This is a genomic window from Solibacillus daqui, assembly GCF_028747805.1.
In the GTDB taxonomy this organism is placed as follows: Bacteria; Bacillota; Bacilli; order Bacillales_A; family Planococcaceae; genus Solibacillus; species Solibacillus daqui.
On record NZ_CP114887.1, the window covers coordinates 1616957 to 1674627 of the forward strand.

Sequence of the window (57671 nt, forward strand, 5' to 3'; positions counted from 1 at the left end):
CATTTATTGAAAGTACGGGCATTGAAGTTGTGCAAAAACGTTTTTCGTGGGCGTATTTTCGTCAGCATCAAAGCAAGGGAGCGTTTGAGCTATATAGTGATGCTGCGTCGAAGCTTGCTTATACAAATCGTATCTACGCCATTTATGCGATGATTTTTGGGCTTAATATTGCGTCAGCGCTAATGAATGGTGTTATTTCTTACGCAGATGCTAGCGCGGATGCCAATAGCTTTTTGGCAGGCTTGAGCACAGGGGTTTCTGTAGTAATACTTTACCCAATGCTGAAATCGTTTTTCCGTAGACGTAATTTAAAAAAAGAAATCGAGTTATTCGAACTGTAGGAGGGAAATTGAATGGTATTACAATTGTCTGGTGTAACAAAGCGTTACAAAGATTTTACCGCGGTCAACCAGCTGAATTTTACGATTCAAAAAGGCGAAATATTTGGTCTGATTGGTCAAAACGGGGCAGGGAAAACAACGACGTTCCGTATGATTTTAGATTTACAAGATACAACAGAAGGAACAATCACATGGGGTGGTCAGCCGATTAAATCCATTAGCCGTGACATGCTCGGCTATTTACCAGAGGAGCGCGGGATTTTCCCACAAATGAAAGTCGAAGAGCAGCTGTACTTTTTCGGTGAGCTACACGGCATGGATAAGCAGGAGCTAAAAAAGGATATCGATTTTTGGATTGCACGCTTTGACCTTGAGGAGAAGCGCCATGTAAAAGCTGAAACGCTGTCAAAAGGAAATAAACAAAAAGTACAGTTAATTGCGAGCTTTATTCACAAGCCAGACTTCCTCATTTTAGATGAACCTTTTAGTGGGCTAGACCCGGTGAATATGGAGCTACTAAAAAATGCAATCTTGCACTTACGGGACCAAGGGATGACGATTCTATTTTCAAGTCACCAAATGGATAATGTCGAGGAGCTGTGTGACCATTTATGCTTATTAAAGCGTGGTGAATCGCTGTTTTCGGGCTCGCTATTAGACCTGAAAAAGCAATATGGAAAAACGAATCTCACAGTGCGCACCGATAAATCGGAGGCAGAGCTTGCTGGGTATCCAGGCGTTGTAAAGGTGAAGATGGAGCGTGATGAGCAAGCGATGCTAACATTACAAGATGAATCTTTTGCACCACAAATTTTCGAATTGCTGTCAAATGGCGCATACATCGAAAAATTCAGCTTAGATTATTTATCGCTGCATGAAATTTTCAAGGAGAAGGTAGGTGCGGGTCTTGTCTAAATTTAATGTACTCGTAAAAAAGCTTTATAAGCAAAAAATACGGTCAAAATCATTTATTTTAATGACATTACTGTATTTAGTTGTGCTTTCGGGTTTCATGTTTTGGTCGGAAATTAAGGAGCTGCTGTTTTCAGGAGATGCCGATGTAATTGCAGTTGTAAATGAAACCGATTTTGATGTGTCACAGGTGCTTCAAAATACGGATGACTACACATTTGAATATGTTGCGGCCGATGCAGTGGCAGATAATTTAAAGGATGACGATTATTACGCCGCGTTTACATTAAGCGATGCTAGTGGAAAGCTTGCTGCAAAAATAGAATCATATGATCCGCTGCCATTAAATGACCAGCAAGAGTATCAAAATATACTTAATCAGGTTGGGCAAATGTATGCCATGAGTCAGGTTGATTTAAGCCCAGAACAGCAGGAGTTACTACTTTCTTCGGAGCCTGTCATTACGCTTAATTCGTTAAATGAAGCGGCTGAGGACGGGAAATCAGCAGATGAAAAAATGGCGGGCGTTTGGATTAGTTATGCAATTGGAATTATTATTTATGCTTTTGTTGCGACGTACTTATCGATGGTAACAACGGATGTGGCGTCTGAAAAGGGCTCACGCGCTTTAGAAATGTTACTTGTTAGTGTAAAGCCTGAGATTCATTTCCGCTCGAAAATTATCGGAACATTTTTAGTTGCGTTAACGCAGTTTGTCGTGCTGTTTGGTGGACTGCTCTTACTGCTACGTTTCTCTGATGGTGGGAATAAATGGTCGTTTGTGACGGATTTACTTAATTCGTTATCGGTTGGCTATTTCATGTATGTGGTCGGCTTCTTGTTCTTAACGATTTTAATGTATTTAATTATTGGTGCGCTATTTGGCTCACTTGTTTCGAAGGTAGAAGAGGCGGGGCAAGTGATGATGCCGGCGATGATGTTAACGCTTATTGGCTTCTATGTCATGCTTACAGGGATGGGCAATCCTGATACAATGCTCATTAAAGTGTTCTCATATATTCCGTTTACGTCGGGAATGGTGATGCCGATGCGTTTAGGAGCAACGGATATAAACGCCATTGAGCCAATTATTAGTTTTGGGTTATTAGTTGGTACGGTGCTTGCATTATACTTTGTCAGCCTATCGTTCTACAAACGTAGTGTATTAACGTACTCTGCAGGCGGCATTATCGAAAAAATGAAAACCGTGTTCAAGGTGACAACATAATGTGCGAGTAGCTATTCATGCACTTTCGTAGTACACTAGGAACATACGAGAGACTTGTCTTTTGCGGGCAAGTCTTTTTTTAATTGAACGCAAAACAAAAGGATGACTTTATGAGAAAATTAGTAGAATTACAAGTAGATGCGAAGGCAATTAAGGATTTAACAAATGGCTATCCGTTAATTTTAAAGGATGCCATTGTGACAAATGAAGTAGAGGTCGAGGAAGGTAGCTTACTGCACTTAGTTGACAAAAATGGTGGCTATATCGCAACGGGCTATTACGGCGCGCAAAATAAAGGCATTGGTTGGGTGCTATCACGTAAGGAAAAAGAAGCGATTGATGTGAAGTTTTTCACAAGCAAAATTCGTAAAGCGGCAGAAAAACGTGCAGACTTTTTTGCATCAGACGATACATCAGCCTTCCGCGTATTCAATGGTGAGGGAGACGGCATCGGAGGCTTAACAATCGATTTTTTCAATGGCTTTTACATGGTGAGCTGGTATAGTGAAGGTATTTATTCATTCCGTGCAGATATTTATGCAGCGCTTAAGCAAGCGGTGAACACGCGCGGAGTATATGAAAAATTGCGCTTCAACACAAATGGTCAGTATATTGAAAAAGATGATTATGTGTCAGGCGAAAAGGGCGAGTTCCCGTTAATCGTGCAAGAAAATGGCATGAATTATGCAGTAGATTTAAACGACGGTGCGATGACGGGGATTTTCCTCGATCAACGTAATGTGCGTAAAGCGATACGCGACCGTTATGCAAATGACAAAACGGTATTAAATACATTCTCTTACACAGGAGCATTTTCAGTTGCGGCTGCTTTAGGTGGCGCGGCTGGTACGACAAGTGTAGACCTTGCAAAACGTAGCTTAGCGAAAACAATCGAGCAGTTTAGCGTCAACGGAATTGATTATGAATCGCAGGATATTAAAGTGATGAATGTGTTCGATTACTTTAGCTATGCCGCACGTAAAGGCTTGGCGTTTGATGTTGTTGTACTTGACCCACCAAGTTTTGCCCGTACAAAAAAAATGACGTTTAGTACAGCGAAGGATTATCCGAAACTGTTAAAAGATGCACTGACAATCACAAATGACGGTGGTGTCATTGTCGCATCAACAAATAACGCAAGCTTTAACATGAAAAAGTTCAAAACGTTTATCGACAAAGCGTTTAAGGACTACGGTGCACGCTACAAAATTTTAGAGGAGCACCAATTACCAGAGGACTTTGTCGTACCACACAACTTCCCAGAGTTTAATTACTTAAAAGTGGTATTTATCCAAGTAACGAAATAGGAGAAAAAATATGCGCTATAATAAAACAATAATGCTCAAGCTGATCAATGAACATCGTGAGCTACATGACGAATTAAAAAAGCTCAAAAGCGAAATGGGCTTAGAGAAAAACTTTGCCGTAAAAGCATTGTATCATTCAATGGTGGCCGATAGCGGTCCATATATGCAGGATTATCAGGATTTAGACCGTCTGAAATAAACGAGGCGTGTTTAGTATAAGCATGTAAAAAATTAAATAAGTGTTTCAATTTTAGGTTCAAATCGTATTTGATTTGAACCTTTTATTTTTAATCCATAGTTTGGATATTAGATTTGATTATTATCCTACACAATCTCTAAGATGTTTTTATCAAACAAGTGAAGGGGTTCCTTCAATTTTTCTACTATTCATGGAGAAAAGTACAATCTTGATGCACAATTGCGCACTTTTTCTGAAGACTTAATACTAACTTTTGTACGATTATCCTTTTAACTGATCTACTAATGTTTTTGCTTGATTATCAAGCTGATGGGCTGATTCACCAATCCCAATAAATTCGCGTACTGCTTGTTCGATATGTGTCTGGCTTTCAGAAATTGACTTTTCTGAACGCTCTGTTCCTAAACTAATATTTTGCACCTGTTCAGAAATGTTTTTTACATTAGCTTGTACTTGTTGAGTCGCTTCCTTAGCTTGATTGGCTAACTTTCGAACTTCGCCTGCAACAACGTTAAAGGCTCTTCCGTGCTCACCAGCGTGAGCTGCTTGAATTGCAGCATTCAAAGCTAATAAATTAGTTTGCGTAGCAATGTCATCGATGGTTTTCACGATACCTCGAATGGCTTCAGTTTGAGTATTGAGTTTCTGCAAGACTTCCACGTTTTTATTGGTTTGATCAACAATTTTTGATATTGCAGATTCTACATCATGACTGCGGCTAATCCCTTTGTCCGCCCGTTCTTTTAAATCCTCTGACATACGTAGCAAATTAGAGATAACATTAGCAGTTCCATTTTCACGAGCTGTAATATCAGTAGCCACTTTTATTACGGCTTGAATTACTCCGCTATCATCAAAAACGGGTGTATAGGTTGCTTCGAGCCATATCAAATTTCCTTGTTTCGTAATTCTTTGGATTTTTTGTTGAAATGATTCTCCATTTCGGAGATTTTCCCAGAAAGTATGATACTCTGGGCTTTCTACAAATTCAGTAGTACAGAATTGCCGATGATGGATATTAGACAGTTCTTCAACCCTATAGCCCATCGCTTTTGCGAAATTAAGATTTGCCCAAAGTACATTTCCATATGGGTCAAACTCAATCATTGCTAATGATGATTCTAAAGCAACCAGTACGAAATTTTGGTTCAGTACCTGTGTACTGGTACGTTTTATAAGATGTTCAATCGACATATATTAATCTCCTATTGTTTTGGGATTTCCCGATAATATCTAATTGTACTAAATATAAAGTCTTATGTCATATTTCAGAAGAATCATAAATTGAAATTGAGTGAAAATTAAGGCCTATTAATCTTCCGGGAAACGGTACAATTATTATTTAAAAAGCCCTACTAATTGTTATTTATAAACAATTTTCCTTGGTGTTGTAAATTCCTGTAAATCTTTCTAGGTGTATTATTCAACAATTTGGCAGGGTTTTTGAAAAACGTGACTGGTATTAGTTTTAGAGGCGCTATTATACATTGACCATTTTATTTTCTCTGCAAAGTTGAAATTTTTTCCCTCGAGCGTCCCCAAATTGAACGCACTTTGTAATTTACCTTATAAAGGAGGAATTACAAATGCTTCATCATTTAACTTCGTATAGACAATTTCAGTCGGTTGGTGAGATGGATTCAAATGTTCAACAGTACATAAACGACCATTCGTTGACAAAGTCACAGCTCCGAATTTTACATTGCATTGCAAGTCATGCGTTGGCAACACCAGGCGTAGCACATCTAAAAGCAGAAACGATTGCCAAAAAGCTCGCGATTTCTGCAAAAACCGTATACCGTGCAGTGAAGTATTTACAGCAGATTGGTATTATTCAAAAGGTAGCTTTCACAAAATTAAACGGTATTAAGGCGGCGAATATTTACATCATTTGTCCGTATGTCCCATCGGAAATGTCCGAACGAGATGTGCCTGTGAAAGCTTGTCAAACTAAGCTTGAACCGCCGAAAACTGTAGACGAATCAATTTCTTTTGAATCTAAAAAAAGTAGTAAAGATAATCTATTATGCAAAACGCATAATAGATGGCATATAGATTTACAAACACATTTTAGTTATTTTCCATTAACACAGTATTTTGCAAATCAAGTACATGCCATTATTCCAAAATTAGCGATATATAATGAGCAGCAATTTGAACGCGCAAAGAAAATCATTACAGATTGTGTGTTTCTAGTAGCCAATCAACAAATTACAATTTATAGCTCATTTGAAAACTTTGTACTAGGTGCTTATAAGAAATGGATTTTGCCTACAATCGAACAAGCACCAGTAACGGATCAACAACCGACGATTTCGACAAGACCAGTGCCGTTTTACAATTGGTTAGAAGAGCGAGCTTGAATATAATTCGGAGCTCGAAAAAAATGTGTTCAAATATATCAAAAAATTCAAAGTTTTGTTAAAATGGTAAGACTTGAGAATAAAAGAGGGTGAAAAAATGAAGGTGTTTTTAAAGCTTGGCTGGTTTTTTAAAGAGCGTAAACGCCAGTATGTTATAGGTTTATTGATGCTCATGCTTGTGGCCATCTTACAGCTTGTGCCACCGAAAATTATCGGCTACACCATTGACGAAATTGGACAAGGCACATTAACGAAAGCAAAACTGTTTACGTTGATTGGCATTATTGTAGCGGTTGCGCTTGTAATGTATGGATTAAGATATTATTGGAGACAAATGATTTTTGGCTCGTCGAACTATTTGGCGCGCGTTTTGCGTCAAAAATTGCACCGTCATTTTACGCGCATGTCGCCATCCTTTTATCAAAAACATCGTGTTGGCGATTTAATGGCACATGCGACGAATGATATTAGCGCGGTTCAGCAAACAGCGGGTGGCGGGGTGTTAACGCTATTTGATTCGCTGACAACGGGTGGTTTTGTTGTACTTGCGATGGCCATTACAATTGATTGGCGTTTAACGTTAATTGCACTGATTCCGATGCCTTTAATGGCGTTATCGACAACGTATTATGGTAAGTTGTTACATCAACGTTTTCACCATGCCCAAGCAGCGTTTTCAGATTTGAATGATAAAACGCAGGAAAGTATATCGGGCATTAAAGTGTTGAAAACGTTTGGTCAGCAACGACAAGATGTAGAGGATTTTACCCGTCTTTCTGATGAAGTCGTGGATAAAAATTTACAAGTAGCAAAAATCGATTCTCTATTTGACCCAACGATTAGTTTTGTAGTCGGTATTAGTTTTATGCTGAGCCTGGGCTTTGGGACAAAATTTATATTAGAAGATGCGATGTCGATTGGCGATTTAGTAACATTTACGACGTATTTAAGTCTGCTTGTGTGGCCAATGTTGGCAATTGGTATGCTCTTTAATATCGTAGAGCGAGGCAGCGTTTCGTACAATCGAATTGAAAGGCTATTAAACGAACCTATTGAAATTGATGATAAAAATAATGCGATTACGAGAATGCCATCAGGTGATTTGGCATTTCATATTAATTCATTTACATTCCCTGGAGATAAGGAGCCAGCATTACATAATGTGCACTTTGACTTAAAGCGTGGCGAAACGCTTGGCATTGTTGGGAAAACAGGTGCAGGGAAAACGACGATTTTAAAGCTTTTACTACGGGAGTTTGAAGGCTATAACGGACAAATCCACTTTGGTGATTATTCGATTACGGATTACCAAACATTAAAGCTACGTGAAGCAATTGGCTATGTACCGCAAGAGCATTTCCTATTTTCTGCTTCGATTTTCTCAAATGTCGCGTTCGCAAATGCAGAGGCAAAAATCGAAGAGGTGCGTGCGGCGGCAAAATTGGCTTATATTGATCATGACATTATGGACTTTACGGATGGCTATAAAACGGTTGTCGGGGAACGGGGCGTATCGTTATCAGGCGGGCAAAAGCAACGAATTTCCATTGCACGTGCGCTATTAATGAAACCAGAATTACTCATTTTAGACGACTCGTTATCAGCGGTCGATGCACGTACAGAGGAAGCCATTTTACAGGCGCTCAAAGCGGAACGAAAAGATTCCACAACAATTATTACCTCGCATCGTTTAAGTGCTATTCAGCAAGCCCATGTCATTATTGTAGTCGATCACGGCACGATTATAGAAAAAGGGACACATGAGGAATTAATGGCATTAAAGGGCAGTTATTATGAAATGTATCAATTACAACAGCTCGAACAGTTAGTAGAGCAAGGTGGTGACGGGCATGGCGAATGAGCAAACGACGGAAACAATATCATCGAAAGAGCAACGTGTCGTATTAATGCGCCTATTCACGTATTTAAAGCCACATAAAAAGCTATTGTCCGTTGCGTTATTTTTACTGGCGCTAACAGTTGTAGGGGATATGTTCGGGCCGTATTTTATTAAAGTATTTATCGATGATTATTTAATGATGGATAACATCGTCTTTAAGCCAGTTATGACATTGGCGGTCAGTTATTTTGTCATTCAAGTATTGAATATATTTATTACGTACTATCAAACGTTGAAGTTCCAGGAGCTGGCATTAAAGGTTATTCAGCAACTACGGATCGATGTGTTTTCAAAAATTCATAGACTTGGCATGCGTTATTTTGACCAAGTGCCAGCGGGGTCTATTGTCAGTCGTGCAACTAATGATACAGAAGCGATAAAGGACATGTTCGTAAGTGTTTTGATTAGTTTTGTACAGGCAGCGTTTTTAATTGTTGGTGTGTATATCGCGATGTTTTTACTCAATGCGAAATTGGCGTTATTTATGCTATTAATTTTACCGGTTGTCATTTACATCATTTATTTATATCGCAAAATTAGTGCTGTTGTGTATATGCGGATGCGTGAGAAACTTGGTCAGCTGAATGCGCGTTTATCGGAAACATTGTCTGGCATGAGTATTGTTCAGGCTTTCCGTCAAGAAAAGCGCTTTAATGAGGAATTTGATGCTATTAATGATGAGCATTTTGACGCGATGATGGCGAATACGAAAATGAATAGCTTGCTGTTGCGCCCGATTATTGACTTAGTGTATTTCGCGGCGATTATTATTTTACTATTTTATTTTGGGTGGACTTCGTTTGAAACAGCCGTAGAAGTTGGGGTTGTCTATGCTTTTATAACGTATATGAACCGCTTCTTTGACCCGATTAATCAAATGATGGAGCGTTTAGCATTATTCCAGCAGGCCATTGTTGCGGCATCGCGCGTGTTTGCGTTAATGGATAATGAGGAATTGGAACCAGCCCAGCACGATAAATCACTAACTGTTACGAATGGTCGTATTGAATTTAAAGAGGTTTCGTTTAGCTATGACGGGGAACGGGATGTGCTGAAAAATATTTCATTTACCGTCAATCCTGGCGAAACGGTGGCACTTGTTGGGCATACGGGAAGTGGGAAAAGTTCGATTATCAATTTATTGATGCGCTTTTATGAATTTGAACGTGGCGATATTGTCATTGATGGTGAATCGATTAAAGACTATTCGCAGCAAGAGCTTCGCGATAAAATGGGGCTTGTGCTGCAAGATCCATTCCTGTTTTACGGCACGGTCGATTCAAATATTCGACTTTACAATGAACAATTAAACTTAACCGATGTCAAGCATGCGGCGGAATTTGTGCAAGCAAATGACTTTATTGAAAGCTTACCAGATGGCTATCAAAGTCGTGTTACGGAGCGCGGTTCAACATTTTCAAGTGGTCAGCGTCAGCTTATCGCCTTTGCACGTACCGTAGCAACCAATCCGAAAATTTTAGTATTAGATGAAGCAACGGCTGCAATCGATACGGAAACAGAAGTTGGCATTCAGCAATCGCTAGAAAAAATGCGCAAAGGACGTACGACGATTGCCATTGCTCACCGTTTGTCGACGATTCAAGATGCCGAGCATATTTTAGTGCTGCATAAAGGGGAAATCGTCGAGCGAGGCACACATCAAGAGTTACTTGCTCATAAAGGGTTATATGAAAAAATGTACTTATTGCAAAATGGGATTGTGCAAAAAGAATAGATGTTAGGGCTCTGCATGACTTCGGTTGTGTGGGGTTTTTTGTGGGCTGGAAAAAGGACCATTAGAGTAAACAGGATTTTTTTGGAAACAGCCTATTTCTGAAGTTGTATGAAATTGTTTATAAATAGGGGATTGAGCATTTTTGCATGAAAAATGTATAAGAGCAATGAAATAAAGACCAGTCAAAACAAGGTTATTTTAAAGTTTTGACTGATTTTTTGTGTTTCCAAACTTTCATTTGAAAACGTTATTTGTATAGAAAATAACCGCATAGTCTTCTGCATTTGTTGAGCATTTTCGCATAGTCCATGAATATTTTTACCTTTCCAGCCTGAACAAAATAAAAAATCTTAGAAAAAACGGTATCACGGTTTTAAGACTTTTCATTATTCGATTAACAAGTACAACCTAAGTGCACATCTTTACCTTAAAATCACTATGTATTAGGGTCGACATAATTCCTAAATTTATATTGATAATAGTCTAAGTAAAGAAACATTCATTACGTATTATACATTTACCGCTGTTCTTAAGGAGGTGTCTGTTGTGCCTGGAAAAAAAGGAAAAAAAGGTTCGGGTAGTCATTCGTCTACAGGAAGTACTTCTACTAGTTGTACTTCTACTGGTAACACTTCTACTGGTTGTACTTCAACTGGTAGTAAATCAACTGGTAAACGTAAATCTAAACGTAAATCTACTGGTTGTAAATCAACTGGTAAACGTAAATCTACTGGTTGTAAATCTACTGGAAAACGTAAACGTAAACGTAAATGTAAGTAAAGTACGTTTACCAGAAACATTGTAAAAGTACCAGGTGAAAGAAAATGCCTCCATTCACTATTCAAAAGGTTAGTGGGGCATTTTCTCCTTATAAAAATTTAATTAGCTACATATAAAGTCTATTTACTTTAACTGACATCGAATATAACAATTATTTATTAGCTGTGTACTTAAGCTAATTCATGTCTAATACCGTGAGAGTATATACATTGATAACCGAAAGGGTACATTAGGGAGGTGAGTACATGTCAAACATTATACCCTCGTATTTATTAATGATTAAAGAAAAGGCATTAAATAAGTTAAGGAAAAAAGTATCAAAAGACGACCCTGTTTCCGCAAAGTTGATGGTAGATAACATTACGTACAACATTAAGATTGCCTATCGTGGAGACTATACACGGAAATTCCGTAAAAGATCCTATATGATTGACTTCGATGATACTGAAAAATTCTTAGGAGTACGTAGAATCCACCTCAATGCAGAATATAAAGACCCCTCACTAATCCGCAATAAGCTTTCACTTGACTTCTTTCAAGATCTTGGAGTCCTTTCGCCAGATAGTCAGCATATCAATTTTTACAGAAATGACTCATTGAAAGGTGTCTACCTGCACTTGGAATCAGTTGATGATTTATTTTTAGAAAAGAGGGGGCTTCCCGCCGGTCCCATTTACTACGCTATCAACAATGATGCAAATTTCTCATTGGTGCGTGATAAGAAACCCAAAAAATCACTTTTGTCGGGCTATAAACGAGTGTGCGGAGCTTCATCAGACGATACCTTTCTTCATGATTTGATTACAACCATAAATAATACAATTCCATCTAAATTCCCCGATGAAATCTCCCAGAAAATTAATATTGATCAATATTTCCGATGGCTCGCTGGAGCAGTTTGTACAATGAATAACGACGGTTTTACACACAATTATGCCCTATATCGAAATAGTGACACTTGCTTATTCGAAATACTTCCATGGGACTATGATGCAACTTGGGGGCGGAAAGTAAGTGGTGGGATAATGAATCATACGTATGTCCCAATTGAAGGTAAATCAGGAAACCATCTTAACTATGTTCTATTGCAAGTTCCCGAATTCCGCAAACTTTACAAAGAAACATTAGAAGAAATTCTTGAAACAATGTTTACAGTTGACTATATGGAAAACAAAGTCTTACCACTACATCAATGTATACGTCCCCATATCCTCCTTGATCCTTATAAAAAAAATAAGATTGATATTTTTGATAATGAACCAGAATTGATTTTCCAATTTATTCGAGAACGCAATGATTATTTAAAAAATCAACTCTCGAATTTAGATTAAAAATCTAATCAATAATGATTTTTTTGATTGGAGAGATATAGGGATTGGGGAAAGGAGTTACTGCTTTGGGTCCTATATGTATAAAAGATACCGGGAAATATGGTAAAGGTATATATGCTACACGTGATATAAAAAAAGATGAACTTATTGAGGTATCACCCGTTATAATATTACCTAAAGGGGATTGGAAATATTTAAAAAAGACTTCCCTTCTTTACTATAGCTTTTATTGGGGGAAAAATGATACAGCCATTGCACTTGGATTTGGATCACTTTTTAATCATTCATACACTCCAAATACTAATTTTGAAAATAATACAGAAAATTTATCAATTGACTTTTATGCACTAAATGATATTTTGATGGGTGAAGAATTAACTATTAATTACAATGGTGATCTTGAAAATAAATCACCGTTATGGTTTGATGTAATCGAATAAAGATCTTCCCTTCATGAATAATTGTTTTGCTTTCAAAAATAATGGTAACACCAGAATATATGATTAGATACGCTCACCAATAGATAGACAGATAAAAAAATACAATCTGTCTATCTATTGGGAGTATTTTTTACGGGGAAATTTTCAATAAAACAAAAAATCGAGATTATCCAGTGCTACGAAAAACTGTGAGCCGGGCTGTTTTTTAATAGATCTTAGTAGTCTAATTTGTTCGGTGAAGACCATCTTAGGCCATTGCTATTATATTTTTTTGTGTTACAAACTTTTTCAAAATAATTTTCCTCTGCTATAATTACTTTTTGATTTGATAAATTAATTAGGGGGAGAAAAATTGAAAAAAATATTAACTGTACTTTCTATATTTTTAGTAATGATCTTAAGTGCATGTAGTTCTCTTTCTAACGATGAGTTAATAAAAAATTATGTGAAAGATACACATGGAATTGACATCGTTGTAAAAGATTCATATAAAAATTCATTAGAATTAGGTGAGGATTCATACATTGTTGCTCCTGTTGACCATCAAGAAATGGAATTTTCCGTTGTGGTATATGATAATCCATCAGAAAATGAACTTAATTACAAAAGTAAGTATTTAATCAAAGATAATTATTTAAATGCATTTGAAGCGGATACGGAACTACATAAATTAGATAAAGTCATTCCGGATATCAATAAACTTGGATTTGATGAATCATTTAATGATGAAAATAGAGTGTTTATAGGAGAAGTTGGTGGAAAAAAAGCTATTTGGAGTTCTTTTTATTCTACCTCTCATATGGAAATAGCAAGTTTTGAAGAAAAAGATTTAGACCGCTTATTCGAGTTATATAAATTAGTAAAACAAAGCGGGGCATTATTGGAAATTATTCATGTCTCAGATATGAGAGAGCCACACGAGAGTGAAACCTTTGTATTTGATATGGAAAAATTAAAGGGCGTAAATACAAAAGAAGATTTTTTGTTGGAAATGAAAAAAACAAATGCAAATATTGCTAGTTTATATGAAAATAAAAAATGGGAATCTGAGAAAGAAAAAATTGGAAATGAACGTTTCACTTTTGATTCTGAATATGATGATTATTGGTTTAATTGTAGGCTGACTAATGGAAATGGCGAATGTACCAATATTTTTGCCACTGTATATTTCAAAGAAAACAGCCTAACTAAATCAAATGATAATTTAGAAAAAGATTTAAACTCTATTTTTACTTTTTTCGAAAAGACGATTAATCCAAAAGCTTCAATAGAGTATAGTTTTATTGAAGAAGGTTCAGATGACTCGGTGAGATTTACAGATTATGAAATCAAAAAATATTCTTCCACATTAGATTTTATCAACAAGAATTTTAAATAAGGAGAAGCATTCGGCACGAATATGTTGCGCGAATGCTTTTGCTTGTGCATATTTACTTAAAAAAAAGTGCTGACGTAACTTTCTTTTTGTCTTTTTAATCTACATTCGGCTGATTTTTTAATGAGATGGGTGAAAGTATTCTTTATTTCACGCACTCAAATTGATTTCGACATTTACATCTCACGTTTCGACCTCTATAATGAATTCTATTAAATTTATAGAAGGTGCAAGTATGTCACAACAAAAACAAGGCGTCCTGTTTGCGGCAGGAGCCTATTTAATGTGGGGGCTTATCCCACTTTATTGGAAACAAGTGCAGTATGTTTCGAGTCTCGAAATTTTAGCGGGCCGTGTTATTTGGTCATTCGTTTTTACGGCGCTCTTTGTATTACTCATAAAACAGCGAAAGGAATTAATGGAGGATATTAGATCGCTCTGGGGGAGAAAAGCTCAGTTTTGGTCGCTCTTCATTGCATCACTAGTTATAAGTGTCAACTGGGGTGTATATATTTGGGCGGTTAACAATGAGCAATTGCTACAGGCGAGTCTTGGTTATTACATTAACCCGCTTATTTCTGTGCTCTTCGGTTTGATCATCTTTAAGGAAAAGCTATCAGGTGCAACGATTGTAGCTGTCATTATCGCAGCAACTGGCGTAGCATATCAAGCAATTTTGGGTGGGACGATTCCGTGGGTGTCCCTAACACTTGCGCTATCATTTTCAATTTATGGCGTGCTGAAAAAGAAAATTCCGCTAGATGCAACGCGAGGCTTGGCAATTGAAACACTCTTTATTTTACCAATCGCGATTGTAGGATATATTTACTTAATGCAGACGACCGATATTGCCTTTTTACAAGTGGATATGAAAACTAACTTATTATTAATAGGAAGTGGGATTATAACGGCATTACCACTTGTGCTTTTTGCAAAAGGAGCACAAAAAATTCCATTATATTTATTGGGCTTTGTGCAGTTTTTATCGCCAACGATGAGCTTAGTAATCGGAATCTTTGTTTATAAAGAGCCTTTTACAATGACGGAGCTCTTTACGTTTAGCTGTATTTGGCTTGCGGTCCTTATTTTTTCTGCTGGGAAATTTATCGAAGTGAGAAAGCGAAAATTAATCTAACTTGTTTCAGCAAAAGTCCCTCACTCGAATAACTAGGGAATAAATGCTAAAAATGTCCTCCGTTCAGCGGGGGACATTTTTAGCTGAATCAAGTTACTGCCCCCGGCGGATGTCACAGATTTTTTAAAGGAGTTTTTCGAGCGGGCTCGAAAAAAATCTGGACGCAATTACGCCGAGGCGTAATTGATATGTACAGCTCCTTGTAAACATTGTTTACGAGGAGTTTTTTTATCCAAAAACAACTCGCATGAAACTACCAATGATGAGAATGCAAATGAAGGCGATTAATCCGACCTTTGTAAATTCAAATAACGAATAATATTTCCTCGTAAACAGTTCACGTTTATAACGTGGATTATTGCGCATAATAATACCTCCAAAATAAGTTTTTACTTATTATTTGCAGTAATATATCTGATTATTATACCAAAAATAGCGCGAAAAATAGCACTAAGAATTCAGAATATTGTTAAATTTGATTTTTCTCTCTTATATTCTTATTTTCTAATTGTAACAACCGAATCTTTGTGCTAGGATTGCTTATTGAATGATAATGTGAAAGTTTAAACATAGTTTTTGGACTTTTCATGAAGAAAAAAATATTAAGTGTTGGCAAAGGAGAGTTATTATGTCAGAAATGAATAATCAGGTAGAAAAAGTGTCTGTTACACAAGAACAATTAGACGTACTAGACCAACTATTAAAGCCAGAGGTACAAGCTTCGTTAACAACTTTAGTTGACAACTTACCTAAGTTAGCAGAAATGACAACTTTATTAACTAAGGCATATGATTTCGCGACTGCAGTAGCAACTGACGAAACATTAAAAAGTGATACAGTTGCAGCTGTAACAGAAATGGCTAGCCCAGTAGTAGATACGGCAAAATCTTTAGCTCAAACGGCTATCGAAGCAAAAGACCGTGCTGAAGTTTCAAGTGAAACAGTAGGTGTATTTGGTCTATTAAAAATGTTAAAAGACCCTCAAGTTCAAGGCGCATTACGTTTTGCTAATGCATTTTTAGCTGTAGCAGCTGAGAAAAAAGACAAATAATTAATTCGCACAATCTAATTTAATTGGAGGATGTTATCATGGTAACAAAAGATATCGTTATTTTAGGTGCTGGTTTTGCTGGTGTTTTAGCTGCTCAAACAGCTCGCAAATATTTAAATACGCTAGAAGCAAACATTACAGTTGTAAACCAGTTCCCAACGCACCAAATCATTACAGAATTACACCGCTTAGCTGGTGGTACAATTAAAGAGGGCGCTGTTTCTCTATCTTTAGAAAAAATCTTCAAAGGTAAAGACATCAACCTTGAAATCGCAAAAGTAAACAGCTTCAACGCTGACAAAAAAGAAGTTCAACTTTCAAATGGTAAAACTTTATCATACGATACATTAGTTGTTGCTTTAGGTTCTCAAACAGGATTCTTCGGTATCCCAGGCTTAGAAGAAAACTCATTCGTATTAAAATCAGTTGACGAAGCAAACGCTATCCGTGAGCATATCGAAGCACGTATCGCTGAATATGCAAAATCAAAAAATGAAGCAGATGCAACGATCGTTATCGGCGGTGGCGGTTTAACAGGTGTTGAGCTTGTTGGTGAAATCGTAGACCACTTCCCGAAAGTAGCTGCGAAATACGGCGTACCTTTCGAAGATTTAAAAATCAAATTAGTAGAAGCTGGTCCAAAAATCTTACCAGTATTCCCAGACAACTTAATTGCTCGTGCGACTGAATCATTAGCAAAACGTGGTGTTGAATTCATCACTTCAACTCCTGTAACAGGTGTTGAAGGCAATGTTATTCAATTAAAAGACCGTGAGCCAATCGTTGCGAACACATTAGTATGGACTGGTGGGGTAGCTCCACTTCCATTAGTTGGTGAATCAGGTCTTAACTGTGACCGTGGTAAAGCAACAATCAACGACTTCTTACAATCTACTTCTCACCCAGAAGTATTTGTATTAGGTGATGCTTCTGCACACATTCCAAACCCAGGCGACCGCCCAACTTACGCGCCAACTGCTCAAGTAGCATGGCAACAAGGTGAGCAAGCTGGTTACAACATCTTTGCTCAAATTAAAGATCACGACATGAAAGCATTCCAGTTCACAAACTCTGGTACTTTAGGTTCTTTAGGACGTAAAGACGGTATCGCAACTATTGGTGCAAACAATACACAATTAGTTGGTTTACCAGCTTCATTAATGAAAGAAGCTTCAAACATTCGTTACATGACGCATATTAAAGCGTTATTCGGTTTAGCGTACTAAGCCAATTATAATAATAGCAATGCCGCTTAGAATTTATTTTCTAGGCGGTTTTTTTCTGTTGAAAGTTGAACATTTTATACTTTTTCCTATGAAATAATCAAATAAATTAAACTTCATACTAACATTGAGTAAACTTACTAACAAAAAATGTATTGAGTGCAGTGTTACTTATTTTCGGCGGGCTACGGCATGACAGCATTATGGCCACGTGGTACGTGTCCATACTACTGTCTTTAATGCCGCATGCAAGGCCCGCCAAATTAAAATGTTACGTTATTAATAAAGGTAAAAGAGTCCAATGTTGCCGCTTGCGCTATCGCGAGGCGGCGGTGATGAATAAAATAGTACGCTGTATACAATGTTGTATCTTTGATTAAAAGTTAGCTTTGTAAATAAAATTGGCTACATTGATTGCGTCAAAATAAAACCATACTTAGACTAATTTTTACTTAATTTTATTAACAGTGCTTGACCCAACAAACTTTTTTCGAAATATTTGTAATAAAAACCAGCTTTAGCTTGAATGTAGAGTGCCGCGAAGTGAAGTAAGGCTCAAATGCCGTATGATTTGAGCCTTACTTTGCGACGAAAGCGTAGCGACAGGAGCACATTTCTTAGGGCGACTCCTAGAGGATTAAGCGTGTGCGGAAAATCCACTTGTATGTGCCACCGTAAGAGGCACATACAAGTTAGTTGAAGCCACGCCCTCAGGAAAGCGTCCCCCGTAGCGTAGCAGAACGGACTCTATTAGATAAATACACTTGGTGCCAAATTTTGTATTGAAAAATGCTTGTTATAAACTACATATATTTCTTTTTAAGCTATTATAATATGTTAATATTTCATAAAATATGTATAATATTTTATAAATGGAGGGGTGATGCGATGAACGTATTAGATTCAAAGGATTCGTTATTTTTTTTAACCGAGGAACAGCAACAGTATTATTCGCAGTGGCATCATTATGAGTATTACTTTAGTTTATTGCGTCATGAATTTTTACATACCCCATACGTCCTATTAACGATGGCTGATTTTGGGATATTTTATTATTATGATGATAAAAAACTACCTGTCGTTAATTCAGAAAATGCATTTGTATTTTTATTGCGTCAATTTATGTTAGATACCGCTATGAAAAACCAAAAGTTACACCGAATGAAAGCAATTACGGTAGGTAACCCTGTTCAATCATTAATAGCGGCGGCTGCAACAACGAATTTATTTTTAGATGGCTTACGCGATGTTTTACGAGAAATTCCAAAGGATGATTTAGTTTTTTTTTCGAAATACTCGAATAATTCCATGCTATTATATGACCCTCGTTTTTTACTTAAGGAGGGCTATCCGAAGCGTCTAGTTCAATTGGAAACAACTATTTTAAAAGAGCTTCGAAACTGGATACAAGTAAACAATGACCTTTTTTCGGAAAAGGTTCAGCAAATTATACGTATGTTAGACGAAATTTCAATTATCGAACGAGAGCTATTTAGCGAATTTCAACTATAATAGGGGAGTTGGCAATCATGAAGGAACAACTGCGTATTGAAGATGAAATTTCGGAATACAAAACGAAACAATTTGCATCAATCGAGCAACAATATGAACAGTTTCAAACGATTGTGCATGAGTGTATTCACCAAGAGAAATTTGAACAGCTAATTCAATTTATTAATGCTGAAATCGAACCATTTCTATTTTCAACATTGAACAATGAAGTGTTAGATTTAATGATTACAATCGAGCCGATTATTAAGGAAAAATATCAGGAAAACGTAGCAACTATTTATTTGATTATGGGTCATTGCTTCTACTTTTATATGGACTTTGAAGATGCTCGAAATTACTATAAGCTGGCAATGAGCTATGCGATGGAATATAAACAATTTGGAGTTTTATCGTCATCCTTGAAAAAATATAATGCGTCTATGATTGAGACGAGGATCGATAGTGTATTGTGGGAAAGCAGTAAATATCCATCTATTTTTTGGGTGAAAAATAAGGGTGCTGCCTGTAATAAAGATTTTTTAGTATGCATTATCGCGCATATTGAACTGTCCTTGAAATTGGAGAAAAATGAGTATGCTTACCAAATTTATAATAAGTATTTTGAGCAAATACCATTTGAACTGACACCCCGCTTTAAGCTAAAGCTGGAATCATTAAAGGGGGATATTTTAAATTCTTTAAACAAGTACAATGAGGCGTTGACACTTTATCATAAATTGCTAAAAATCTGTATAAATGAAGTATGTTATCGTGATTTAATCGTCGGTTTATATGAACGTATTTCAGTAATCAGTCAAAAAATAAACGACGCGCAGCTACCTCTAGAGATACAGCAATCCTACGATCAATATTTTAAGCAACTTCACATCGATAAAGAGTATTTACAAAAACATTTGGCAATGGCCACGTCTAATTTGAATTTTGTCGATAGCAGTTTTCCAATGAGCTATGACCAGTTTATCAACGAGGTAAATGAACTCTTGAACAACGCATCTTTGGAGGGCCTTTCGCTAGTAATCGTTGATATAAAAATACGTGAAGATGATCGACAATTAGAAAATGAAATCCTTTATTGCATAAACGAAAAATTACAGGACGCGTTTGGGGACCGGCGATTGCTAAATACACGGATAGATGAGACGACAATTGGCTACCTAGTTCGGAAATCAGAACTCGGTACGGAGGTACTAAGTGGGCGTGCATTTCACGAGGTGCGAAAGCTATATCCAAAAGAGGAGAGCCCGTTAGCAGCAATCTATTTTGCAGCTGTAAACAATGCCGAAAATAATTTAACAACGTATGAGCAATGTCGAAAATTGGCCTATGCTTATATTTATTATGAATTTTATAAGTAAATGTTGAACCAACTTTCGCGAGTTGGTTTTTTTATTGTTTGGTTTCTTTACATAAGGTGGGAGGAGAATAGGGGGTTTTTTGGGGATTCGCACATATCCATGCAAAAAGTGCACATATTCCACACAAAGCAGAAATGCGTCTGTCGCTTCGCTTTTGTCGTAGAAGTTATAACCAATCTAGAGGGCGATTGATTTTAACTTTGTGGTAGCTCATGACCAAAGATATACAAAAGCCGGTTGGGAATATCAATTTCATAATACGTTATTAATATTTTTCTCAAAATACAAAAAATTCTAAAAAATAGCTTTCGCATTGAGCATAAAGCCTATAAAATATAGCTAATGACATCGAAGGAGGCATCATTATGTTAGTTAAACAAAGAATCGTAAAAAAGAAAGAGGTAAGTTTTGTAAAAGAATCGGACACTATTTCACAGGTGTTAGGGCAACTAAATGACAATGGTTTTCGTTGTATTCCTATTCTAGATGACAACGGTGAAAAATTTGTTGGTAACATTTATAAAGTGGAAGTACTTGAGTACAAGCTAAAAGATGGAGATATGAAACAGCCAGTCAAAAACTTAGGTATCGAAAGCGATGCATTTGTTCATGAAAACAGCTCGTTTTTTGAAGTGTTTCATTCAATCAAACAATTACCATATTTAGCGGTTGTAGATACGAAGGGGAATTTCTCAGGCATTTTACCTCACTCAAAAGTATTCGAGCTGCTTGAAGAAGCATGGGGCTATCGTACAGGAAGCTGCGCTGTAACGATTGCGTTACCTGACACGGATGGTATTTTAATTAAAGTCCTAACTGCAGTAAAAAAGGTTTGGCCATTACACTGTGTGTTCTCGCTAGATGATGATACTACCTATCTGCGACGCGTCATTATTACATTAACAAAAGGGGCTAAGCAATCCACTGTAAACGAGCTTGAGCAAGCGATTACAAAGCAAGGTGCGCGGATTATTGATATTGAAATATTTGATAAGGAAAACTTTTAACTTACTACAATACTATACAGATAATAAGTTGTTTAATTTATTATAAAGTCGTTTAAAGAACAATAAATGCATAGCCATGTTGTTCAACAAACGGGCCATATTATTGAATAACGTTTTTTAAGAAAGTTACCAAACGACGCTTTGTGTAGGTTTTAATCAACTATCTGATAATACTTGTATAATAAAAAAATAATGGAGGAAGTAATATGCGGAAAGTTGAGATATCTTCACATAAAAGAGAATGGTCGTTGATGTTTGAAGAAGAAAGCAAGCAACTTAAAAATATATTAGGAACTTTAGTAATAAATGTTTTTCATATTGGAAGTACTGCAATACCGAATATACAGGCTAAACCAGTAATTGATATTTTGATTGAAGTTACGTGTCTTAGTGAAGTTGATAAATTTAATTATCAGTTTGAACAGTTAGGTTACAGAGTTCATGGAGAAAATGGTATTCCTAATAGACGTTATTTTAGTAAAGGTGGGAATAATAGAACTCATCATGTTCATATTTTTGAACAAGGAAATCCTGAAATAACTCGACATCTTGCATTTAGAGATTATATGATTGCTCATCCAAAAGAAGCCCAAAACTATAGTCAATTAAAACAAACTTTAGCTGATAAATACCCTAACAGTATTGAGATGTATATAGAAGGTAAAAATGATTATATAAAAACAATAGATTACAAAGCAGCTAAATGGGAAAAACTGACTAATTGTTCTGATGAGGGATTTAATGCAACAGAAATTAAAAAAAATTAATCACTTTTACCATCTATCATAAATATACAAAACTAACTAAATAAACGTTCCCAAATGAAAGTTATGTAACAAAACACCCCATTCTAGCAAGGCACTGACCTAATAACATGAGACAAATAAAAACACCTTTCATTGAATAACGGGGACTTAAACCTGAAATAATCAATGTGGAGGTGTTTTTCTATGGGAACAAGAGTCAGTTATCCAGTAGAAGTGAAAATGAAGGCAATTGAAATGCGAATGGCTAACGTACCGGTAAAAGAAGTAATGGAAGAATTGGACATTCGAAACTATACGCAGTTGAAGCGATGGATGCATTGGTATCGAAATGGTGAAATGCACCGTCTTAAACAACCAGTTGGTAAACAATATGCCTTCGGCAAAGGACCGGAATTTGAAAGTGAGACAGCCAAGCTACAGGCAGAGAATCTAGAGTTGAAACAACAGATTGAAGTTTTAAAAAAGTACGCGGAATTGGAAGGGAAGTGGCGCCAAAAGTAGTACTTCAATTAGTTGAAGAATTAAAAGATGTTATGCCAATTGGTGAAATCTGTCGTCATTTAGGCGTAGGTCGCTCGTCATACTATCGTTGGAGAAAGGATGTGGATCAATCCACACAAAAGGAGATTCGAGATCAGCAGATTGGCGACTTGTGCAAACAGAATAAATTTCGATATGGTTATCGAAAGATTGCTAATCTGTACCCAGGAGTTTGTAGGAAGACTGTGCAGCGTGTTATGCAAAAATATGGTTGGCAATGTAAAGTAAAGGTGAAGAAACGGAAGCGTACCGGGCAGCCAGCATACGTCGCACCGAATTTATTAGCACGCGATTTTACAGCATCTAAGCCTATGGAGAAGCTAGTCACGGATATTACGTACTTGCCTTTTGGACAATCGATGATGTATCTTTCTAGTATTCTCGATGTCTACAATGGCGAAATTGTGGCACAAACTACTGGTATCAAACAAGACACTGATTTTGTGTTGGATACGCTCTATCAATTGCCTAAGCTACCAGAAGGATGCATTCTGCATAGTGACCAAGGCTCCGTTTATACATCCTATGCTTATCAAAAAGCAGCCAAAGAAAAAGGAATTACCATGAGCATGTCCCGCAAAGGCACGCCAGCTGATAATTCCCCAATCGAATCGTTTCATTCCACGCTAAAGTCTGAAACGTTCTATCTCGACGATATCTATCGCACAACGAACGCACGTGTGATACAGATTGTCGAAGAATACATTACTTATTATAACAATATCCGTATTCAAACGAAACTAAACAGCCAATCGCCGGTTCAATACCGTCAATTGGCTGCATAAAATGGTGTTTTATTCTTGTCTCAAAAAGGGTAGTCAGTGCCCAATGAGTGGGGTGTTTGCTTTTGACTGTTTATAAACAGTATGTCCCCCTAACGATGTTTTGAGTGAATTTTTTATTCAACAATCGAAGTCAGTTAGCTGAAGAAAGATAGGACCATTTAGTTTAACAAGGGAGTAATTATCATTTGAAGAACTAACTACTTAATACTTTTTGAAAGGAGAACGTAGATGAGGCAAATAATTGCTCTTGGTGGTGGTGGCTTTTCAATGGAACCAGATAATCCATTGCTAGATTTGTATATAATAAAACAAGCAAAGAAAGCTAATCCGAAAATTTGCTTTATTCCTACTGCAAGTGGAGATTCTGATAATTATATATCAAGGTATTATAACTTTTTTAATCAACAGGATTGTATACCCTCCCACTTATCTTTATTTAATCCACCGACTAGGGATCTTGAGAACTTTATTTTAGAGAAAGACATTGTCTATGTTGGTGGAGGAAATACTAAAAACCTTTTAACTTTGTGGAAAGAATGGGGCTTAGACGATATTTTAAGAAAAGCGTGGAATCAAGGTGTTATTTTAGCTGGGTTAAGTGCAGGTTCTATTTGTTGGTTTGAAGAAGGGGTTACTGATTCGTATGGTGATGGACTTGAACCAATAAAATGTTTGGGGTTTTTAAAGGGGAGTAATTGTCCACATTACGATGGAGAAATAGAAAGAAGACCCGCATATCATAAACTCATTGAATCAAAAAATATACAATCAGGGGTTGCGACATATGATGGGGTAGCAATTCATTACAAGGAACAAGAAATTAGTAAAATAGTTAGCTCAAGGCCTAATGCTAAGGCGTACAATGTTTCTTTCGAAAGTCAAGTTATAGAGACAGAACTACAAACGGAATATTTAGGTTCTTATTGATCTAAAGGGCGTTTGATGTATAAGGTCTGTGCTGCAATCGGGCCATATATTTGAACAACCCTCTTCAGATATTTATAGTGAAGAAATTTCAATTATGAAGTTTAAAGAAAATCTTTAATTTCCTTATAAAATTTTATAAAGCATATGAATGTAAAAACTTATATGTTACAATTATGGTAAAATGTGGGTGTTTAATTAAAACGATTCACCATAAGAAAATCATATTAACCGGATGTATCTTGATAACGAGTATATCCAGGATAATATGCTCTACCAAATCGACTAAGAAGAAAATGGAGGAATAAATGATTATTGAAATTGAAAAGCTGATTTATGCTTTAAATCAAAAGTTCAAAACGAATATCATCTCTACTGATTACCAAACTATGCCGTTACAGGGCGGAACTGTAGGAGATGTGTACCTGGTAACGGGAATCGCCGAGACCGTGGATGGCGATAAATTGCATTACCGTATCGTGCTGAAAATCCAGAAACAATGGGAACGTTACGGCGATCCGGGTTCATGGCGTCGGGAATATGATCTCTATTCGTCTGACTTGGGAGCGACTTTCTCGCAAGCCCTTCGTTGGCCGATATGTTATCACGCCGAACTCAATGCCGAAATGAATGAATACTATCTGTGGCTGGAATATATCGATGGCGTAACCGGTTTAGACTTGACCAGTGACATGTATGAAGCGGCCGCGTTGGAGTTGGGGCGTTTTCAAGGCAAGCTGTATGCGGAGCAACCCGCCGTCCTTCAGAGCCTGACGAATCTAAGCCATCCGGATCTTAGGAAAAATTCGTATTTGCGTTACCGGTCATGGCCGGTCGTCTACGATTATATACGATCAGAAGACTGTGAATTGCCCTTGCACCTGCGTCAAATGCTCATTGACATTGATGAGCAAGCAGACGAGATATTTGCCCGTATTGAAAAATTGCCCCTCGTGCTATGTCACAGGGACTTCTGGGTAACCAATCTTATTTATGCTGACGGGAAATTCGCGCTTATCGATTGGGATACTAGCGGATGGGGCTACCTGGGCGAGGATCTTGCAAGCCTAATCGCGGATGAATCGGATATCGATAACATGGTCGAAAACTACCAGCGCTGCATCCCTGCTTATTACAATGGCTTTTCGGAGTATGCGGACGTATCCCAAATTTCCGATCCTTGTGTCTACGAGTTAATCCTTCTCGTATTTGGGTACAGGCTTGTCGAGGGATATCTCTACACAGAGGCTGATGACGAGAAGACGAAACTTGTCGATACTCTTCAAAAAATCTATGAAATGAAAACCATACCCGTTATGGTTTAATAAAATGAACAGGCTATCACATCAGCCTATTTTGAGCAGCACCGTATGGGATAGCATTTCCTGCGGTGCTGTTTTGAGTTTATCCATTAGGGACAATTTGGTGATTTTTTGTAAATACCTCGAAAAAGGGTATGCTTATTCAAGATTAGGGCGCAATTCTGCAACATGAATTAGGCCCTTTCTTTATACATAGAGCCGTATTGATGAGGTATGCTTTCTAAGTATATTAAAGATAGATGGAGGGAGAAAATAGGCTTGATTTTTGACAAAGAATTACTTATTCGACTTATGAACTATGGTGATTTTGATTTAATGGTAAAATGGCTAAATGACCAGAGAGTATTAGAATTTTATGAAGAACCACCTTCAAATTTAGATAGAGTGATAAATAAATACGGTCCAAGGATAGAAGGTAAACACTATGTTACTCCTTGTATTGTAGAATACAAAAATGAATCAATTGGCTATATACAATATTATAAGATTAAAGAAACTGAATTAAAAAAATACGGCTATCTAGGAAACCAAAATATCTATGGAATTGATCAATTTATAGGAGAACCTGAATTATGGGGTAAAGGGATAGGAACCAAAATGATACAAATGATGTTAAATTCCCTTTGTAATAAAGGTGCCTCAAAAATTCTATTAGAGGTAAAAAGTAATAATGTCAGAGCAATATCAAGTTATAAAAAATGTGGGTTTAAGAGAATTAAAAATCTTAACAACAATCTAGTATTAATGGAATGGATAGCTAAAATCGATTAAAATTTATACTTTTTCATTATGCAGGAGAGCTTTATCTGCAATAAACGGGCCATATTCTTGAAAAAAGGTTAAACCACTAAAATAAGTTCGGGGGATAAAAATATGAATCAATTGGGGACGCTTTACTTTTTCTGTGGAAAAATGGGAGCAGGAAAATCAACTAAATCAAAAAAATTAGCAATAGAAAAAAATGCGGTACTGTTATCTGAGGATGAATGGCTTTCAGCTCTTTATCCCAATCAGTTCACATCATTTGAGGACTATCTAAAATTCTCAGCGCAGCTCAAGCCGTTGGTGAAAAAGCATGTGCAAAACATATTAAGTGTTGGTACAGATGTAGTGATGGATTTTCCAGCTAACACTCAAAAACTGCGAAAGTGGTTTTTGGAAATGGCGTCAGAGGTCAATGCAAACCATCAACTAATTTACCTAAATTTAAATAACGATCAATGCTTACGCCAAATTGAACAAAGGCGAAACGAACAACCCGAAAGAGCAGCTTTTGACACGGAAGCGGTGTTTAATCATGTTACTAAATTTTTTGAAGCACCAGAAGCATCCGAGGGTATAAATATTTTAGAGTTTAGTGGAAAAGAGTAACATGAAGTTCAACACAGAGTTATAGAACCAGAAAAATAATAGTTGAACTAAACCAGCCAATAGAAACTCCTTAGATCAACAATCGAGCACAATTCTTGAAGAGTGATTGTACTTTTTTCAGTAATAGGGCCATTTTATTGAATATCTTTCTTTTATGAAAGGTATGGTTTTGGGACTTGTTCAAGGCAAACCTTTTTATTGATAAAAATTTCAGAAAAAACAATAAAATTTGATATAATTAAATATGGAAATAATCATTAGCTTATGAAACGGAGTGTTTTTATGCATCTATTGGATAAAAACCAACGTATCTTTTAGGGGACGAATGCCATTGTCAGTGATTAAAGGTGAACACTTACTAGTGGAAGGTGGAGTAAGTCTGTCTTACAGTGGTTGATACAAATCCATAAAATTAATCGAGGTTCGGATCAAAAGATGAAAGATGCTATTGTGAAGTAGGAACTAGAAGTAATCGCTTTGCAGAACAAGGCGGTGAATTTGTAACTTCCCTTTAAAAGCCTGAAACTATCTTGTGATAGGAAAACCTAACGGAACCCTTTCTTCAGATGAAATCATTCATCTTGGAGGAAGATACGTTGAGTAGAAAAACTGAAAATACAGCTTTTCATTGTGAAAACTGTCATGCATATGTCGAACCATTAACAAACGGAAGCTTTCGAAATCATTGTCCATTTTGTTTATTTTCAAAACACCTAGACAATCAACCAGGCGACCGTTTAAGTAGTTGTAAAGGATTAATGAAGCCAATTCGACTTGATTATTCAAGTAAAAAAGGATATCAAGTTGTACATGAATGTATATCCTGTGGAAAAATACAGCGTAATAAAATTGCTGTTAACACGAAACAAGAAGACAATATATTACACTTTATGACATTAAGTCTGTAATACTAGGTTATTTCCACCCCTTTTAGATTTAATACTGAAAGGGGGTATTTCTATATAGCATTTGAAAAGTGGTATATTAATTTCCCAAATCCCGCTTTGGTACTTAAAATAGGACTTTACAGAATCAAATAATACATGTAATATTTGGATAATTATGAAATTAACGTTGATTGGAAGTAGTAAGGAATAATTATTGCTTAGAGAGCTGTTGGTTGGTGAAAAACAGTCAGTAAATTCCCGAACTCGTCCAGGAGTGTTTATGCTGAAATTAAGTAGGGATAAACGGCAGCTACCGTTATAGCTTAAGTGGGTTAATTTAAATATTAACTAATTAGAGTGGTACCGCGAATTGAACTTCGTCTCTTTGTTGAGACGGAGTTTTTTATTTTTAAGGAGGGATTATATGTTTGTAAGAAAAGCAATTGACAAAGATGCACTAAAAATACTTTCTGTTATGACAGATGCGGAAGCGTCGGGTTTCATGTTATTTGCACCTGGTGAAAGACGCATGGAGGTGGCATCACTAAGCAAATTTATAAATTCAATTAATAATGCTCCAAGGTCTGGTTTTTTTATTGCTTTAGAAAATGAAGAAATTTTAGGTTACCTTATAGTAAAGGGAGAAAATCTGTCTCGTACATCTCATCGTGCTTCCATTGCAATCGGGGTACACTCGAATAGTCGAGGAAAAGGTGTGGGGACAATTCTTTTTGAATACATTACAAATTGGGCAAAACAAGAACAAATTCATCGATTAGAATTAACGGTAATTGAAAATAATGAACAGGCCATTCATCTATATAAAAAAATGGGCTTTGAAATGGAAGGTATCAAAAAAGATTCACTAATAATAAGTGATTCTTATGTAAACGAATTATATATGTCTAAATTACTTTAATAACGATAAAAGTTGTTTGGGAAGGGATTCAATTAGGGGAGGGAAATAATTGATAGTTACAAAGAATAACTGTTTCCAATTTCTTGAATTTATAGTTGTGAAAGAAACTGAAATATATAATTATCACCGATTGGCTGGATCATATGCGGTAATAAAGTGTGATGACAAATATCTATTATGTTATAACACTTTAAGAAAGCAATGGGAATTACCAGCAGGACAAAGGGAAACGAATGAAACACCAAAAGATTGTGCAATAAGAGAACTTTACGAAGAAACTGGGCAAAGAGTTTTGAATATAGAATTTAAGGGTTTGTTAAAAGTAAAAAATGTAATAGATGATGCAATTAAGTATAATCCCGTCTATTTTACTACTCTTGAAAAACTCCAACCATTTCAGAAAAATAACGAGACTTCCGAAATTCGATTATGGGACTTAGAGCAAAAGATTGGTCACATAGATGAAGTAGATTTAAAAATATTCGATTTTATAAAATAAAATAGTACTCGTTAACAATGCGCCCAAACTTGAAACTAATTGAAACGTAAAACGTAATTTATAGCTATAGAGATTAATTAGAAGGGATTTAATTAGATGGAATTTCTATTTAGTGGTTTCTTTGGTTTACTGATTATTGGATTTGTTGGTTATGTGTTGCTGCTGAAAATTATATCGAAAGTGTATCATTGGATTAGATGGCAAAGAATGAACCCAACCGAACGTAAATATGAAAAAATAAGACAGAATAGACGTCGTAATTACAATGCAAGTAGTAAAAAATCTTACGATTCATCGCCTGAAATACCGGGTGGTGATTGATTAGTTATAATTATCGAGCGTGATTCTGTCATAAGGATCAGCGCTCGTTTTCATTAATGGGCCATTTAATTTAAAAAAGAAAAAGGTATTTTAGGAAAGAGGCTAATACCTTATTAGACTAACAATTAAACATTGGGGTGTTTTCAGTGATTAAATTTTTTGAGTATAACTGGCAGGTAAGGGACGAATGGTTTAACTTGTGTAAACAATTATCAACCGAAGATTTGTTAAAAGACCGTATTGGAGGGGTAGGAAGTATTTTATATACTCTTTTTCATATAATTGATGTGGAGTATAGTTGGATTCGTGCTATTGAGGGTAAAGACGATGTAGTAGTTCAGTTTAATGAATATAATACCCTTGAAAAAGTTAAATCTCTTTCAGATACATTTCGTAATGACATAGTTAAGTTAATACAAACAAATTCGGATGAATCAAATGATCAACTTGTGTCTGTTCCTTGGGATGAAGATACTTATTCAAGAAGTGGAATATTACATCATATAGTTGCTCACGAAATTCATCATGTTGGCCAACTTTCTGTTTGGGCAAGAGAATTAGAATTAAGTCCAGTTTCAGCTAATTTTATCGGAAGAGACTTCAAATTAATTTAATTCTTATTCAAGAAAATGGCGCAATTCTGCAACAAGAATTGTGCCTTTTCTTTATGAAAAGTGCCATTTTACTGAACATCTTTCTTTTATGAATGGTTACCAATCGACGCTTTGGTAACTTTAACTCACTTTACTTGCTTTTTTTATTTATAAAGGAAAAAACGCTCATTAAGAAAGCTTTATTGATCATTGCAGTATTTAAATATATTGGTAGATTTGAGAAGTGTATTTTACCGTTTACTTTTTTTGTCTCTTAATTAGAAGTTTTGTCGAAAAAATTTTGCTATTTAATAATAGTGGTATGATTTAAATAGTTTGAAAAAAATATGTATTTTAAGACTTTTCAGTTGAAAGGAGTTTCCTCATGCTAAAGAAAACGAGAATCTATCTCTCATCAACAATCTTAATAGAATAGTTTTAGGATAATCAAATATATTCCTAGCTAGCAAAGTCATAAAAAAAATTAAATATAGTACGCAAAAAAATAAAAAGTAAATGTGAGGTAGTCTATGGGCTTTTTCAGAAAGAAAAGTAATTCTAAAATGCATTCCAATTCTATTTCAACTAGCCAAATGATGGAGACAAGTTCAGCAAACGAATTAAAAGCAAATCTTCAAGAAAATATACAAATAATAAAAGATTCCCTTGGGAAAAGCTCAGATATTATCATTCGAGAAATTCGAATTGGAAAAGAAGAAACTATTAAAGCCGGTATTATCTATACAGATGGATTAACAGATACAGCCTCATTACAAAATTTCATTTTGGAAACGCTCATGCTAGATATTAAAGGGGACGAATTACAGAAAAAGCTTTCTCCTGAACAAAATCTGATTAGCGTATTAAAAGATTATGCCATGACAGTAGGAGAAATTAAAGAACTAACTAATTTTGAAGTGCTTTTTACTGGACTTTTATCGGGGGATACGATTATTTTGATCGATGGATATGCCCAAGGTTTAATCATTTCCAATAGGCATTGGGTTGAGCGAGGAGTAAATGAACCAACTTCCCAGGTGGTAATAAGAGGACCCCGCGAAGGATTCTCCGAAAATTTGCGTGTAAATACCGCCTTAGTTCGTAGAAGAGTGAAAGACCCAAATCTTTGGATGGAATCTAAAGTTATTGGAAAACGCACGAAAACGAATGTTGCCATGATGTATATCAACGGAATTGCAAATGACAAAATAGTGAAAGAAGTCCATTTGCGTTTGGATAGAATAGATATTGATGGAATTCTCGAAAGTGGAAATATAGAGGAATTGATTCAGGATGCACCATATTCACCTTTTCCAACCATACTTAACACGGAACGTTCGGATGTAGTAGCTGCAGAATTATTGGAAGGAAGAATAGCTATTTTTGTAGATGGAACACCATTTGTCCTAATTGTTCCAGCAGTATTCATTCAATTTTTTCAAACGTCAGAAGACTACTATCAACGTGCGGATATTGCGAGCCTTATTCGACTCCTTCGTTTTTTTGCATTCGGGATTGCATTGCTTGCACCTGCATTATTTATTGCGATCACAACTTTTAATCATGCCATGCTACCTCCTGCACTCCTTATTAGTCTGGCAGCCCAACGAGAAGGTGCCCCATTTCCGGCATTTGTTGAAGCAATCGTAATGGAAGTCACTTTTGAAATCTTGCGTGAAGCAGGCTTAAGAATGCCACGAAGTATCGGTACAGCCATGTCTATTGTAGGGGCATTTGTAATTGGAACCGCAGCGGTTGAAGCAGGCATCATCTCTGCTGCGATGGTAATCGTGGTTTCAATAACCGCCATTTCTAGTTTCGTTTCTCCAACTTACGACTTAGCTATCTCTGTCAGGATGCTACGCTTTGGGTTTATGGCAATAGCTGCTTCTTTTGGATTAGTAGGAATAATGATTGGTTTAATTGCTCTACTTCTGCATTTATGCAGTTTGCGTTCTTTTGGTGTGCCTTATATGGCTTCACTAGCTCCTTTTAATCTATCCGATCAAAAGGATACGTTTATTCGCTTGCCTATATGGAAAATGTTTACTCGACCTCGTCTAATCAATCAACAAAATATCGTTAGGCAACAAGATTCAGCCTCTGCAAAACCAGAACCACCAAAAAACGAAGGGGGTTAAACGATGAAAAAGTGCATGTTTGTTCTTCTGATTCTCAGCCCCATTCTTATGGGGTGTTGGGACCGGAGGGAATTAAATGAGCTTGGCATTACGTTGGCAATAGGAATAGATAAAGTAGAAGATGAATACCAAGTAACTGCTCAAGTGGTTGTACCTTCGGAAATAACCATGAAAACAGGTACTGGGCGTTCACCAGTCACCCTGTTTCAGGAGAACGGAAAAACGGTATATGAAGCCATTCGAAAAATTACAAAGACATCTCCAAGGAAAATATATCCAGGACATCTTCGAATACTTGTGCTAGGTGAGGATTTAGCTGAAGAAGGAATAGCGAAATCCTTAGATTTACTGTCAAGAGATCGGGAACTTCGATCTGATTTCTTTGTTGTAATTGCTAAGGATATGACCGCAGAGGAAGTACTGAATGTTAGTACACCGATTGAAAGTATACCCGCCAATAAAATGTTTAACACCCTTCAAACGTCAGAAGCTTCTTGGGCTGCAACAAACGGCATTAAGTTAGATGAGTTGATAGCCTCTATGACAAGTAGTGGAAGGGAAGCTGTATTAACAGGGATACTAGTAACAGGGGATCAAGAAATGGGATCAAGCAAACAGAATGTGGAATCGATTATTCCTTCTGCACGAATTAAATATGATAATTTAGCGGTGTTTAAGAAAGATAAACTAGTGGGCTGGTTAACTGAACGAGAAGGCAGAGGGTATAATGATATCGTCAACGAAGTGCAAAGTTCTGTAACTACTATATCTTGTCCTGAAGAGGGGAAAGCCACTATAGAGGTTATTCAAATGGATTCTAAAATTAAAGGAAAAATAAACCAAAGTAACCCTGAAGTGGATGTCAATATTAAATTAAAAGGAAATGTTGGGGAAGTAGAGTGTCAAATTAATCTTAATGACCCAGAAACATTTGTTAAGCTAGAGAAGAATACTGAAAAAGAGATGGAAGAGCTCATTAAATCGACCATTGAAACGGTACAAAAACAGTATAAGTCAGACATATTTGGATTTGGTGAAGCCATTCATCGATCTAATCCGAAAGAATGGAAAAAGCTTAAAGAGAATTGGGATGAGGAATTCCCTGAAATGACAGCGAATGTTAACGTAGACGTAGAACTTATGCATACGGGTACAGTAGGTAATTCTTTCTTAGAAAAGATAGAGGTTAAATAATTATGATAAAAAGTATAGGAATACTCCTGATTGCAGCAGCCATTCTGTGGATTGAAGCTCCACCACTCTTGGAAAAAAAGTATAAAAAAGAGTTACTTGTGTTTTCAATTCTACTTGTAATTGGGGTAGGTCTAAGTATTACACTTTTTGGATTTAAAAGACCTATTCCAAATCCATTTGATTTACTCACTTTTATTTTTAAACCGCTTAATGATTTGATTTCTCTTTTGTTGAAATAAAAGAACAGTGTAGAGGGGAAGGGATGATATGAAATGATGCAAGACGTTAAAATTAATTCGTACCAATTCTTAGTCTTAGTTATTTTATTTACGATTGGTACGAGCATCTTAACCGTGCCATCAGCATTAGCAACCGATGCAAAGCAAGACGCCTGGATTGCAGCTATAATTGGTACGGGAATCGGTCTATTAGTCATATGGCTATTCATTACTATAGCACATTGGTTCCCTAACCTCACCTATGTCCAAATCATTGAAAAACTATTTGGAAGATGGATAGGTAAAGCCTTTTCAGTATTGTTTGTGCTCATATCTCTTCTATATGCTTCAGAACTTCTGTATTATTTTGGGCTATTCCTAAACATTTATATGATGCCAAATACTCCAATGGTAGCTCTTAATATTCTTATGGCGGGGATTGTGGTGATGGGAGTCCGTCTTGGATTGGAAACCTTCGCTCGTACTGCAGAAATCTTAATTGTCGTGTTTTTCGTCTTTTTTTTCATTTTAGTGGTGTGCCTTTCACCTGATATGAACTTTGAAAACATACAGCCTGTATATGAGATGGGGACAAAAAAGATCGTTCAATCATCCATTTTTTACGTCATAATATCTTCAGTAAATGCGGTTGTTCTCTTAATGATTTTCCCCTCTTTTGTTAATAAAATGAAACAAGGTAAAAAAGCTTTTTTAATTGGAAACTTAATAGGCGGCATCGTCATCATCATTATTACATTTTTGAGTGTTACGGTTTTAGGTTTTGAGAAAACGGCAGGAGAGATTTATCCAAGCTATGAATTAACCAAAAAGATAAATATCGGGAATTTTATACAGCGTATTGAGGGATTAATTGCATCACTTTGGATAATCACTCTCTATTTTAAGACGACCCTTTATTTTTATGCTTCCGTTCTAGGGATGGCACAAATTCTGAATTTGAAAGATTACCGCCCTCTAACCTTACCGTTAGGCATGATTGCCGTTGTCCTTTCTCTCGTGATTTATCCTAATATCATCTACCAAAAACATTTTGACGATACAACGGGTAATTCTTTAACATTATCAATCGGACTTTTTTTACCTCTTTTGTTGGTAGTCGTATATGCAATACGAAAAATAACGATAAAGAAAGAAGTAAAAACAAATGAATAGCTGATTATTTAGAAAAAACAAAGAGAAATACGTGATAAAAACCTTTGAATTAAAAAAAGGAATTGTAGCCACTTATATGGCTATTTCAGGATTTAATGTGCTTGTTTTCGAAAGAGATGATTGGCAATATATGCTAAGTTTTGATAAACGAGTATCAGATAAAGTTACTCCTGAAACCTTGTTAGATATAGCCAATTCTATTGATTATTGATTCAAATTGGAAGTTTTGTTATTCAACTAACGGGGGCGATTCTGTAACAAGGATCTGCGCCCGTTTTCATTAAAGTGCCATTTTACTGAACATCTTTCTTTTATGAATGGATACAAAACGACGCTTTGGGAATACTTCTTTTCCTCTCAAATAATTTAATGGTGTATAATATTTTTAGTAAAATATTTCCAATTTATAACAACGAGGATGTGGCGTAATACATGAAACAATTTTTGAAAGTAATTGGTTTAGAATTTCTCGTGTTAGCGTTTTTTATTGTCAATGGTGCGTATGTTTCAATAACTTCCACTAACGATCCGTTTCTCTCATATTTGGGCTTAGTACCATTTGCTTTAATGTTATACGGTTTTTTATTATTCTCTAAAAAAAGTCGAACAGCATTGAACCTATTTTCTACTCGTTCAGTAAAAGAAACATTATTATATTCAATGCCACTGTTAATTATTTTAATAATTTTATATATAGGAAATGGTGGGCTTAGTTTAGGGGATTATTCGAATGTAATTTTAGTAATGATAACTAATATACTTATTATTGCCTTTATAGAAGAAGTGATTTATAGAGGATTTATGATATCGGTATTAAGAGAAAATGGGATTATACTTGCGGTTACAGTATCAAGCCTTTTATTTGCAATAACCCATTCTTTACAACTTCTTGGTGGTCAAGACTTGTTGAGTACAATTATCCAAATAAGCTACGCATTTTCGACTGGCATGGTTTTAGCTCTATTAATCGCATTAGGACAACCGTTAATAGTTACAATATTATTCCATGGAATCAATAATACTTTTATTGTTCTGGCTTCTAAAGATGGTGACGATATTTTTACATTTGTGATTCTTGCAATCTTAGTTACTTATTCAATTTTCCTTTATAAAAAATTAAAATCATCACAACAGCACAATCATATTTATTCATTAGAAAATTAAAAAACGTTCCCAAATGAAAGTTTTGGAATACAGAAATAGCTAAGAAATGCTGTGAAACCAACGTTTCGTTGCTTTTCCTTTGAATATTGTTTATACAGCTTTTTATGCTAAGGTACCGTGTAGGAAAAGAAATATACTATAAAATAGAGCAACTTGAAAAATCTCAAGTTGCTCTATTTGTATTATAAGCTGTTTTTTTCTTACTGCTAATAGAAATGACGACAGTAATGAATGATAAAATGATGAATATTCCACCAGCAAATGGATTTACTTCGACTGAAAGTGTATCTACAATTCCAGCCCCAATCACTGAACCAACAGCAACACCTAAATGAAGAGCTGAATTATTCAAGCTTTGCTGAATTTCCGATGATTCAGGTGCTATTTCAATTAAATAAGATTGCATAGCTGGGGAAATCGCCCAACTGAGAATCCCCCAAATGATAATGATTATGAGGAATACTGGAAATGAATCTGTTGAATATGGAAATATAAAGAATAAAGCGCTAAAAACGACTAGAGCAATAATCATTGTTTTTCTTGATCCCAATAAATCTGCCATTACACCACCAAGACCTCCACCAACTACAGCAGAAAAACCGAAAATGAAATAGATGACACTAATCCAAGTAGCATTAAAATCAGAGGTTGCTTCTAAATAAGGCTTAAAATAGGCATACATAATCGTATGGCCTGTCATATAGAGGAATGTCGTTGTTAGCCCTAATGTGGTTTTGTAATTTTTAAATGCTAAAAGCTGCTTCCTCAATGGAATTTGAGGTTTCGGTTGTATTCTTCCCATTAATACATGAACCCCAATAATAGATAATGCTGTTAAAATAGTTATCAGTACGAATGGTGCTCTCCAGCCGAAATTATCTCCGATGATAAGCCCGAGCGGTACCCCTAAAACTAACGAAGCACTTACTCCCACAGAGACGATTCCAATGGCCCTACCTTTATACTGTTCTTCTACTAAGCTAGGAGCCATAACTAAACACAATATGATTAATAGCGCTCCACTTAATGCTAAAATAATTCTTCCTATAAACAAAATAGAAAAAGTAGGTGCAAATACTGTTACGATACAACCAATTAAAAAAATGTACAAGCAAACTAATGTTAGCCTTTTTCTTTCTATTTTAGCTGTCATGACAAGTAAAATTGGCGATGTAACTGCAAAAATGACAGCAAAAACAGTGATTAGCAAACCTGCTTGGCCGATGCTTACATGTAAATCCTCTGCAATCAAATCTAAAATCCCGCTAATAATCAGTTCAACCAGACCTATTATAAAGGATAGAATCATTAAAAAATATATACGTTTATCCATGTTGTCTCCTTCCTAATTATATCCCAAACTATATACTATCTTTTGATGAATGTTTACTCAAGAATAAGATAATAATGTCACAATAACATAATTACATAAATCTGAAAGGACTAGAGAAAATACGTAATTTAATTTATCAGAAAGAATGAAATAAATATGGATGATAACGGAAAAAGCAATAGGCCTATATCATTTAAGGGCCATTTAATGGAGGAATAATCCCAAGCAAAATTGAATACATATGGTAATTCGAGCATGGTATTTGTGAAAGGGGGATAAAAAAGGTATGAGTAAAATATCTTTTAATGAGTTAGAAAAGAAACTTAAAAGTATTAGAATTGAAGCTTTTGTCATCTATAAAGGGAATACACGGATCTACGAATACTTGAAGAATAAAAAGGTCGTAGAAAAGCCGTCAAAGGTTTATTCCATTACAAAGAGCATTGTTTCTATATTAATTGGAATTATGGTAGATAAAGGATTAATAAAAAATATTCACGAACCCATTCAAAACTATTTTCCAGAAATATTAGAGTCTAATGATCCGCAAAAGAAAGAAATTACAATATTTCATTTGCTGACCATGACTTCGGGGTTAAAAGTAGGGAATTTCCAAGGATCAAAAAATTGGGTTAAATTCATACTAGGACAACCGATTATACATAAACCAGGTTCAATCTTTCAATATAATTCTGGAGACTCTCATTTACTAAGTGCGATAATACAAAAAATTTCTGGAATTTCCACCGCTTCATTTGCTGAAAAAAATTTATTCTTTCCATTAGGGATAAATAAATACACTTGGCAAAGGGACCCACAAGGAATTCATGGGGGTGGTTTTAGCATTTCGTTAAATTTAGAGGATATGGTGAAGATTGGATTGTTATTTTTAAACGAAGGGCGATTTAATTCAAATCAGGTGATTTCATCCAACTGGCTCATTCAGGCAATAAGACCATATAAGCAAACTACAACCACAAAAGAAGGAATATATGGATATGGATATCAGCTATGGACTTATGAAAATACTAAAACTAACTCCTCGATTGATTATTACTATGCTAATGGTATATTTGGACAATATATATTTATTGTTCCGAGGTTAAATATTATGGTGGTGGTAAAAAGCCAACTACGAAATGACCAGCAATCTGCACCGAGACTCATTTTCGAAGAGCTATTAGGTAGTTGGCAGGATGAGAGAGTTATTTGAACAAGTCAACTTGGCGCAATTGTTCAAGATGGAACGTTACCTAAAAACGTTTCGTAGCTTTCAACAGGAAAAGTGTTTTTTAGGGATTTTCCGACATATCTTTTTAACAGGAGGCATCGTATGTTAAAAAAGATATGGATTGCTGCTGTACTATTCATAGTGGGTGTAATCTTATTGTACTTGTTGAAAATCCCGTCCACATTGGATGCTCATGAAGTCATTCAAGAACCATTCATTTCTATAGAGCAAGCTACATTAAATATGATAGCTGAAAAACTACATGAACGATATGTAGGAGTTGACGTGAAAACAACCTCAAACAATCAATTAGTATTACAAGTAGTGGGGGATGAAGCGTATTTCAATTCTGTTAAAACGGACATGGAATCTCTAGTAAGAAGTGAAATTAAAAGCACGGTTTTAAAGGATTATAGTATTGTATTTAACAGATTTAATATGATTGGCGATATAAATGAAGTTATCAACAAAGAATCTCAGCAGATGCTCGAAACGTTAATGTCAGGTCTTAAGGATTACCATGAAATTAATTATATAAGTACAGTATCGGAGCAATACATTATCATTCATACATCTTTAAAAGGTTCGGATAAACAAGCACAAAAGGTAGCGTTGGAAATAGAACAAAAAGCGATGCATCTTTTAAATTCAATGGAACTAAAATTATCATCAATTAGTGACCCTTTCAATATTAAAATCGTGAATGTCGGAGGGTTTGAAATTAATAGTTAGCTTCATCATTGAATTAAACCAAAGTAAAAAATGCGTTCCAAAATAAAAATTTGGAAATACTTACTGAAGCCAAAAAACACTTTTATTGCCGTGTTTTTTGGCTTTTGCATGCAAGCTGTATTATTTACTATTTGAAGTAGCAAGTTAAATGGCCCCTATACAATTCATACACCAATCTGGTTTTAAATACATAAAATGCAGGGAATAGTAAACTAAAAAGTAGGTGAAGGGCATGCAAATAGCATTAAAATATTTTCGTCAAACGCATCATGAATATTTGTGGCTCCATTTTTTAGTCGGGGTTGTGCTAATTTTTACATCCGTCTTTTGGTTTATCGTACCATACTTCATCATTAGCTATGGCAAGTATTCAATTTCAACATTGCAACAAGTGATACTATTATGCGCTTTGTATTTTGCGCCGTCACTGATCATTACGCTTCATTGCTGGTTTATCAATTTTAAAGCTGTAATGAAATGGAAAGAAAATCACCCGGAAGAAAGCTGTTGGCGGTGGCTTGTTCGTTTTCAAACGATCACCATTGTCATCGTTATCGTGTTTACGTCAATTATCTATTCGAGCCTCTTTGTAATTGATATGATTCGTTGATTGTTTCTGCTAGTAGTGCTCCTGTCGCTATGCTATCGTCGCAAATCCCACCCTAACCTATAACGGAGGTTAGGGTGTAAAAAAAGTGCTCCTGTCGCTACGCTTTCGTCGCAAATCGTACGTCAACCTGTTACGGAGGTTGACGTACGATTCCCAGACAAAAAATGTTCACAAACGAAAAGAGGGTAATGTTTGTGAAAATTTGGTACGATTGATGCATCAATGTGAGGGGGATTTGAGCAGCATGAACACAGATTTAAATGTCATCTTAGCGTTTGGTGCTGGCTTTTTAAGTTTTATTTCGCCATGCACCTTACCGCTTTATCCTGCATTTCTGTCGTATATTACCGGCATGACGTTAGACGAGCTTAAAGGCGAGCGAGGGATGATGCAAAAACGAGCTATCTTACATACTTTATTTTTCCTACTTGGTTTTTCGATTATCTTTATTGCAATTGGCTTTGGTACATCATTTGCACAAGAGTTTTTCTGGCAATATCAAGACTTAATGCGCCAAATTGGGGCGATTTTAATCGTGACATTTGGCTTAATGATCGTTGGCTTATTACAAATTGATTTTTTAATGAAGGATCGCAAATTTCAATTTAAACATCGTCCATCGGGCTATTTTGGTTCGGTATTAATTGGTTTATCATTTGCGGCAGGTTGGACGCCGTGTACAGGGCCGATTTTAATGTCAATTATTGCGCTAGGTGGGACTAATCCTGATTCTGCGATGTGGTATATGCTTGCATATTATTTAGGCTTTGCAATCCCATTCTTTACGTTATCATTCTTCATCTCTCGTATGAACTGGATTCGTGAGCATAGTCAAAAAATCGTGAAAATTGGTGGCTATATTATGATTGCTGTCGGAATTTTATTATTCTTTGATGGACTTACATACATCATCACGATTTTTACTTCAATTTTTGGAGGCTTTACAGGGTTCTAATAGTTTCGTGCGCAATTTTTGCGTGTTATACTAAGGAAAGTAGTGTGGTTGCTAAATGCCAACAGTTTTAGTTGTCGATGATTCGCTGTTTATGCGTGTCACTATAGGAAATATGTTTAAAGAATGGGGCTTTGAGGTCATAGGTGAGGCGGCAAACGGAAAAGAAGCGGTCGCATTATATGATCAATTAAAACCAGATTTTGTCACGATGGATATCACGATGCCTGTTATGACAGGGATTGAAGCAGTGAAAATTATTGTTGAAAAGGATGTCGAGGCGAAGATTATTATGGTCACGGCTCTTGGCCAGCAAAAAAAGGTGAAGGCTGCAATTGAAAGTGGCGCGAAGGATTTTATAACGAAACCTTTCCAAGAAGAGCAATTAAAGATGGTTGCATTTAACGTCCTCAACTTAACATATTCCAGTCAACATTAGAGGGGGGATAGGATGTTTGACAACATACCTGCTTACTATTTATTAATAGGAACGACGATAATGGCTGCAGCAATGGGAACATTCGCGTTATTTATTCGCATACGAGCTCAAAAAAAGCCAGTAAACGCGAAAAAAATACTCATTCCACCTATTGCCATGTCAACGGGTGCATCGATGTTTTTATTCGAGGAATTTCGTGTTGCACCTCCACAAATTTTAGAAGCAGTAGCGGTAGGCTTAGTATTCTCTACGATATTAATTGCCACGTCAAAATTCGAAGTACGTGAAGGCGCAATTTATATGAAGCAATCAAAAGCGTTTCCTTTTATATTAATTGGATTATTAATTTTCCGTATTATTATGAAAGTAATATTTGCTGATAGTTTTGATGTAGGCGAATTGGGTGGAATGTTCTTCATATTAGCATTCGCGATGCTGTTACCTTGGCGAATTGGCATGCTCATAAAATACAAAAAGCTTGAGAAATCACAAATTGTTGCATAAAAAAGGGGGTGTCCGAGAAGTGATTCTGGGACACCTCCTTTGCGCCGAGGATGGTGGAAATTTTATTTCGACCACCGCAGAAGCACCGCCTGCAGCGGATAATTAATACATGAACGAAGCACTGCGCGAGAAGTATTTACTTTTCGCGCAGCACCTTTTTTAAGCTTCAAATAAATGATCGTAAGGGGTTGTATCGATTTTCATTTCGTTTAATTTCTTTCGTAAAAACTTATGATCGCGTTTTGGTGAAGCGATAATATAGCCCCGAATGATTAAATCCGTATTGATTTTCGTTGCATGTTCAGTTAATGCAATTTCGCCAATTTTACCCGCAATTTTTTCCTTTGCTACCTGACGAAATAGCTCTGGTACAGGGCTCACTAACTCCCGAAGTAACTCTTTTTCCTCTTCACCCCATAGATGAATCGTTTTATCTAAATAAATATTTTGCCAATCTAAATCGGATTTGCCATCTTGTTTTGGAAGCGATTTTAAAAACTTGCGGAACATGAAAAAGCCTCCGATGCCCATAAGTCCCACTAACGCAAATACCCAAAATACGATAAACCATAAAAACCAACCTTCTAAGCCCACAATTACTCACCTCTTTTTCTCACTAAAATCTATTATATAATTTTTCGTTGATAGAAAGTATAAATTTTTCAATAATACCCACAAATTCACATAATGATAGCCATTATTTCGTGCGATTTCATGCATAATGTTCATCCCCAATAGCTGCGGGTGAGTTAATTCTTATTTAATAGAAATGGAGCTTATGGGGTAAACGCACATAAATTCCAGAAACCCGCACGCAAATCCCGAAATTCGCACGTATCCCACGGAAACCCGCACGCAAATCCTGAAATTCGCACGTATCCCACGGAAACCCGCACGCAAATCTCAGAAACCGCACGTATCCAGTATAAAAGGACATGCGTTAGCTCACCTCCTAATGCCAATGTAGAAAATATTCCCTGTTTCGGTGATACGTCTACAAAACGAAAAAAAGTCAAAAAAACTTTCACCGACCTTTCCCTTTTTTCAAATTTTAATGACATATATAAGGTAAGGAGGTGATCAACATGAACGATTTCGGATTCTTAAGTTCGACAATCTCGGTGTACTACGAAACAGGTTTAGACGCTAATGATGAGCCAATTATCAACAGTTCTACGTACCGCAATGTTTCAAATAATGTCACTGCTGCTCAAATTCAAGCAGTTGCACAGGCGTTAGTCGGTTTAACGGACTACACGTATATTGAAACAGTAAAAACCACAAAAGATCTAGTTGCACAATAGGTTTTGCTACTAGAGGGAGGAGGTGAAGGACATGGCACAAGTATTACAAATGACATTTGCAAATTCGGCGGGGAAGACGATGACACTCAATGTCGCCAACCCAAAAGCTAGCTTAACTGAAGCTGAGGTAAATGCAGCGATGCAAACGATTGTCGACCAAGGTATTTTTTCACGTGAAGGGTTGTTGTTCAATGTGAAGAAAACAGCGAAAATCGTCGAGCGAAATGTAACTGAATTTGAATTAAATGCATAATCAAAGAAGCCGGTAAAGTACAGACTTTGCCGGTTTTTTCATTCTAAAAGGAGGGGAATTTCATGGAACAATGGATTGCGCTTGTTCAAGACGTAACGTTTCCAATCTTTATTTCATTTTATTTGCTATATCGTATTGAAACGAAGCTTGAGGCGATTCATACCGCACTCGTTTCGTTGAATGCACCACGGAAAAACAGTGAATTGTGAACTTCAATTTCACAAATTTGCAATGAAACTTTCGAGTATTTACTATTGTACAACTTGGAAACTTACATTAAGATGAAGGTAATGATTGGAAGAGTGGAGAGAGAGACATGACAAAACGATTCGCACTACTAGCTGCAGTAACTATACTGGTGCTTGTACTAAGCGCTTGTAGCAACTACCAATTTAAAGCAACGACTAATTTTGAGCTGGATAATTTTAATGTGCAAGACCACCGTGGTAATCCTGTTTCACTGGACGATTTAAAGGGTGAGCCATGGCTAGCGATGTTTATTTATACAACATGCCCAGATATTTGCCCTCCGATGACGTACAACATGAAAATGATTCAAGATGAGCTAATTGAAAAAGGGATTGAAGACTATAAAATTGTCGCCTTTACAGTAGATCCGAATACAGACTCAGCGGATGTATTAACAAAATACATCGGAAATTATGGCGTCGCAGATGAATCCAAATGGTATTTATTAAACGGCTATGACCCAAAATTTATCGAGCAATATGCAAAAGGCTCGTTTAAAACAGCGGTTGTTGCACAGACTGAAAACCCTATTCATGCGAATACCTTTTTCCTAGTTGACCAAAACGGTGTCGCAGTGAAAAACTACAACGGCGTTCAATCAGGGAATACCGAGGTGCCATACGACACAATTGTGTCGGACCTTGAGGCATTGATAAAGCAAGGTAAATAAGCAACCATCAACTGTACTCAATTTGGGTGCAGTTTTTTTGTTGGCAAAAATCATAAATTTTTACTAATCTTTTAAGCATTATTTCCGATATTAGAGGTAGATTATGTATTAGAACTATTGCATATATCTTTGTTATCTCAGGATTATAGTAAATTCCTTAGGATTAACCAAAATGTAGAAGATGTTATGTATACTGAAATGGAAAAGTTAGGAGAGATGTCTTATGAATTACAAGAAAATATTGGCAGCTACAGCCGTAACCTCAGCAGCATTTGTTGTGCCGGTGATGGTCGGTGCAGAGGATATTCTACCTATTGAAAAGGATGAGTTAATTAAAGATGGTACATATTCAGTAGGAGATACGGTTAATGCAGCACTCACAGAAATTAAAACGACTACTACAGCTGAAGACGGAACAACTACTGAAACAGTGGATAAAATTGTTTCCTATGAATGGTTTGTTGGCGACGCAACAACAGCTAGTTCTCAAACTGCTGAAATCAAGCTTCCTATTCATGCAGAAGGAAAAACTGTAAAGCTTATTGTGACAACAGAGGGACAGAAGAAATATTTTAAAGAAATTACGGTAGAAGCACTTGGTACTTTAACAGCTGATGTTGGATATGAAGAAGGTATTAATTCACCTCGAGTTAATTCAACAATCACGATGAAAAGCTTAAATATTCCAGATAAAAATGAAGTGATTTCGGGCTATGAATGGTATTTAGTAGATGGAAGTCAATACAAATTATTAGTCGGTGAAAACGCTATTGACTTAGAGATTCCAATTGAATTTTCAGGAAAAGAAATTCTATTTGTTGTAAAAACAGAATCAGGAAAAGCTTATAAGAAAACTGTAAAAATTGATGAGCTTAAATTTGGCTCAAATCCGGTTACCTATTCAGTAAAAGTAAATGGTAAGCAAACAGAACTCCCACTTTCGACTGAACTTTTACCAGGCGATCAGATTCAGATAGACCATTCGGAAATTATTGGGAATGGTGGCGAGATCTTAAGTGCTGAAGATTATGAGGTGCAATATAAATGGGTAGCATTTAATGGGAATGACAACCAGTTTACTTTGCCAAATGCAACAGGGAAGACCTTTACAATTCCGGTAGATAGCGAAAAGCAAGGGTATGAAAGATTTGAAGTAACGGTAACCATTTCAGTTCCAAATATCGCTACTGTAGATAGTACGACGATTGGAATTGGTACTAGTAACGAGCCTATCAAAGATTTAATCGATAACATTAACAAATTAATTGAGTTTAAAAAATATACAGATTTACAAGCTAAAGTAAATGGATTATTAGATTCCTATAATCAATTAAATGACAGTGCCAAATCGGCGATTACGAATTATTCAAAGCTAGAGGAATACGCGCAAGCCTTTAAAGTAGTAGAACCGTTAACAAAGGACTTTAGCAAACTTAATTCTGATTATACAAACCTCGTATCGGGTATAGATACGACTGTTAAGCAAGCGGAATTATTAAAATCGGTTAATTCATTGCGCCAATCTTTCAATAAATTAACAGCAAAACAAAAGGAAATTTATCATTTATTTGAAGTAGATAATGCTGCCCCATCAATCGCTCAATTGCATGAATGGATTGTAAAAATTGGTGATAATGATATTGATTATGTAACGAACAAAGCAGTCAAGGCATTTAATGATAAAGTTACAGATGAGGTTTTTGATGGCAAGTATAAAATTGTTTTCGATAACGATTCAAATGACTTTGTGGAACTAAAAGCTTTCGAGGAAAAAATTAAGCAATATTTAGACGAGGCAAAAACATTTGATAACGCGTACCAGGCACTACTCAAAACAGATGTGTTAAAAATAGCACAAGCGGATGTGAAAAAAGCACGCGAGGTTATTGAAAAAATAAATAAAATTAGCACATTAACTGATAAGAAGAAGGCAAGTGCAATTATTGCCGCAGAAAAGGCCTACAATAAATTAAACTTAGCTCAAGCATCATTAATATCAGTAGATACAATGGAGAAGTTACTAAATCCATTTACGGACGATGAAGAACAGAATCAAGAAGATGCTAAAGAAGCAGTACAAAATCTTATTGATCGAATTAATGATATTTTACCAACAGCTGGCACAGGTAAAGAGTACCCACTTGATATTGAAACGTTAGAGAGTGAGTTAGATGGAATTGCCATTGATTATAAGCTACTAACTTCTGAACAGAAAAAGCTAGTGACAAACTATAAATCGGTAAGCCAAGTGAAAAAAGATGTATCTGCGGCGAAACGTGTAGCGATGTCCGTTGTAAAGGCTGAGGAAGCAGAAGCAGAGGCGACAAACTATGAAGGGGATGAAAACCGTTCAAAGTATATTAGTAAAATGAAATCAGCGCATAGTAAATACAATTCTGCCTATAAAGCCTATACAAAGCTAACAATCGAACAAAAAAGCTTAGTAGATGGTGATGCGTTAAAGAGTGCCATCGCCAGTATTACTGCGATTATTGATGATGAGGAATTTGCTGGTAAAGGTGAGTATGATAGCAGTAAAAGTAGTGAAGTAGTGTCACAGATTGAAAAAATCGCTGAGTTATTAAAGACGGCAGAAAGTACGGCGCTAGCGAATAGTGGTGGCATGAATACGGATGCGGATTTACAGCTGGCGATTAATACAGCAAAATCAATGTATAAATCTTTAAACTCGTTCGAGAAAAAATTGGTGCATAATTATGCCCTTATTTCAACAGCATCTAGCCATTTATCGAAGGCGGATTCTGTAAAAAAACGCTTATTAGCTGTGAGCGACGAGAAAAAATTCGCCAGTGCTAAACAATCATTTGATAAGCTACAACCTGTCCAAAAAGGCTTGATTTTTGGCACATATACAGAAGTAAGCGATAAATATTCATCATCAGGTTCGTCAACTTTACAAGAACTTAATGATTTGTTGACAGACTTTTTCGAGGTTGGAAATTATAATATCGTAGAATTTAAAGAGCTTCAAAAGCAATTGCAATATTTATCAACTACACAGCTCAAAACATTAACATATTATAAACAATATCAAGCAATGGAAAAGGATGTAAAAACGGTTGATTCCTTTGTTGCCAAAATGGTGAAGCTTGGTGAGAATCCAACTTATTCACAAAAGGATTCGATTTATAAGAGCTATTTAAAATTAACGCAAGTACAGCAGCAATTATTAAGCACTTACCCTAATACAGATGGAACAGGTATGTACTCTGAAATTCTTTTCAGTTGGATGGACGAAGCGAAGGGAGCAGCATCTGATTTAAATACTCGTATTGGTGAAATAATTGTCAGCGGTAAATACTTCGTTACCCTAGAAGGTACTTCAAAGTTAGAGAAATTAGCCAATTTTGAACAGCAATTAGATGTCTTTACAAAAGAATACAAGGCACTGGATTCAAAAGAGCGCAAATTAGTGGTGAACTATTCGTATATTAATAGCGCTGAAAAGGATATGAAGGCGGTGCGTACGGTAATTCAGTTAGAAAAAGAGCTTGAAAATGCTGAAGATCAAAGTAAACTACAGCAAGCTATTAATAAGCTGACAGTTGAGCAGCAATCTTTATATGAACTAGTAAAACAACCATAGTAATTTTCTCCCCAAATGTATAATTCCATACATTTGGGGTTTTTTTATCTCGTCAAACCCCGCCGCGCTTGTTATAATTCAAATAATCAGAAAACTTTAAAGTGATAGGGGTGTGCGTTATGACGAGTGTGACGCTATTCATCGTTGCCTGTGTGCTACTCATTATTTTACCAGGACCAGATACAGCGATTGTCACGAAAAATACCGTGATTGGTGGACGTAAGGGCGGTATGCAGACGATGATTGGCTCTTGCGTTGGGCTATCCATTCATACGGTCGCGGCAGTCGCAGGTTTATCTGCTATAATCGTAAAATCCGCTGTTGCCTTCACAATTATTAAATATATTGGAGCCGCCTATTTATGTTATTTAGGGATACGAACACTTATAAGTATGCGTGCAAAGAAAAATCAAGTTGAAGAGGAAGTACTTGTCGATGCGAAGGGCAATACGTATTTTAAGCAAGGATTTATCACGAATATTACCAATCCAAAGGTTGCTGTCTTTTTCTTAACGTTTTTACCACAATTTTTATCACCTGGAGCGGATGCATTTTGGTCATTTTTAGTGATGGGCATTATTTATACGGTCCTGACATTTGCATGGTTTTTCTTCTATGTGGTGTTACTCGACAAAATCCGCACATTTATGAAGCGCCCATCAACACAGGCCGCAATCGAAATGGTGACGGGCATAGTACTCATTGGCTTTGGGATTAAGCTAGCGTTTGAAAAGGCGTGATCATCTAGCCCCTAGTAGCGTTCATCAACGAGTTTGGTAATTGGGTAGAAACATTAAATAACAATCTTATTGGAGGCACAATTCGCATTTGAATTCGTGTCTCCTTTTTTTTACATAATAAGTCGCCCTTTCTGAAAAGTAATAAAAATGGGGATATTATCCAAATGTTGTGTTATATTTCTATAAACACTAAAAAGGGGCGATTTCTATGAAGGACTGTTTTATTTGCAATAAACACGCAGGGAATATCGAAACAGCTGGGGTTATGATCTATGAAGATGAACATGTGTATGTGGGACACATTGATAGAAATGGTAAACCCAACTATATAGGTCATATTATGATTGACCTAAAAAGACACGCACCGACACTTGCTGAAATGACAGTAGAAGAAGCAAAAGCTTTCGGTATCATTATGGCTAGAGTTAGTAAAGCACTAAAAGATTCAGAAAACGCTGAACATATCTACTCACTTGTTTCGGGGAATTCTGTTCCACATCTTCATATGCACCTAGTTGCTCGTTATCCTAACACACCAAAAGAGCATTGGGGACCGATGGAAGTTTACGATTGGGAGGATGCTCCTATGGGTAGTAACAATGAAGTGATTGATCTTTGTAATCGTTTAAAAACATACTTAGAGAATAACCAATATGAATAATAGTATCAAAGATTTTAGTTGGGTTGGAAGTCAGGAAAACTTCGTGGATAGAGAAAACATAAGGTATGTAAACCATATCATTGTAGGGCGATATGGCGGAAATTCAAATGCAGGGCAATATAAGAATGAAGATGGATGCCTTGTATGGTTGAACGAAAACGAAGATTGGGAGTTCGTTATTATTTTAGATGCACATAACACAGCCGAGAGTGCCGAAAAAATAGTAGAATTATTCGAAAATGAAAAGATTCAAATAAAGAATTTATTGTCTATGAAAATATCTCAAAAAACATTTAAGACGCTAGAAGAAAAAATTTTAAGCATGTTCCAATCTAGAGAATTCATATCTACCTGCCGAAATGTCCAAGGTGAAACTGCATGTTTAATTGTTGTTAGAAAAGATAAATATATTTGGTGGTTTTCTGTTGGCGACTGCGTTCTTTATTTATTTCACCCAGAATTATCTGCATTAGGTCAATACCAAGTAAATCAAAGACAATTCTATGAATGGATAGGACAAGTCAATACATTTGAACAAGAAGTACCTTGTTACAGTGTAGGAAAAAGAGAATTAAGACAGGGAGAAAATCGCCTATTTCTAACCACTGATGGTCTAATTGAATGTCCAAATGAACCATATTCAAACCCCAAAAGCATCTATGATTCTTTCGATAATTCTAAGGAAGAAGAAAGCATTAAAACACTGTTTCAAAACATCCAAGAAAACAATGTCCTAGATAGTACTACCATTATTTCTTGGAATGTAACTATTCTAAAGGAAGTTACTTTACCGAGTAATCTGTAGTTTTATAAAAAAGATTGAACATTTGAATGCGACTTCGTAATGAATTGGGCCAGATTGTGGAAGATAAAGTATAAATTTCAGGAGGGTATTTTATGTTTGTAGTAAATGTAGAAGGGGCAATTCGTCGCAATGAGAAATGGCTTTTAATCCGTAGAAGTGAAAAGGAGGAGCATGCTGGTGGGGGTCTCTCATTAGTAGGCGGAAAGTGTGAAATTGAAGGTGATTCATCTGATATTCTGGAAAGAACGTTAAAGCGAGAAATTTTTGAAGAAGTAGGTAGCGAAATTACAGGTATTAAATATGTAAATAGCTCCTCCTTCGTTACCGAATCAGGGATAAATGTAATCGATATAGTTTTCCTATGTCATCATAAATCTGGAGAACCTTACGCTAAAAGTACTGAAGAAGTGGATGATGTTATTTGGATGACTACTTCAGAGGTTCTTGCTCATACGGAACTACCTATATTTCTAAAAGAAAACATTAAACTTGCAGAGAAAATATTACAAGATAATTTGCATGTGAAATATTAGTTATCCATATTCCATTATAGGGCCATATTGTGGAATAACTCTTTACGTAAAATATGAGAAATAATAATTGAATTGATCTGGGTAGTATTAAGTGCCGGTAGTTCAGAACAAGAAGGATTTAACAGTTTGTTTTTTGTACTTATATGTGTATATAAATATATTTCTAGGAGGGGAACAATATGTTTAGATATAAGATTAATGATGAAAGTGAATTGCGATTATTAGAGGTGAGACATTCAGAATCCCTTTTTTCATTAACTGATCAATCGAGAATATATTTACGTGAATGGTTACCTTGGGTTGATTTCACGAAAACTATTAGCGATTCGAAGCAATTTATTGAAGGTACTTTGAAGCAATTCTGTAACAATAATGGGTTTCAAGCAGGGGTTTGGTATAAAGGAGAATTTGCGGGAGTTATAGGATTACATAATATAAATTGGGCTAATAAATCAACTTCTATTGGGTATTGGTTAGGAGAAGGATATCAAGGGAAAGGATTAATGACAAATGCTTGTAAAGCAGTTATAGATTACTGCTTTAATGAATTAAAGTTAAATAGAATCGAAATACGGGTTGCCACAAAAAATCATAAGAGTTTAGCTATCCCTGAAAAACTCGGATTTCAGAAAGAAGGTTGTCTCAGAAGTGTTGAGTGGTTATACAATAATTATGTAGACCATTTTGTATTCAGTTTAACAAAAGATGACTACGATAGAATCAATTGATTTTTTTAAAAAATCGATAATTTGTAATAAAGTTTGAATAAAATCATGTTTCCTCTTTAGAATTCTTAGAGGTTAGATGATATTTTTATTGGATATTTATGTTAATGTAATATTAAAGAGTGTGAAGAAATGAACTTAAACTAATGTTGCAATTTAGGTGATCAAGGACAAGTTTACAAAGAAAACTAGTGAAGCGAAAATACTGAGAAGTGGGGTTTAAATATGGATAAAATTCTTGAAAAATTACAGGAGCTAGAGTCAGGTGAAGTAGGGATTATTGTTTATTCTCAAGTAAAACAGGATATAGTTTTATCGTTAAATAAAGGGCTATTAGTGCCGCTTGCTTCAGCTGCAAAAGTTGCGATTGCCTTTTGTATCGTAAAATTGATTGAAGAAAGACACTATAAATGGAATGACATTGTTGAAGATGTAATTTTTAATCCAAAAGAGGATAGCAACGAAGTGTATCCACACTTTCAAAGTAGAGAAAACCTGAAACTCCAGGATGCGGTGGAAGTTATGATAGCTTGTCACGATAGCTTTGTCGCTGAGAGAATTGTTCAATTTTGTGGTGGATGGGAATTGATTAACGGTAAAATAAAATCATATTTTAAAAGCATAAATATTACTCAAAATGCCAGAGACTTGGATAACAATGGAGAATTGAGTGAGATGTTAGAACTTTTACGATTAATACATCAAGGATACAAAACTAATCCTGATTTATGGATTCCAGTTATTAATGGTTTAGTTAGGCAACGAGGTGATATTGAAGGTATACCAAGCCACTTGTTAAATCATATGACTGGTGGATTAGATAATGTAGTAGTTGATATTGGGATAATAGGTGAGTTTTCCAAAAACCCGTTATTATTTGTTTTAGGTGCAAAGGATTTACCAAATCGATTTATAGAAAAATTAGCTGACGAAATAATTATTGATGCAATGAAATTACTTTATGAGGAGTATTGCAATCAGGAAGTTGAATTGAAGGTGAAAATCTAGCTAGCATATAAAATTTTATTAAGTTAACTGCAGGTTAGTTTAATAAGAATATTCACTGTAGCGGATTTGAACCATGATGATATTTCATTGGATATTTAATAATTTTATAGCGTGTTGTATAACTAGTGTTCAACAATCGAGCCACATTGTTATGTTATCATTTTGTGGAATAGTGAAGTAACACATATGATTTTTAGGTGGAGGATTTGAATGATATTTTTTATTTCTGGAATTAGTTTGATAGCGATAAGCGGTATATTATTCACTTTAGGGGGCTTTAGTTGAATATTCGATTTCGAAAATGTTCAATCTTTATTATTAAAAACTCTATAAAGAAATGTAAAATAGCCCCTTTTTGAACAATCTTGTTCAAAAAAGGGCTATGATTTTCTAAAAGAATCATCATTTAAAGCTGTATTATAATTAATCCTTATTCCAAGTCAACAACTTCTATTATTCGTTATTTAAAAAATACAATCGACATAAAGCCCATGTAAAAGCATAACGCGATAGCTACAGTCATAGCCGATGCTACAATTGTTGGCAATTGTTTCACATAACTGACAATGGTCAACCCGATAAAGACTGCAGTTAACAGGAAGAACATTAAGCCTATTCCAGTCATTTGTAAATAGGCTCTCATTCCAGCTGCAACGCTATCTTGATAAAATAATTCGAAAAACGGTGAAATGGCTTCGACCGTAAAGTTTGGCGGCTGTTGCTCAGTGAAAATAGCCGTTACTACTAAAATAGCCGCAAGTAATGTTAGCTCGATTTTCACCCAAGTGCGTGGTTCAAATAGCGGCTGATTGATTTTTAATTTTATCAGTAGTCCATTGCCTAAAATAATGATGGCTAATGGTACAAGTAACACATGCTTGATAAATAAAAATTGCCCATATGTACTTGCCCAGCTTGTTACGTATTTAGGGACGATTACCTCCATCATTAAAACACCGCTTATCGCAATCGATGTAAAGGCAGCAAGTGCAGTAGGGGAGAACCATTGCAAAAAGGCGCTCCAATTTTTCGAGTCCGTTGAAAAATAGCCAACGATTACTAAAATACCAAGCCACACACTGACTGCTAATAAATGTATAAAGTCGAGAAAGGAGCCACCCATCCCAGACATCGAAGCCGCATGACTGGCATAGCCGATTGCTGCCATGATGGCCATTAGTACGAAAATGGCACATACATAAAGCCAAGTTGATGCTTTTTTAGTTGCTGAGCGCACAATTACTATGAGCAATAACGCAAATACAAAAATCGCAAGCCAAGCATGCCCCACTTTATATTTCGAAACAATCATCCATAACGAATCCACTACGCCAAATTGTGGACCTAAAATCGAAAGCAGCTGAAGATTCGGAAGAAAAGCTGCAATCGGAATAATAACGACGCTTAATACGAGCCATTTTGGAGCAATTTGAAAGCCTGGGCGGTATTTTTCAGGGATACAATGCATAATAGATGTACCCATTAAAACACTTAAACTTGCATACAAAATAAACTGACTTACTACAATAAGAGTCATCATTACGCTTTTTTACGCTTTGCTAATGCAACTATACTTATGATTATTATGATGACTAAAAGACCACCTACAAGCATTAACGGAGAATTCGATTTTTCGGCATCCTTATCGTTTACTTGTTCAGTCGTTTCAACAGGTTCAACCGACTCCTGCTCAACACTTTCTTCTTCTACGTTTTCAGTTGGTTGTTCTACGATTGGAGCATCCACTGTAAAGCCAAATTCACCAGACAGAGGGTGACCATCCTGACTAATGGTATTCCATTTTACTGTATAAGTTTCATTTGGAAGTGCGGGATCAAAAGTACCCGTTAAAACACCATCCACAAGTGAAATCGATTGCGGAGTGTATTCTGTACCGTCTGCTGCTACCACTTTAAACGTACTACCTTCCTCAATTTTCCCTTCAAAAGTAAGCACGACCTGCTGTACGTTTTCTGTTACAGTTGAGCCGTCCTGTGGGGTTGTTTCACTGATATACGTGTGTGCCGCTGCGTTTGGCACGAATAATAACAATGCAGCTAAAATCGAAAATAAGAATGTTTTCATATTTAACGATTCTCCTTTCTAGTTAATAATTCCACAATTTACATTGTAGCGAATTATGCGTGAGTTTTCACTGTTTTCGTGTTGAAAACCTATTGCTTATGACAAAATTATGACATTCAATCACTAACGATTTTCATTGCTAGAAAAAAAGATAAACCAGCAAACTAAGCCCAATACCGTTTACTGGTTCTATTTAATCGATAATGATCACGAAGTCAGTATATAATTATTCATTCCCCGTTAATGATTTCACAACCTCTATAAAGCGCTGTACATCAACATTTTGTCTAGATATGATTGGGTTGCGAACGGTGATGAGATAATTTTGTGAAGGTGCTTGCATAATAAAGCGTAACGTACGATCTTCTTCACTATAGTACATTTCAATCCCTAGTTCGTTATTTAAAGGCACATAATTTGATAAATTTTCTGTTGTTTCTACACGCGTATTAATCGTATCAATGCTTATTTCAAATGCTTGCCAATTAGGGAAATCCTTTGTTTCATAGTGGAGCGTTATGGCATCGATTTCATTGATAAGCTGGCCCTGTAAAATGCCATAGTGTTGGTTTTGTTGCTTTGCTTGTGCTTGCAGTTGCCCAATAATTTTCATCATTTGATCAAGGTCATTCTCAGGAAACTTATATAACAGTGTCCCATTTGTTAAATGATAGTTTTCTAAAAGTGTATCCTCTAAATGAATATGCTGAGTAATATCGTTTGGGATTTCATCAATTTTAGTAATTGTCGGGGGATTTGTCAGTTTAAATAAATTAATAATTCCAGTTTGTTCGTAAACTTCGATATCCTTGAAATATAGAAACTTTCCATCTGGAATCGTCTTTTTCAAAGTTTCTATTAATTTTGCGTTTTTATGCCGAATTTCATCGCCATTTGTATGTGGTGCCATATCTTCTTCTTTAATATTTGTAATTTCAATTATTTCATCCTTGTTGCCTTTAAAAAATGTCAAACCCGTATATTCCATTGCACCTACTGTTGCGACAGCTAGTAGTAAGCACATGCATATAACAAAACTGATGGTTAACTTTTTAGATTTTCGCTTTGATGGGGAGCAAATGTTTTGAATGATGTGCTGTTTATTTTCAGATTGAATGTGCACATATTCGCTTTTGAATCGCTCTTCAAAATCGTTAAAATCTTTCATGTTTTTCATGTGATCCCTCCGTTTCTAGAACATTTTTCTGATTTTTTCTTTTAAACGTTCATAACGCTTGCGAATCGTTGGCGCAGGCTTGTCCATGATAGCGGCAATTTCCTCGAAACTATAATTTTCAATAATGCGTAACACAACTAATGCGCGTTCGTCTGGCTTTAGCTGACTTAATATGTTGTGAAGCTGTTCATCTAGCATATTTTCCACGATATTTACTGTATTTTCAGACTCAATGAAGGGAACGAAGGAGAGAATTTTTCTGCGTTTTAACTTGTTCATGCAATGAAAATAAGCAATTTTGTAAAGCCACGCATTCGGGTTATTAATCGATGAAAGATTATTACTTTTCATGGCTTTTAAGAATACCTCTTGCACCGCATCTTCCGCGTCTTCCACATTTCTTAAAATGCTATAGCAATATTTATATATTTTGTCATAGTGGCTCGAAATAAATGTTTCAATATTTTCTAGGATCGTGTTTGATTGGCTTAATACCAGTATTTTTTGCTGCATTTTTTGCACCCCCTTTAACTATATAAGACAATTGAAGAAGATGGAATGTGACATTTATTTCAAATTGTTATGAAAGGGGATGTAAAAGGTCTTTTATTTGTTTAACAAAGCATTTTAGTCCATAAGAAAATGAAAACGGATAGTGCCATTCACTTAGCTGTATGATGTGTCTTTCTTGTGGTAAAACTGCATATGTGTGTAATTACAGTTCTTTCGTTCCTTCTATAGTAATAACCTTATTAATAATAAAGGGAGTTAACTTAAGAAAATCGATGCTTAAAACGGGGGGAATTTATTTGAGAAAGGAAGAAATATGATCAAAATTAAAAGATTATTAGCTTCTGGGATTGCATTAAGCGCCATTTTGTTAGTTGCATGTAATGGTGATTCGAAGTTTGAAAAGGTAAAAGCAGAAGTGATTAATGAACAAGAGAAAACAAATCTCCCAGTTGCGGAATATACAAACTTTTTAGTTACAGAAGAACAGGCATTAGAAAAAATGATTACAAATGAGTCAGGTCTTGAGAAAGAATCTATAAGTGTCAATTTAACCCCTATTTCACCGGGTGAAATCGTTAAGATAGTATGTGTAATTTTTTTACCGATTGAGCACAAGCTTGATATGACTATGGAACAACAAATAAAGAATAATATAATGACCGCTGTTTCTGACATTAAAAATGTGGAGCTTAGTGAGAAATATATAATTTTTACAAATTTAAAAAAGTGAATATCTTAATTAATATGTGGCTCATCACCGAAAACTTGGGGTTGAATTTTCCTAAACGGCTTTAGATGAGCTATTGCATGACTGACTTGTGTGAAATATGCTCGGGTTTTCGGGTCTTATGCTCGGTTTTTCGTTTTTGTGCTCGGAATTGTGGTGTTTATGCTCGCTTTTTGAGATTTGTGCTCGAATCACCATATTTTACCTCTTACCTCAGTGTAAATGTACACGGTCAAGCAAATATGGCTTAAATTGATTTCACAGATAAATGAAATAGCCTTCAATTAATGAGAGCATTGAAAAAGTCCCATAGCCTCAAGGGAGGGTGTATTGGAATGAAATTTCGTTCCGATGTGCTCTTTTTTATTGTATTTTTAAAATAATAGAAGAAATAAATTTCGTGCAGATACTATATTACGATAAGTTTGTTTCGTGCTAATATATAGGAAACATACAATAAAGGGGGCTTAACAACATGATTGAATCGATTATACTTCTCGCCATTTGTGCGGCGGTTGTTATTTGGAAAAAGCGTCCAGTTGAAGGGGTTAATACGATTTCGACAGATGAACTACAAACGATGCTACGTGACGACGATAAAATTTTTATTGATGTGCGTAGTGCGCGTGATTTCAATAAAATGCATGTCGCACCGTTTATCAATGATCCAAACGGGCTGGGCATTGAGGCATTACCAATGGATAAAGAAATTGTCGTGATGTGCCGTTCAGGTATGCGCTCACTAGAAACGTGCAAAAAGCTGAAAAAGCTAGGTGTTAAAAAAGTAACAAATGTACGCGG

General features: G+C 35.9%; 62 protein-coding genes and 1 other annotated feature (2 of these 63 running past the window's edge). Of the genes, 53 read left to right on the forward strand and 9 right to left on the reverse strand.

Going from position 1 to position 57671, the window contains the following annotated elements; genetic code table 11:
* The 5 genes from O7776_RS07745 to O7776_RS07765 form a co-directional block, all read left to right on the forward strand.
* On the forward strand, positions 1-341 hold the 3' portion of the coding sequence (locus O7776_RS07745) for a DUF2812 domain-containing protein (RefSeq protein WP_274310021.1). The gene continues 196 nt to the left of window position 1, outside the view; only the last 341 of its 537 coding nucleotides appear in the window; the start codon falls outside the window, past its left edge; the stop codon is at positions 339-341.
* 12 nt (positions 342-353) lie between these two features.
* Positions 354-1256 (forward strand): ABC transporter ATP-binding protein, encoded by a 903-nt coding sequence (locus O7776_RS07750; RefSeq protein ID WP_274310022.1) that lies wholly within the window; start codon positions 354-356, stop codon positions 1254-1256.
* Entirely contained in the window at positions 1240-2481 is a 1242-nt protein-coding gene (locus tag O7776_RS07755) for an ABC transporter permease (protein WP_274310023.1), read from the forward strand. Before O7776_RS07750 ends, O7776_RS07755 begins: the two co-directional genes overlap by 17 nt.
* Positions 2482-2591: 110 nt before the next feature.
* Complete coding sequence (locus O7776_RS07760; protein WP_274310024.1) at positions 2592-3788, forward strand: class I SAM-dependent rRNA methyltransferase; 1197 nt, start codon at positions 2592-2594, stop codon at positions 3786-3788.
* Between the two features lie 10 nt (positions 3789-3798).
* Positions 3799-3987, forward strand: a complete 189-nt coding sequence (locus tag O7776_RS07765) for a hypothetical protein (RefSeq protein WP_274310025.1) — start codon at positions 3799-3801, stop codon at positions 3985-3987.
* Between the two features lie 261 nt (positions 3988-4248).
* Here O7776_RS07765 and O7776_RS07770 read toward each other — a convergent pair whose 3' ends face one another.
* The gene (locus tag O7776_RS07770) at positions 4249-5181 is read right to left on the reverse strand and encodes a methyl-accepting chemotaxis protein (protein ID WP_274310026.1); all 933 of its coding nucleotides are present in this window, start codon (positions 5179-5181) and stop codon (positions 4249-4251) included.
* Between the two features lie 392 nt (positions 5182-5573).
* Here O7776_RS07770 and O7776_RS07775 point away from each other — a divergent pair, with 392 nt between their 5' ends.
* The 3 genes from O7776_RS07775 to O7776_RS07785 all read left to right on the forward strand — a co-directional run bounded on the left by O7776_RS07775 (position 5574) and on the right by O7776_RS07785 (position 9985).
* Positions 5574-6350, forward strand: a complete 777-nt coding sequence (locus O7776_RS07775) for a helix-turn-helix domain-containing protein (RefSeq protein WP_274310027.1) — start codon at positions 5574-5576, stop codon at positions 6348-6350.
* Between the two features lie 97 nt (positions 6351-6447).
* Positions 6448-8211 carry an ABC transporter ATP-binding protein gene (locus O7776_RS07780; protein ID WP_274310028.1) on the forward strand — a complete coding sequence of 588 codons (1764 nt, stop codon included), beginning with the start codon at positions 6448-6450 and terminating at the stop codon, positions 8209-8211.
* Positions 8201-9985 carry an ABC transporter ATP-binding protein gene (locus O7776_RS07785; protein ID WP_274310029.1) on the forward strand — a complete coding sequence of 595 codons (1785 nt, stop codon included), beginning with the start codon at positions 8201-8203 and terminating at the stop codon, positions 9983-9985. The genes O7776_RS07780 and O7776_RS07785 overlap by 11 nt, the downstream gene beginning before the upstream one ends.
* Before the next feature lie 581 nt (positions 9986-10566).
* Here O7776_RS07785 and O7776_RS07790 read toward each other — a convergent pair.
* Positions 10567-10785, reverse strand: a complete 219-nt coding sequence (locus O7776_RS07790) for a hypothetical protein (protein ID WP_274310030.1) — start codon at positions 10783-10785, stop codon at positions 10567-10569.
* Positions 10786-11010: 225 nt separating this feature from the next.
* On the opposite strand from O7776_RS07790, the gene O7776_RS07795 reads away from it, so the two are divergent.
* The 4 genes from O7776_RS07795 to rarD all read left to right on the forward strand — a co-directional run bounded on the left by O7776_RS07795 (position 11011) and on the right by rarD (position 15046).
* Positions 11011-12096, forward strand: a complete 1086-nt coding sequence (locus O7776_RS07795; protein WP_274310031.1) for a CotH kinase family protein — start codon at positions 11011-11013, stop codon at positions 12094-12096.
* Positions 12097-12140: 44 nt separating this feature from the next.
* Entirely contained in the window at positions 12141-12536 is a 396-nt protein-coding gene (locus O7776_RS07800) for an SET domain-containing protein (RefSeq protein WP_274310032.1), read from the forward strand.
* A 352-nt stretch (positions 12537-12888) separates the two neighbouring features.
* Positions 12889-13914 (forward strand): hypothetical protein, encoded by a 1026-nt coding sequence (locus O7776_RS07805; protein ID WP_274310033.1) that lies wholly within the window; start codon positions 12889-12891, stop codon positions 13912-13914.
* 232 nt (positions 13915-14146) lie between these two features.
* A complete protein-coding gene (gene rarD / locus O7776_RS07810; protein ID WP_274310034.1) occupies positions 14147-15046 on the forward strand; it encodes an EamA family transporter RarD in 900 nt (299 codons plus the stop codon).
* A 228-nt stretch (positions 15047-15274) separates the two neighbouring features.
* Here the strand turns inward: rarD and O7776_RS07815 are convergent, their stop codons facing one another.
* Positions 15275-15412 (reverse strand): hypothetical protein, encoded by a 138-nt coding sequence (locus O7776_RS07815; RefSeq protein ID WP_274310035.1) that lies wholly within the window; start codon positions 15410-15412, stop codon positions 15275-15277.
* A 262-nt stretch (positions 15413-15674) separates the two neighbouring features.
* Between O7776_RS07815 and O7776_RS07820 the strand changes: the two genes are divergently transcribed.
* The 22 genes from O7776_RS07820 to O7776_RS07925 all read left to right on the forward strand — a co-directional run bounded on the left by O7776_RS07820 (position 15675) and on the right by O7776_RS07925 (position 36012).
* The gene (locus O7776_RS07820; protein WP_274310036.1) at positions 15675-16097 is read left to right on the forward strand and encodes a helical membrane plugin domain-containing protein; all 423 of its coding nucleotides are present in this window, start codon (positions 15675-15677) and stop codon (positions 16095-16097) included.
* Between the two features lie 38 nt (positions 16098-16135).
* Complete coding sequence (locus O7776_RS07825) at positions 16136-17323, forward strand: NAD(P)/FAD-dependent oxidoreductase (protein WP_274310037.1); 1188 nt, start codon at positions 16136-16138, stop codon at positions 17321-17323.
* 885 nt (positions 17324-18208) lie between these two features.
* On the forward strand, positions 18209-18832 hold the full coding sequence (locus O7776_RS07830; RefSeq protein ID WP_274310038.1) for a serine protease: 624 nt from the start codon (positions 18209-18211) through the stop codon (positions 18830-18832).
* A gap of 17 nt (positions 18833-18849) precedes the next feature.
* On the forward strand, positions 18850-20187 hold the full coding sequence (locus O7776_RS07835) for a hypothetical protein (RefSeq protein ID WP_274310039.1): 1338 nt from the start codon (positions 18850-18852) through the stop codon (positions 20185-20187).
* A 365-nt stretch (positions 20188-20552) separates the two neighbouring features.
* Positions 20553-21194: a cyclic di-AMP binding protein CbpA gene (gene cbpA, locus O7776_RS07840; protein ID WP_274310040.1), complete on the forward strand. Its 642-nt coding sequence runs from the start codon at positions 20553-20555 to the stop codon at positions 21192-21194.
* A gap of 206 nt (positions 21195-21400) precedes the next feature.
* A complete protein-coding gene (locus O7776_RS07845; protein ID WP_274310041.1) occupies positions 21401-21961 on the forward strand; it encodes a GrpB family protein in 561 nt (186 codons plus the stop codon).
* A 183-nt stretch (positions 21962-22144) separates the two neighbouring features.
* A protein-coding gene (locus tag O7776_RS07850) for an IS3 family transposase (RefSeq protein ID WP_420802120.1) occupies positions 22145-23286 on the forward strand; the annotation gives its coding sequence in 2 pieces (ribosomal slippage) (positions 22145-22418 and positions 22418-23286; 1143 coding nt in all).
* 228 nt (positions 23287-23514) lie between these two features.
* Positions 23515-24213 carry a Type 1 glutamine amidotransferase-like domain-containing protein gene (locus O7776_RS07855; RefSeq protein WP_274310042.1) on the forward strand — a complete coding sequence of 233 codons (699 nt, stop codon included), beginning with the start codon at positions 23515-23517 and terminating at the stop codon, positions 24211-24213.
* 305 nt (positions 24214-24518) lie between these two features.
* Positions 24519-25535: an aminoglycoside phosphotransferase family protein gene (locus tag O7776_RS07860; protein WP_274310043.1), complete on the forward strand. Its 1017-nt coding sequence runs from the start codon at positions 24519-24521 to the stop codon at positions 25533-25535.
* Between the two features lie 255 nt (positions 25536-25790).
* Positions 25791-26303, forward strand: coding sequence for a GNAT family N-acetyltransferase (locus tag O7776_RS07865; protein WP_274310044.1), 513 nt, complete (start codon positions 25791-25793; stop codon positions 26301-26303).
* 102 nt (positions 26304-26405) lie between these two features.
* Positions 26406-26903, forward strand: a complete 498-nt coding sequence (locus O7776_RS07870; RefSeq protein WP_274310045.1) for a P-loop nucleotide/nucleoside kinase family protein — start codon at positions 26406-26408, stop codon at positions 26901-26903.
* Between the two features lie 596 nt (positions 26904-27499).
* Positions 27500-27811, forward strand: coding sequence for an RNHCP domain-containing protein (locus O7776_RS07875; RefSeq protein WP_274310046.1), 312 nt, complete (start codon positions 27500-27502; stop codon positions 27809-27811).
* Positions 27812-27968: 157 nt separating this feature from the next.
* Positions 27969-28178, forward strand: a binding site (T-box leader).
* Between the two features lie 36 nt (positions 28179-28214).
* Positions 28215-28709 carry a GNAT family N-acetyltransferase gene (locus O7776_RS07880; protein WP_274310047.1) on the forward strand — a complete coding sequence of 165 codons (495 nt, stop codon included), beginning with the start codon at positions 28215-28217 and terminating at the stop codon, positions 28707-28709.
* 49 nt (positions 28710-28758) lie between these two features.
* Positions 28759-29208 (forward strand): NUDIX domain-containing protein, encoded by a 450-nt coding sequence (locus O7776_RS07885; RefSeq protein WP_274310048.1) that lies wholly within the window; start codon positions 28759-28761, stop codon positions 29206-29208.
* A 96-nt stretch (positions 29209-29304) separates the two neighbouring features.
* Positions 29305-29529, forward strand: a complete 225-nt coding sequence (locus tag O7776_RS07890; protein ID WP_274310049.1) for a hypothetical protein — start codon at positions 29305-29307, stop codon at positions 29527-29529.
* Positions 29530-29675: 146 nt separating this feature from the next.
* Positions 29676-30143, forward strand: a complete 468-nt coding sequence (locus O7776_RS07895) for a DinB family protein (RefSeq protein ID WP_274310050.1) — start codon at positions 29676-29678, stop codon at positions 30141-30143.
* 509 nt (positions 30144-30652) lie between these two features.
* Positions 30653-32263, forward strand: coding sequence for a spore germination protein (locus O7776_RS07900; protein ID WP_274310051.1), 1611 nt, complete (start codon positions 30653-30655; stop codon positions 32261-32263).
* A 3-nt stretch (positions 32264-32266) separates the two neighbouring features.
* A complete protein-coding gene (locus O7776_RS07905) occupies positions 32267-33457 on the forward strand; it encodes a Ger(x)C family spore germination protein (protein WP_274310052.1) in 1191 nt (396 codons plus the stop codon).
* Between the two features lie 2 nt (positions 33458-33459).
* The gene (locus tag O7776_RS07910) at positions 33460-33696 is read left to right on the forward strand and encodes a hypothetical protein (protein ID WP_274310053.1); all 237 of its coding nucleotides are present in this window, start codon (positions 33460-33462) and stop codon (positions 33694-33696) included.
* A gap of 33 nt (positions 33697-33729) precedes the next feature.
* On the forward strand, positions 33730-34848 hold the full coding sequence (locus O7776_RS07915; RefSeq protein WP_274310054.1) for a GerAB/ArcD/ProY family transporter: 1119 nt from the start codon (positions 33730-33732) through the stop codon (positions 34846-34848).
* 31 nt (positions 34849-34879) lie between these two features.
* Positions 34880-35059 (forward strand): hypothetical protein, encoded by a 180-nt coding sequence (locus tag O7776_RS07920; RefSeq protein ID WP_274310055.1) that lies wholly within the window; start codon positions 34880-34882, stop codon positions 35057-35059.
* A 221-nt stretch (positions 35060-35280) separates the two neighbouring features.
* Complete coding sequence (locus O7776_RS07925) at positions 35281-36012, forward strand: CPBP family intramembrane glutamic endopeptidase (protein WP_274310056.1); 732 nt, start codon at positions 35281-35283, stop codon at positions 36010-36012.
* 163 nt (positions 36013-36175) lie between these two features.
* Here the strand turns inward: O7776_RS07925 and O7776_RS07930 are convergent, their stop codons facing one another.
* Entirely contained in the window at positions 36176-37345 is a 1170-nt protein-coding gene (locus tag O7776_RS07930) for an MFS transporter (RefSeq protein ID WP_274310057.1), read from the reverse strand.
* A 286-nt stretch (positions 37346-37631) separates the two neighbouring features.
* Between O7776_RS07930 and O7776_RS07935 the strand changes: the two genes are divergently transcribed.
* The 6 genes from O7776_RS07935 to O7776_RS07960 all read left to right on the forward strand — a co-directional run bounded on the left by O7776_RS07935 (position 37632) and on the right by O7776_RS07960 (position 41813).
* Positions 37632-38558 carry a serine hydrolase domain-containing protein gene (locus tag O7776_RS07935; RefSeq protein WP_274310058.1) on the forward strand — a complete coding sequence of 309 codons (927 nt, stop codon included), beginning with the start codon at positions 37632-37634 and terminating at the stop codon, positions 38556-38558.
* 120 nt (positions 38559-38678) lie between these two features.
* Positions 38679-39308 (forward strand): hypothetical protein, encoded by a 630-nt coding sequence (locus O7776_RS07940; RefSeq protein WP_274310059.1) that lies wholly within the window; start codon positions 38679-38681, stop codon positions 39306-39308.
* Between the two features lie 232 nt (positions 39309-39540).
* Positions 39541-39918 (forward strand): hypothetical protein, encoded by a 378-nt coding sequence (locus tag O7776_RS07945; RefSeq protein ID WP_274310060.1) that lies wholly within the window; start codon positions 39541-39543, stop codon positions 39916-39918.
* 244 nt (positions 39919-40162) lie between these two features.
* On the forward strand, positions 40163-40873 hold the full coding sequence (locus O7776_RS07950; RefSeq protein ID WP_274310061.1) for a cytochrome c biogenesis CcdA family protein: 711 nt from the start codon (positions 40163-40165) through the stop codon (positions 40871-40873).
* A gap of 55 nt (positions 40874-40928) precedes the next feature.
* The gene (locus tag O7776_RS07955) at positions 40929-41309 is read left to right on the forward strand and encodes a response regulator (protein ID WP_274310062.1); all 381 of its coding nucleotides are present in this window, start codon (positions 40929-40931) and stop codon (positions 41307-41309) included.
* A gap of 12 nt (positions 41310-41321) precedes the next feature.
* Positions 41322-41813, forward strand: coding sequence for a CcdC family protein (locus O7776_RS07960; protein ID WP_274310063.1), 492 nt, complete (start codon positions 41322-41324; stop codon positions 41811-41813).
* Positions 41814-41972: 159 nt separating this feature from the next.
* Here O7776_RS07960 and O7776_RS07965 read toward each other — a convergent pair whose 3' ends face one another.
* A complete protein-coding gene (locus O7776_RS07965; protein WP_274310064.1) occupies positions 41973-42407 on the reverse strand; it encodes a DUF2621 family protein in 435 nt (144 codons plus the stop codon).
* Positions 42408-42898: 491 nt separating this feature from the next.
* Between O7776_RS07965 and O7776_RS07970 the strand changes: the two genes are divergently transcribed.
* The 11 genes from O7776_RS07970 (at position 42899) to O7776_RS08020 (ending at position 52368) form a co-directional block, all read left to right on the forward strand.
* The gene (locus O7776_RS07970; RefSeq protein WP_274310065.1) at positions 42899-43117 is read left to right on the forward strand and encodes a DUF1659 domain-containing protein; all 219 of its coding nucleotides are present in this window, start codon (positions 42899-42901) and stop codon (positions 43115-43117) included.
* A gap of 31 nt (positions 43118-43148) precedes the next feature.
* Entirely contained in the window at positions 43149-43370 is a 222-nt protein-coding gene (locus O7776_RS07975) for a DUF2922 domain-containing protein (protein ID WP_274310066.1), read from the forward strand.
* A 62-nt stretch (positions 43371-43432) separates the two neighbouring features.
* Positions 43433-43579 (forward strand): YvrJ family protein, encoded by a 147-nt coding sequence (locus tag O7776_RS07980; RefSeq protein ID WP_241370608.1) that lies wholly within the window; start codon positions 43433-43435, stop codon positions 43577-43579.
* Positions 43580-43686: 107 nt separating this feature from the next.
* Positions 43687-44289 (forward strand): SCO family protein, encoded by a 603-nt coding sequence (locus tag O7776_RS07985; RefSeq protein ID WP_274310067.1) that lies wholly within the window; start codon positions 43687-43689, stop codon positions 44287-44289.
* A 223-nt stretch (positions 44290-44512) separates the two neighbouring features.
* Complete coding sequence (locus O7776_RS07990; RefSeq protein WP_274310068.1) at positions 44513-47896, forward strand: hypothetical protein; 3384 nt, start codon at positions 44513-44515, stop codon at positions 47894-47896.
* 119 nt (positions 47897-48015) lie between these two features.
* Positions 48016-48636, forward strand: coding sequence for a LysE family translocator (locus O7776_RS07995; protein ID WP_274310069.1), 621 nt, complete (start codon positions 48016-48018; stop codon positions 48634-48636).
* 208 nt (positions 48637-48844) lie between these two features.
* Complete coding sequence (locus O7776_RS08000) at positions 48845-49297, forward strand: HIT family protein (protein ID WP_274310070.1); 453 nt, start codon at positions 48845-48847, stop codon at positions 49295-49297.
* Positions 49290-50102 (forward strand): PP2C family serine/threonine-protein phosphatase, encoded by an 813-nt coding sequence (locus O7776_RS08005; RefSeq protein WP_274310072.1) that lies wholly within the window; start codon positions 49290-49292, stop codon positions 50100-50102. Before O7776_RS08000 ends, O7776_RS08005 begins: the two co-directional genes overlap by 8 nt.
* A gap of 92 nt (positions 50103-50194) precedes the next feature.
* Positions 50195-50635 carry an NUDIX hydrolase gene (locus O7776_RS08010; RefSeq protein WP_274310073.1) on the forward strand — a complete coding sequence of 147 codons (441 nt, stop codon included), beginning with the start codon at positions 50195-50197 and terminating at the stop codon, positions 50633-50635.
* A gap of 179 nt (positions 50636-50814) precedes the next feature.
* Positions 50815-51363 carry a GNAT family N-acetyltransferase gene (locus O7776_RS08015; RefSeq protein WP_274310074.1) on the forward strand — a complete coding sequence of 183 codons (549 nt, stop codon included), beginning with the start codon at positions 50815-50817 and terminating at the stop codon, positions 51361-51363.
* 222 nt (positions 51364-51585) lie between these two features.
* On the forward strand, positions 51586-52368 hold the full coding sequence (locus tag O7776_RS08020; RefSeq protein WP_274310075.1) for a serine hydrolase: 783 nt from the start codon (positions 51586-51588) through the stop codon (positions 52366-52368).
* A 460-nt stretch (positions 52369-52828) separates the two neighbouring features.
* On the opposite strand, the gene O7776_RS08025 is transcribed toward O7776_RS08020, so the two are convergent.
* The 4 genes from O7776_RS08025 to O7776_RS08040 form a co-directional block, all read right to left on the reverse strand.
* On the reverse strand, positions 52829-53905 hold the full coding sequence (locus O7776_RS08025; RefSeq protein WP_274310076.1) for a copper resistance D family protein: 1077 nt from the start codon (positions 53903-53905) through the stop codon (positions 52829-52831).
* A gap of 2 nt (positions 53906-53907) precedes the next feature.
* A complete protein-coding gene (locus O7776_RS08030) occupies positions 53908-54453 on the reverse strand; it encodes a copper resistance CopC family protein (protein ID WP_274310077.1) in 546 nt (181 codons plus the stop codon).
* 226 nt (positions 54454-54679) lie between these two features.
* Positions 54680-55630, reverse strand: a complete 951-nt coding sequence (locus O7776_RS08035; protein ID WP_274310078.1) for a hypothetical protein — start codon at positions 55628-55630, stop codon at positions 54680-54682.
* A 15-nt stretch (positions 55631-55645) separates the two neighbouring features.
* Entirely contained in the window at positions 55646-56143 is a 498-nt protein-coding gene (locus O7776_RS08040) for an RNA polymerase sigma factor (RefSeq protein ID WP_274310079.1), read from the reverse strand.
* Between the two features lie 313 nt (positions 56144-56456).
* Between O7776_RS08040 and O7776_RS08045 the strand changes: the two genes are divergently transcribed.
* Both O7776_RS08045 and O7776_RS08050 read left to right on the forward strand, forming a co-directional pair.
* A complete protein-coding gene (locus tag O7776_RS08045) occupies positions 56457-56873 on the forward strand; it encodes a hypothetical protein (protein ID WP_274310080.1) in 417 nt (138 codons plus the stop codon).
* 472 nt (positions 56874-57345) lie between these two features.
* Positions 57346-57671, forward strand: partial view of a rhodanese-like domain-containing protein gene (locus O7776_RS08050; protein ID WP_274310081.1) — the 5' portion only. The gene runs 43 nt beyond the window's last position; only the first 326 of its 369 coding nucleotides appear in the window; it begins with the start codon at positions 57346-57348; its stop codon lies beyond the right edge, outside the window.

What these genes read in the sequence shown, in the direction of transcription:
- O7776_RS07750 (WP_274310022.1), top strand. Translation starts at nt 354, where the DNA reads ATGGTATTACAATTGTCTGGTGTAACAAAGCGTTACAAAGATTTTACC.
- O7776_RS07760 (WP_274310024.1), top strand. Translation starts at nt 2,592, where the DNA reads ATGAGAAAATTAGTAGAATTACAAGTAGATGCGAAGGCAATTAAGGAT.
- O7776_RS07765 (WP_274310025.1), top strand. Translation starts at nt 3,799, where the DNA reads ATGCGCTATAATAAAACAATAATGCTCAAGCTGATCAATGAACATCGT.
- O7776_RS07770 (WP_274310026.1), bottom strand. Translation starts at nt 5,181, where the DNA reads ATGTCGATTGAACATCTTATAAAACGTACCAGTACACAGGTACTGAAC.
- O7776_RS07775 (WP_274310027.1), top strand. Translation starts at nt 5,574, where the DNA reads ATGCTTCATCATTTAACTTCGTATAGACAATTTCAGTCGGTTGGTGAG.
- O7776_RS07780 (WP_274310028.1), top strand. Translation starts at nt 6,448, where the DNA reads ATGAAGGTGTTTTTAAAGCTTGGCTGGTTTTTTAAAGAGCGTAAACGC.
- O7776_RS07785 (WP_274310029.1), top strand. Translation starts at nt 8,201, where the DNA reads ATGGCGAATGAGCAAACGACGGAAACAATATCATCGAAAGAGCAACGT.
- O7776_RS07790 (WP_274310030.1), bottom strand. Translation starts at nt 10,785, where the DNA reads ATGTTTCTGGTAAACGTACTTTACTTACATTTACGTTTACGTTTACGT.
- O7776_RS07795 (WP_274310031.1), top strand. Translation starts at nt 11,011, where the DNA reads ATGTCAAACATTATACCCTCGTATTTATTAATGATTAAAGAAAAGGCA.
- rarD (WP_274310034.1), top strand. Translation starts at nt 14,147, where the DNA reads ATGTCACAACAAAAACAAGGCGTCCTGTTTGCGGCAGGAGCCTATTTA.
- O7776_RS07815 (WP_274310035.1), bottom strand. Translation starts at nt 15,412, where the DNA reads ATGCGCAATAATCCACGTTATAAACGTGAACTGTTTACGAGGAAATAT.
- O7776_RS07820 (WP_274310036.1), top strand. Translation starts at nt 15,675, where the DNA reads ATGTCAGAAATGAATAATCAGGTAGAAAAAGTGTCTGTTACACAAGAA.
- O7776_RS07825 (WP_274310037.1), top strand. Translation starts at nt 16,136, where the DNA reads ATGGTAACAAAAGATATCGTTATTTTAGGTGCTGGTTTTGCTGGTGTT.
- O7776_RS07830 (WP_274310038.1), top strand. Translation starts at nt 18,209, where the DNA reads ATGAACGTATTAGATTCAAAGGATTCGTTATTTTTTTTAACCGAGGAA.
- O7776_RS07835 (WP_274310039.1), top strand. Translation starts at nt 18,850, where the DNA reads ATGAAGGAACAACTGCGTATTGAAGATGAAATTTCGGAATACAAAACG.
- cbpA (WP_274310040.1), top strand. Translation starts at nt 20,553, where the DNA reads ATGTTAGTTAAACAAAGAATCGTAAAAAAGAAAGAGGTAAGTTTTGTA.
- O7776_RS07845 (WP_274310041.1), top strand. Translation starts at nt 21,401, where the DNA reads ATGCGGAAAGTTGAGATATCTTCACATAAAAGAGAATGGTCGTTGATG.
- O7776_RS07855 (WP_274310042.1), top strand. Translation starts at nt 23,515, where the DNA reads ATGAGGCAAATAATTGCTCTTGGTGGTGGTGGCTTTTCAATGGAACCA.
- O7776_RS07860 (WP_274310043.1), top strand. Translation starts at nt 24,519, where the DNA reads ATGATTATTGAAATTGAAAAGCTGATTTATGCTTTAAATCAAAAGTTC.
- O7776_RS07870 (WP_274310045.1), top strand. Translation starts at nt 26,406, where the DNA reads ATGAATCAATTGGGGACGCTTTACTTTTTCTGTGGAAAAATGGGAGCA.
- O7776_RS07880 (WP_274310047.1), top strand. Translation starts at nt 28,215, where the DNA reads ATGTTTGTAAGAAAAGCAATTGACAAAGATGCACTAAAAATACTTTCT.
- O7776_RS07890 (WP_274310049.1), top strand. Translation starts at nt 29,305, where the DNA reads ATGGAATTTCTATTTAGTGGTTTCTTTGGTTTACTGATTATTGGATTT.
- O7776_RS07900 (WP_274310051.1), top strand. Translation starts at nt 30,653, where the DNA reads ATGGGCTTTTTCAGAAAGAAAAGTAATTCTAAAATGCATTCCAATTCT.
- O7776_RS07905 (WP_274310052.1), top strand. Translation starts at nt 32,267, where the DNA reads ATGAAAAAGTGCATGTTTGTTCTTCTGATTCTCAGCCCCATTCTTATG.
- O7776_RS07910 (WP_274310053.1), top strand. Translation starts at nt 33,460, where the DNA reads ATGATAAAAAGTATAGGAATACTCCTGATTGCAGCAGCCATTCTGTGG.
- O7776_RS07915 (WP_274310054.1), top strand. Translation starts at nt 33,730, where the DNA reads ATGATGCAAGACGTTAAAATTAATTCGTACCAATTCTTAGTCTTAGTT.
- O7776_RS07925 (WP_274310056.1), top strand. Translation starts at nt 35,281, where the DNA reads ATGAAACAATTTTTGAAAGTAATTGGTTTAGAATTTCTCGTGTTAGCG.
- O7776_RS07930 (WP_274310057.1), bottom strand. Translation starts at nt 37,345, where the DNA reads ATGGATAAACGTATATATTTTTTAATGATTCTATCCTTTATAATAGGT.
- O7776_RS07935 (WP_274310058.1), top strand. Translation starts at nt 37,632, where the DNA reads ATGAGTAAAATATCTTTTAATGAGTTAGAAAAGAAACTTAAAAGTATT.
- O7776_RS07940 (WP_274310059.1), top strand. Translation starts at nt 38,679, where the DNA reads ATGTTAAAAAAGATATGGATTGCTGCTGTACTATTCATAGTGGGTGTA.
- O7776_RS07945 (WP_274310060.1), top strand. Translation starts at nt 39,541, where the DNA reads ATGCAAATAGCATTAAAATATTTTCGTCAAACGCATCATGAATATTTG.
- O7776_RS07950 (WP_274310061.1), top strand. Translation starts at nt 40,163, where the DNA reads ATGAACACAGATTTAAATGTCATCTTAGCGTTTGGTGCTGGCTTTTTA.
- O7776_RS07955 (WP_274310062.1), top strand. Translation starts at nt 40,929, where the DNA reads ATGCCAACAGTTTTAGTTGTCGATGATTCGCTGTTTATGCGTGTCACT.
- O7776_RS07960 (WP_274310063.1), top strand. Translation starts at nt 41,322, where the DNA reads ATGTTTGACAACATACCTGCTTACTATTTATTAATAGGAACGACGATA.
- O7776_RS07970 (WP_274310065.1), top strand. Translation starts at nt 42,899, where the DNA reads ATGAACGATTTCGGATTCTTAAGTTCGACAATCTCGGTGTACTACGAA.
- O7776_RS07975 (WP_274310066.1), top strand. Translation starts at nt 43,149, where the DNA reads ATGGCACAAGTATTACAAATGACATTTGCAAATTCGGCGGGGAAGACG.
- O7776_RS07980 (WP_241370608.1), top strand. Translation starts at nt 43,433, where the DNA reads ATGGAACAATGGATTGCGCTTGTTCAAGACGTAACGTTTCCAATCTTT.
- O7776_RS07985 (WP_274310067.1), top strand. Translation starts at nt 43,687, where the DNA reads ATGACAAAACGATTCGCACTACTAGCTGCAGTAACTATACTGGTGCTT.
- O7776_RS07990 (WP_274310068.1), top strand. Translation starts at nt 44,513, where the DNA reads ATGAATTACAAGAAAATATTGGCAGCTACAGCCGTAACCTCAGCAGCA.
- O7776_RS07995 (WP_274310069.1), top strand. Translation starts at nt 48,016, where the DNA reads ATGACGAGTGTGACGCTATTCATCGTTGCCTGTGTGCTACTCATTATT.
- O7776_RS08000 (WP_274310070.1), top strand. Translation starts at nt 48,845, where the DNA reads ATGAAGGACTGTTTTATTTGCAATAAACACGCAGGGAATATCGAAACA.
- O7776_RS08005 (WP_274310072.1), top strand. Translation starts at nt 49,290, where the DNA reads ATGAATAATAGTATCAAAGATTTTAGTTGGGTTGGAAGTCAGGAAAAC.
- O7776_RS08010 (WP_274310073.1), top strand. Translation starts at nt 50,195, where the DNA reads ATGTTTGTAGTAAATGTAGAAGGGGCAATTCGTCGCAATGAGAAATGG.
- O7776_RS08015 (WP_274310074.1), top strand. Translation starts at nt 50,815, where the DNA reads ATGTTTAGATATAAGATTAATGATGAAAGTGAATTGCGATTATTAGAG.
- O7776_RS08020 (WP_274310075.1), top strand. Translation starts at nt 51,586, where the DNA reads ATGGATAAAATTCTTGAAAAATTACAGGAGCTAGAGTCAGGTGAAGTA.
- O7776_RS08025 (WP_274310076.1), bottom strand. Translation starts at nt 53,905, where the DNA reads ATGACTCTTATTGTAGTAAGTCAGTTTATTTTGTATGCAAGTTTAAGT.
- O7776_RS08030 (WP_274310077.1), bottom strand. Translation starts at nt 54,453, where the DNA reads ATGAAAACATTCTTATTTTCGATTTTAGCTGCATTGTTATTATTCGTG.
- O7776_RS08035 (WP_274310078.1), bottom strand. Translation starts at nt 55,630, where the DNA reads ATGAAAAACATGAAAGATTTTAACGATTTTGAAGAGCGATTCAAAAGC.
- O7776_RS08040 (WP_274310079.1), bottom strand. Translation starts at nt 56,143, where the DNA reads ATGCAGCAAAAAATACTGGTATTAAGCCAATCAAACACGATCCTAGAA.
- O7776_RS08045 (WP_274310080.1), top strand. Translation starts at nt 56,457, where the DNA reads ATGATCAAAATTAAAAGATTATTAGCTTCTGGGATTGCATTAAGCGCC.